The organism is Rhodohalobacter sulfatireducens (assembly GCF_022012475.1).
GTDB classification, from domain to species: Bacteria; Bacteroidota; Rhodothermia; order Balneolales; family Balneolaceae; genus Rhodohalobacter; species Rhodohalobacter sulfatireducens.
On the sequence record NZ_JAKLWS010000014.1, the window covers coordinates 57,672 to 102,872 of the forward strand.

Here is a 45,201-nt window from a genome sequence, read left to right on the forward strand (position 1 = left end):
CCGTGGATTAATCCTGTCCAATCCACCAGAGCGATCCGGAACACCATCAATTACGATCAATGGCCGATTATCATTCAATGTACTTTCACCGCGGATACGAATTAATGCACCGTCATCTCCCGGCAAACCACTTTGGTTAACGGTCACAATTCCCGGCAGCTGACCTGTTAATGAGTTCGCCATGTTTGTAACCGGAATTTGCTGAATTCTTTCACCTGAAACCGAACTTACGGAACCCGAAAGAGTTTCTCGTGATTGAGTTCCATATCCAACCACGACAATATCTTCTGCCTGGTAAATGTCCATTTCAAGTTCAATATCAATTGTTGTACGTCCATTAATTGGAACTGTCTGACTCTGATATCCTACGTATGAAAATATTAGAGTATCACTTAGTGATGAAACTGCAATCTCATAGGTTCCTTCAATAGATGAAGCAACGCCACGGTCAGTATTAGGAACCGTAATGTTTACACCCGGCAAAGTTTCACCCGTCATCGCATCCCTAACGGTACCTGTGATTGTTTCTTGTAGTGATTGTATCGCTGATTCAGATTGGAACTCAACCTTTCCTTCTGTACCATCGTAAACAGTTGCAAGTGTACTGTTGTCCTGAGCCTGCAGATCTACTGATGCAGCAAGCTGGAATAGCAATAGTATCACGATGAGTCGTATCATTGTCGCCATTCGCTCCATGTTTTCCTTTTTTTTGTTGTTATTGTTTTTGGTAGATGTTGTGGTTCGGTTCACAAGGCCTTCATACAAATTTATTTAATCAATTATGCATGCATTGTAGTTTTATATACTCCAAATGCTCATTTAATTCAGTAGACGGTACACATTACACAACAAGCGGAAAAATCCAATACAAACTTTTAAAAAATTTAAAATCCAAATCCCATTTCTTCTTCATTCAGGCAAATAAATGAACAAATTTTAACAACCTGATATTATCCACCTATGATCTTCAGCGAGTACTTTTCCCACTAATGCCATGATATTTTTACAGAAAAAATATTTTACCAATTGTCCACGTACAAAATTTAGTTGACTTACGCACTTTTTATGAATGGAAAATGCGAATATGCAAAAGCGCTTTCATAAAAAAATAAATTCCTAGGAACTTTCAAATAAAATTTCCAAACTTTTTGAAAAAGGTATCTTTATTAAACCTTTTATTTATCCGCACAAATTTATTTTATCCAATTATTGAGCATTTATTCAGAATAAAAAAATTTGTTTATCGCAAGATATTGAACGATTAGCCATCAATAATGCATCTTTGAAGCGATAAATGCTGAAAAAATACCCTAAGTCTAAAAGTTGCGGATATATTATTTAGAGTATCTGAAATTCTCTCTCCAGCAGAAAACCAAAATCATGATCGCTGGCCCTTGATCTATCATTGATGTAAAACAATTCTGCTAACGGCCTGAAATCCTTTAATACGCTTGGTTTTACATGGTAAAAGGTCAGGGCTGGAACTCTATGACAGCTTCCACAATATATTGTTGATAATTGTTTCCCCTCTAGAATATGGGAATAATTGATTGACTGGCCTTTGCCATTACCTGTTTTTTTATTTAATTGGAAAAAGATTATAAGTACTAGCAGAATGCCTGTAAGACCGAACAATACTTTTTTTTAAAGCACTCATACTGATGAATTATTATCCTATAGATAGATGAGTTCTAGCATAAGGATATGCAATTTTCTATTATGTATTTTTTTCTAATCAATTCATAACATGCACGCCAAGAAGTTCCTATCAAAACGGTTTTCTCTGCCTTTAACCACTTTAATCATCATTTTAGGATGTGTACTGTGTTTGATAATTCTCCAGATTTCTGGAGCTTATCAAATATCTTTCCTTCAAAAATTATTTTCTTCAGGGCCAACATTTCAATTGGCAGATGTATCCAGTCAAGCCGGTATCAACTCGTATTCCAGACCTCCGATCAATCAAGCCAACACCAGTTACCTGGAAGTAATGGAGGGGGGTGTAGCTGTTGGTGATATTGACAGTGATGGCTGGGAAGATTTTTTCCTGCCAAATTTAGGTTTATCAGACTCCTCATCTGCCGTACGAACTTTATCATCTGCACTTTTTAGAAATCTTGGAAACGGTAAATTTGAAGATATTACTGTAAAAAGTGGTCTTGACGATATTCCCGGGTACCCGGTAGGTGCACTTTTTTTTGATTACAATAACGATGGACACCAGGATCTATATGTATCTGCTTATGGTGGAGGGCAACTTTTCAGAAATGATAGCGGTTCATTTACAAATGTAACAGAATTTGCCGGGCTCAGCCTTCAGGGATATTGTGGCGAATTAGACTGCTTTACTGCTGCAGCTTCCACTGCTGATTATGACCGCGACGGACATCTTGATCTCTTGGTTGTGAATAACGTAAACTGGAATATTGATGATCCCAGATATTATGGACAGGGAACACTGATCCCTATACATTATTCCGGCCAGCCAACTATACTATTTCGAAATAATGGAGATGGTACATTTTCAAATGTTTCGGAACAGAGTAGTGTAACGAACCAAGATCAACAGGGGCACCGGGAAGATGGAAAAGGACTTTCCGCCGTATGGTCGGACTTAAATAATGATGGTTGGCCTGATATATATATTGCGAATGATATGACTCCCAACAGGTTGTACATCAATAAAAAGGATGGGACATTTTCTGAGATTGGAATCGCCGCACATGTAAATGAATCAAAAAGCAGCATGGGAGTAGATGATGGAGACTTCAATCATAATGGAAACTACGATCTGCTAACAACAAATTTAATTGGACAGATGACCAGCCTTTTTCAAAATTATGGGAATCTCCGTTTCGATTATGTTACATACCATACCGGTATAATGCCCTCTGAACGGGTATCAGGATGGGGAATTGTTTTTGTGGACTTGAATTTGGATGGACTCCAGGATATTGCCATGGGTAGCGGGGCGCTTTGGGATCCCGAGGATGAACTCGAAAATAAAAACCTCATATTTTTAAACAGTATGAATAATGGTTTTAAGAATGTCACAGACGATGTTATTAATTTTTCTAATTCTGCACTAACCCGCGGGTTGGCTGTTATTGATTTTGACCGTTCCGGAACTCCGGATCTTATCTATTCAAATATTGACGGGACACCTTCACAACTCATACAAAATCTCTCATCCGGACATAACTGGCTTCGGGTTGATTTGGAAGGTGTTCAATCCAACCGGGATGCGATTGGAACTAAAGTCATTCTAAACAGGAAAGATGGTTTTCAGCAAATTCAAACTGTGAAAGCAGGAAATTCTTATACAAGTACGAGTAGTAAATCTCTTTTTTTGGGGTTAAAAAACTCGGAAGTAGAAAATATGATTATCCAGTGGCCATCAGAACTAACTGACACTTTAACTAATATCGAGAGTAACACGATTCTTCTAATAAAAGAGAATGAAGGAATCGTTCAACAAGATGCAGGTTAAAATAGCTGCTACCAATATTTTTAAGAATTGAAAAAGTTCTTGCAAGTGACAGAAAAATCCGTTTATTAAAACAGATGTCTACTAATTTAAACGGGAGGAAAATATGAAAGTAATCGATTTGCTCAATAAGAAGGGAAATGAGATATACTCTATTGGTTCAGATGATACAGTTTACGATGCCATCAAAAAAATGTCGGAGCTTGGCATTGGTGTACTTTTAGTGATTGATGATGAAAAACTAAACGGAATAATTTCTGAACGAGATTACAGGGATAAAGTGATATTGAAAGGCCGTCATTCTAAAAATACACCTGTAAAAGATATCATGACCTCCAGCGTGTTCTGTGTAAACTCCAACGATGATGTGAAATTATGCATGAAACTGATGACCGAACATAAAATTCGTCATCTGCCGGTTTTAGATGACAATGAGTTGAGCGGAATTATCTCAATTGGTGATGTTGTAAAATCGGTAATCGATCAGCAAAAGGTAGAGATCAATTCACTCCGCAATTATATTGCAGGCGGCAGTTACCCGGGATGAATAACTTTGTAAATCGGCTCGTCGAGCCGATAAATAACCTATCTAGATCACATAAATGGCATCAACGACCCCGCTTGTGCCCTTTTTCAATCGGCCAGGAGTAAGAAACCTGTCAGAGTCCTATGGATCTTGATTGAATTACAAATGTTTAAGTAGCATATAAACGACAAAGAGAATCCCGGCAGAATTTTGATTCTTTCAAACTCCGCCTGGTTCTTTATATACTTTTTTTAATCCACGGCTCAGCGAGCCGTGCTACATTCAAATTATTGCTGGCGCAAGCGTTCCGCTTGTACCCTTTCGACTCTGCCAGGTTCTTTATCTACTTTTAAAAATAACGGCTCAGACCCAAAGGGAGGCCTTTGGCCCGAGCCGTGCTGCGTTTAAATCGGTAAGTTATCGTGCTTTTTCTTCGGAATGGTATCAACCTTATTTTGGCAAACTTCAAAAGCCTTAATCAGTTTTTCTCTTGTTTCCGAGGGTAAAATCACATCGTCAATAAATCCGCGAGCGGCGGCCCTATATGGATGTGCAAACTCTTCGTTGTATTCATCCTCCAGTTCCTTTTGCTTCTCCTCGGGATTATCTGCATTTGAAATTTCTTTCCTGAATATGATTTCAACGGCACCTTTTGTACCCATTACAGCAATTTCTGAAGTTGGCCACGCAACGTTATAATCTGCACGGATATGTTTGGAGTTCATTACATCGTATGCTCCTCCATATGCCTTCCGTGTAATAACGGTCATTTTAGGTACAGTAGCCTCACAAAATGCATAGAGAAGTTTTGCACCATGTTTGATAATGCCACCCCATTCCTGGTCTGTACCCGGCAAGAAGCCCGGAACATCCTCAAAAACAACCAATGGAATATTGAATGCATCACAGAAACGAACAAAACGGGCACCTTTCAAAGATGCATCGATATCGAGTACTCCGGCCAGTGATAAAGGTTGATTTGCAACAATACCTACTGTACGTCCATCAAGCCTGGCAAAGCCAACTACAAGATTATCCGCGTAATTTTCATGGATCTCATAAAACGAGCCTTTGTCCATTACCCCTTCAATTGCATCCTTAATATCGTATGGCTTATTGGGGTTCAATGGAACCAATTCATCCAGGTTTGCTGCTTTTTTTGAATCCGGTTCAACCGAATTTTGCTCAGGTACTTTTTCCTCACAATTTTGAGGTATATAGGTCATCATCTGGCGAATTTGTCGCAGGCACTCGGCGTCATTTTCGGTAGTGACATGAGCTACACCCGATTTCGTACCGTGCGCACTTGCACCGCCTAAATCTTCAGACGTTACCTCTTCGTGCGTCACTGTTTTTACCACGTTGGGACCCGTTACAAACATGTAACTTGTGTTTTTCACCATAAATACAAAATCAGTCAGTGCCGGGCTGTACACAGCTCCTCCTGCACAGGGACCCATTACAGCTGATATTTGCGGCACAACACCGGATGCCATTGAATTTCTCCAGAACACCTCTGCATATCCACCAAGAGAGCTTACACCTTCCTGGATTCTCGCTCCTCCCGAGTCGTTCAACCCGATGATAGGAACCCCGTTTTTCATGGCAAGATCCATAATCTTGCAAATTTTCTCAGCATGTGTTTCTGAGAGGGATCCACCGAATACTGTAAAATCCTGACTAAATATATAGACAGGCCGCCCTTCAATTTTTGCAAAACCGGTTACAACACCATCTCCCAGTACCTGTTGTCCGTCCAGGCCAAATGCCTGGCTTCTGTGAGTGACAAAGGCATCTATCTCTTCGAAACTGCCTTTATCCACGAGAATATCAATCCGTTCCCTGGCCGTAAGTTTCCCCTTTTTATGTTGTTTTTCGATTCGGACTTTACCACCGCCCTTTTTCGCTTCCTCTCTTAGTTTTTGTAGTCGCTCTACTTTTCCGTTTGTTGCCATTTTTTATTCTCTGTTTTTTTGTTATGAATTATTTTCTAAGAAAAAACTGTGCAATCGATCTGTGAAATCAACTGCTGCTTCATCATATACATCTATATTATTTCTTGAAAAAACTTCTTTTTCCAGGTACATGGACGCCGATTTCCAATTGTCGTAATCCATAATATCCAATAATGCCTGCTCGTATGCCATCTCTGACCCTTTAAAAATTTCGTCCACAAACCGATCTTTCTCATCATCAAGCCAACCTGAAATATTCTCAATTTTTTCATCAGGATCTTGCTGCTCAGCTGTTAAATCATAAATCGGTTCTTCGATATATCCTTCATCTTCCTCCTCTGCAAAATCATCTCCAAAATCCTGTTCAAACTCACCATCGGGCTCCTTCTCAGATTCATCTTCATACTCGTAACCGGAATCGGTTTCAAGATCATCTCTCTCCAAAAAGGACCGCCACATTGGCTGATCCTTCTCGTCTTCATCAGTAAGCTCCTCTGCGGAATCCGTTTCAAAGGATTCTACTTCATCCGATTCATTTTTTTCTTTATCCTGAGTTTCAATTTTAAATGATAATTCCTCCTCATTCTCATCATCTTCACTGAATTCTTCGAAATCGTTGAAGGATTTACCTTGTTCCTGAATTTCTGTTAAATCTTCTTTTACAAGGTTCATTTCATCGTAGATAGATGAAGGCTCATCCTTACCCGGGTCGTTTTCCTCTTCTGCAGACTCCGTAAGATCCTTTGGTGAATCTTCAACGTTTTCGTCTAATGTAAATTTACTGAGCAATGTGATTTTTTCAGGATCCTCATCTACGTCATCTTCATCATCTGGTACCGAGATCATCTGTTTATTCTGCGTTTCCTCAAACAGGTCATCTTCCCTGATTTCAGAAAACAGGTCTACAATATTTTCATCCCGATCGGATTTTTCATCTTCACCATCTAAATCTGTCGGGTCATCGGGCTCGTCAAGTTCTTCATCAAATTCTTCTTCGTCAACTACTTCTTCACTCTCCGCCGATTGCATTCGTTCAACCGGCTCCGGTTCAGACTCTTCCAAATCTTCAGAACTTTCAGGCAGGAATTCTTCCTGATCCGGTTCTGAGTTTTCCTCTGTTTCACTCTCATCCGCTGTATTTATTTCTTCTTCGTCGAATGATTCTTCGTTCTCAACCTCCTTTTCTTTCTCTGCTTTCTCTTCACGCTGCACAAAAAGCTCCGGCTGATCCTCATCTTCTATATCCAGTACATCTGCTGAACTCAGAACTTCGATCAATTCCGTGTCATTAAGATTCCCCTCAAGCTGTTCGAATTTTCGGGCGTAACCCGGTTTCTCTTTGTCTTCAAAGAAAATGCGGAATAATTCTGTATCCACAGAAGTTCCTGCCAGGTCAAACACAGGTTTGAGTACCTGCGCCCAATTGAGAGGATGATAATTCTCTACCAAACGCTGATCGACTTTTGTAATTAATTCACGTGCTTGGTCAATACTAATCTCATCTTTCTGTTTTTTTTCCATGTATCTTACGAGTGCCAATCCAAGCTGTTTATTTACCTCGAGCGACTGCACTCGATCTTTAGCCGTTTGATACTCAATAATATCATGGGTTCGAAAAATAATATCGGGCAGAGACTGTCTTGGTCTTAACGCCAGTTCCAGGCACTCTTCGACAGCTTCTTCCAACAAATGAGAAAGTTTAGAAGCCGGAATTCGAAGGTGTTTCATAGATATTTCAACAAAATCCTGCCAGGCTTGCCGGACCTCCTTTTCCAAAGGTTTAACCCACTCCGATTCAGGCATCTGAAGTTCGGAATTGATGGCCGAAAGCACATTTTTTCGAAGTGTTTCTGCAACAATATATGGAATGCCATATGTGAGCAGTTCCTCCGGGGTGAAAAATTGAGCTTGGTCGGGTAATTCCTGGAGGAGTTCTTGAGTTATTTGTTCTGAAATCTGCTCCATAATCTGTTGAAGGATGAGGTTACATGACTAAATCTAAATGATGATATTTATTGTAATTTATCACATTTCCGATATCTTAGAAAATTAGAGCTTCATTTAAAAAATCTTTTCTTTTTGATGCTGCTCAGGCTACCTTTTATTGATGATAAAACTGAAAGCTGACAACCTGGAAAAACGCTTTGGACGGAAAACTGTTTTCACCGACCTATCCTTTGAAACAGGTACACTGGTTCTAGGAATAGCGGGCGCAAACGGTTCCGGCAAGTCCACGTTGTTAAAATGCCTGGCTGCTCTTCTAAAACCTACTTCAGGTTCTGTAAAATGGACTTTAAATGATCATGACATAAAAAGAACGGATTTAAAAAATTACCTGGGCTTCGCTGCTCCATATATTCAACTATATGAGGAGTTAACGGTTCGAGAAAATCTTGAATTTATTCAGAATGTTCGTTCATTAAGTCAACAAAAGCCCTTATCGGATCTGCTTGAACCACTTGGGGCAAAAAAGCTATTGGATAACCATTTTGGTGAGCTTTCAACCGGGCAACAGCAGCGGATAAAATTGGCAGCAGCTATTATACATAACCCGGATATTTTATTATTGGATGAACCCGGATCGAATCTCGACGAAGCGGGAAAAAATATCATCACTTCCCTGGTTGCACAGTTTAAAAATTCAAATCGAATGGTGGTGATTGCTTCAAACCAACAGTATGAACTTGATCATTGCCATGAAATTATAGAACTAAAAAATTAAGTCGGTGGTTTGTTGTCGGTTGTCAATTGTAAATTGTTTCCACAACGCCATGGGCAAAGCGTGACTACAGATAGCGCAAGCGTCCCGCTTATGCTCAATATTAAGGGCACGAGCGAGAACCATCAACAAACCATAAACTACTAACAACTGACAAAATCATGTACACAAAAGAAGACCAACAACTTGCAGAAAAACTACTGGATCACAGCACGGAACTTGAATCGGGGCAAAATATTATGCTACAACTGATTGGGCTGAATGGAATCGGGTTGCTTCGGGCACTCGTTGAACAGGTTCGAAAGAGAGATGCACATCCCTTCATTAAAATTGAAGATCCTGAAATGAACCGGGTATTATTAGAAGAAGGCGATGAAGATTTTTGGGCAAACCAGGCAGAAGTCGATCAACTTCCTCTAATGAAACAAATGGACGCGTTTGTTGGAATTCGTGCGGCAGAAAATATCTACGAGAATTCAGGAGTTCCCAAAGAAGCTAATAATGCTTACTCAAAAGAATTTCTCAATCCTGTTCATTTTAAAGAGAGAGTGGAACACACGAACTGGGTGGTTCTGAGGTACCCCTCCCCCGCATTCGCCATGAATGCAAAAATGCCTACAGAGAAATTCAGAAACTTCTACTACAATGCTTGTATTTTTGATTATGAGAAATTGGAACAAGCCATGAAACCGCTCGAGGATCTGCTCCGAAAAACTGATTTAATTCAGTTAAAGGGAGATGGAACAGATATTCAGTTTTCAGTAAAAGGCCAAAACTGGATCCCCTGTTTTGGCAAGCGAAATATCCCGGATGGCGAACTATTCTCATCCCCCATCATCGATTCTGTAAATGGGCATATCACGTACGCGCCATCTGTTTACCAGGGAAAACCCTTTGAGTATGTAAAGTTGGAAGTTGAAGACGGAATCGTAGTCGATTTTGATTCGTCTAATAACTCTGCGCTCGAAGAAATATTGGATACAGATGAAGGTGCCCGCCGGTTTGGTGAATTCAGTTTTGGGCTAAATCCTGTCATCAAGGAACCCATGTATGATATTTTATTTGATGAAAAAATTTACGGTTCCAATCATCTGACTCTTGGAAAGGATTATGCAATTGCTTCAAACGGAAATTCAAGCAATATACACTGGGATCTTGTATGTATCGGACCGGATGTCTATTGCGACGGGGAGCTGATTCGGAAAGGCCGTGAATTTGTAAAAGATGAGTTGAAAGGCTTGAACCCGGATGCATTTTAAGCATAAATAAGGTTTCTGCTCAGTTGGCTACCTCGACTGGCGCAAACATCCGCTTGTGCCAGTATCATATCTGTCCAAAACATTTATTTTGAAATCAGAAGACGTAGAGTCTGTCTCAGGCTTTTCCCGGTTTGTTCAAGCAGGTGTTGAATTTTGAAAATTACGCCAAATCTGACCACACATTCAAAAAAAAAATGATTCCGTTATGAAGGGGCACAAGCGGACGCTTGCGCCAGTAAATTGATAAGCACGGGCATTAGTAAAGCAACCCCTCAGCTGACACAAGCATCTGCTTGTGCCTGTAAATATTGTAGTATATTCTATATTCTATTCCCTGTTTGATGAATCTGTAAAAATGAGCTTTAACAGACCGAAATGCTGCGATTTCTACAAATTTTACTTCTGGTTTATATTGGGTTTGTGACTACAACGCTGGACTTAATCGCTCAAAATTCGTCCGACTGGCAAACTGATACTACAAAAATTCATACTGAACATATTCAGATTGATTTCAGTACAACCAACATTTTGAAATCAACTGAGAATGCAAAATTGAGTGACGGAGGAATTCAGAAGATTGATCCAGATGCAAGAATAACCTTTGTATCTAAGCAGATTGAAGTTCCGATTAATAATATCTCACCCTTCCTGGCATTGGGCAGCCGGTTCGTATTTTCTCAAGTAACAGATCAACCCGAAAGTTTGCTATTTGAGGTTCGCTATGCATTTCAAAGTGGAGATTGGTCTGAATGGGAATTTGTTGAGAACGATGATCACCTGACAACCAGTCCCGATACATTAATTGGTACTTTGCAATTCCTCCCGAGTGAATCTCAGTTTATTCAATTCCGGATTACATTACCAAAATCTCTAAACGGGCAAACAATTCAACTGAGATCACTGAATCTATCATTCACCAGCCCCGGATCAACTCCTTCCACAATTTTAGAAGAAATCCGGCAGAAATCTGTTAAGGTTCCTGATTCTCGGAAAAGAATTTTTCAAAGTTATCCAATGCCGGAATTTGTAACACGAACCGATTGGGGATCGCCGGATGGCCAGGAACCAAGTGGGCCTGTATCATTAACCAATGTGACACATCAAATTGTACATCACACGGCGGGAACAAATAGTTCTTCAGACTGGCCCGCAGTGGTTCGAAGTACCTGGGAGTATCATGTCAATACGAATGGTTGGAGTGATATTGGTTACAACTGGCTAATTGACCCCAATGGTGTGATTTACCAGGGACGAGGTTGGATAAATGGAAATGATGAAGTATTGGGAGCACATTTTTGCGGTACAAATTCAAATACAATGGGTGTAGCTTTGATGGGCAATTTTGAAGAGGTAAAGCCAACTTTGGATTCTCAAAATTCCCTGATAGAACTACTGGCCTGGAAATCCGATGAGAAAAATATTGATCCAATTGGAAAAGATTTTCATCCTTCAAGTGGTTTTAATTTGTTTACAATCAGCGGTCATCGTGATGGGTGCAGTACGTTGTGCCCTGGAGAAAATTTGTATATGAATCTTCCGCAAATACGAGACGCAGTCCATGAAAAAATTGGGCATGTATTTAACCCTCCTGTTGCGTTCACTGTAAAAAATAATTTCCCCAATCCGTTTTTTGATCAAACAACTTTGACATTCTCTATTCCTGATCCCGGCAATGTTCGTATTACGGTGTGGAATGCCGCCGGAAAATTGGTTGAAGTGCTGACAGATCGATTTTATGAGGCTCAAACCCATACTGAGATGTGGAAAGCTGCCAATTATGCTTCCGGTGTATATTTTGGCAGAGTTGAATATGAAGGACTCGTAATTGTAGAAAAGATGCTCGTCATCCGGTGATATTCATAATGAGTTATTTTGAGCGCAATTCGATTCGATAGAGGGTAGGAATTTGATTTTCGGATAAAATCATCTCTTATTGTAGTAGATCATCATTAAAATCAAGAGTATGATCAATAGAACTGTTATAGGGATGGTACTTTTCCTCTGCTGCGCTCTCGCAACAGCTCAGCAGAGTGGTCAAACTCTGCCGCAATCTGATACTACGCTGGTCAAAGCCCTTCGAGATTCAAGCTTCGAATATTCCTATTCAGATCCTGATCGAGCCATTGAATTTGCCGAAGAGGCTATGGAAATTTCCAGGCAACTTGAATACAAAAAGGGAATTGCAGGTGCACATGGAGATCTTGGATATGCTTATACCGTTAAAGGTCAATTCGAAACTGCACTGGTTCATCTTGATCAAGGAATAGATCTAAGCCGCAGTATTGGTGACAGTCTTGCCTGGGTTACCATGTTGAACGACAAGGGTTCAATCTATAAATCAAAGAGTGAATATGAGCGAGCCCTCGAGTTCTATTTCAGATCGAGAGATTTATGTGAAGAGATGGGATTAGAAAGGGGAATTGCTGTCACACTCACAAATATCGGTCTCTGTTATTTTGAGCTAAACGAGCACGAACAAGCACTCGAGTTTTATCAACAAGCTCTTGAGATCAATGAGACTTTAGATAATAACGCATCACTGGCAATTATCTACAATAACATGGGGCTGTTGCACGGTGATATTGGAAATTTTGAGAAGGCTCATGAATATCACTCAAAAGCCCTGGATATTCGACAGGAACTCGGTTATACACTGGAAATTGCGAACAGTCTTAATAACATCGGGCGCTTGCACATGCAGCAGGAGGAACATGAAATTGCCATTAACTATTTGACTCGTGCACTTGAAATGAATAATGGCAAAGACCAGGATCTTTCATCTATCATACACGAAAATCTTGCGAAACTTTACATTTCAACCGAGCAGTTAAACACGGCTCTTTTTCATGCAGAAGAGACCTTAGCCCTCTCAAAAGAATTTGGCACGAAGTTAGGAGAAAAAATTGGATACGAACTATTGGCTCAGATATATGAAGCACTGGGCGATTACGAAAACGCATATCTCAACCAGCAAAAACTAACGGCCGTTAAAGACAGTATTCTCAATGCAGAGAAAACACAACAGATCAATGAACTTCAGACTAAATATGAAACCGCACAAAAAGAGAAAGAGATTGCGGTACTTGAACAAGAGAAACAGCGTGAAGCAATCCTTCGGAATGTGTTCCTCGCCGGACTCATTCTTGTTGGAATCATTGGAATTCTTGTATACAATCGGCAACGTATAAAGATCAGTAAAAAACGTGTGGAACTTGAAAATACCCGGTTAAAAGAGGAGCAGTTGGAAAACGACCTGGAATTTAAAAATCGGGAGCTCACAAACTACTCACTTCACCTGGTCCAAAAAAATGAAATGATGAAAGAGTTGAAAGAGAGTATTGAACAGATAAAGAAAAACGGTAAAAAAGGTATTAACAAAAAACTACAAAAGCTTGAAAATGCGGTTGACTACAGTCTGAATCTGGACGATGACTGGAAGCAATTTCAACACTATTTTGAAGAGGTTCACTCCGGTTTTTTTGATGCTCTCAAAAGGGAATATCCTGATCTGACTCCTAACGAATTGCGACTTTCGGCACTTGCGAAATTAAACCTTTCAATCAAGGAGACGGCCACCATAATGGGAATTGCACCAAATAGTGTAAAAACGGCCCGCTATCGACTTCGTAAAAAATTGGATATAGAAACGGAAGAGAACCTCACTGAATTTATGATGCAACTTGAAAAGGAGAATGTATAACAGTTCACATCAAAAAAAATCTGTTAAAAAGCCTGTAACAGGCATTATCCTCTTTGTATACCTATTGTTGACCTGCTAATAATTGCCCTTCTCGATTTGAGCAAATAGGTTTTCAGCAATTCAGGAGCAAAACAAGAAAGCTTCTAAAGCCAAAACCCCAAAACAAAAAAACCAAGAGCGGCATGTATAAATTAGAAATTTCTCTTCTTCAGATTATAGTATTTATTGTTATTTCCCCGATTTCACTCATAGCTCAACATAATAATATGTCACTCTCCAGAACTGCCGATAGTGAGCAGCTTCAGTGGCGAAACTGCCCCGAGTTTATGCCGGAGAGTTGTGAAATCGCAGTACTTCAGGGAGATCCTACAAAACCAAATGCTGACGTGTTTTTTAAAATGCAGGGCAATACAAGTGTCCCGAATCATTGGCATCATTCGGCCGAGCGTATGGTCCTGGTATCCGGTGAAATGGAAGTGAATTATAAAGGACAAGAACCGGAAATCCTTCAAACTGGTGCCTATGCCTATGGTCCTCCGGAGAAACCTCACTCCGCATCCTGTCTTTCAGATGAGACCTGCCTGTTATTTATCGCATTCAACAAGCCTGTAGATGCTTTTCTCGCTGAGTAGGTGTGCTTGAGCGAAGTCAGATATCAAAAAAATTAAACCCTTGGAGATTAGATATGGAAACAATTGAAGCATTAACAATCGAAGATAAAATCATCAATTTAGACCGGGAGAAGTTGGATAAACTGGAGAGCCAACTACGTGGAGATCTTATTACTTCCCAAAACGAAATCTATGACGAAGCCCGTTCTGTTTGGAATGGATTGATCGATAAAACACCGGCGATAATTGCCAGATGTATGAACACCGGAGATGTGGTTGATACCCTCAACTTTGCACGAGAAAATAATCTTCTTGTAGCTGTTCGAAGCGGAGGACATAACGTAGCCGGTAACGCAGTCTGTGATGAAGGGATTGTAATCGATCTTTCGGAGATGAAAGGTATACACGTAGATCCTGAGGCCCGAACCGCCCGGGTTCAACCCGGCGCAGACTGGGGAGATGTAGATAAAGAAACCCAACTCCACGGCTTAATTACACCCGGTGGACAAGTTTCAATAACCGGAGTGGCAGGCCTTACTTTAGGAGGGGGTATGGGTTACGTCCGGCGGAAGTGGGGCCTCACTTGCGATAACCTTCTTTCTGCCGAAATTGTTACCGCTGATGGTGAAATTGTTACCGCCAGTGCCAATAAAAATGAAGATCTGTTCTGGGGCATCCGTGGTGGTGGCGGTAATTTTGGTGTTGTCACCTCTTTTGAATTTCAACTCCACGAACTTGGTCCGGAAATCTATGGAGCGCTGACAATCTATCCTTTTGAGGATGCAGTATCCGTGCTTAGAAAATGGAGAGATTTTGCTCTTGATGCCCCAAATGAGGTAACCTGCGATGCTTATATCTGGGGCATGCCACCTCTCCCCGGTGTTCCTGCAGAGATGCATTGGGCACCCGTCGTAATTATTGCAGGAATGTACGCCGGTCCTGTTGAGGAAGGTAAACAACGACTTCAACCGGCATCCGAATTGGGAACTCCCATAGAAGATATGAGTGGACCCCGGCCGTATGTTGAAATGCAAAGCGACCTTGATCCACTTTTCGCTGACGGACAACTCTACTACTGGAAATCGCTCTTTTCTGATAGTATGGGTGATGAACTGATCGACGAAGTTGTTGCACATGCTGCTGACAAGCCCTCAAAACAGTGCCTCTTTGCATTGAGGACATTGGGGGGCGCCATGAGTGAAGTACCCGAGGAAGCCACCGCCTACGGTAATCGTGATGCTATGTTCAACATCAGCATTGACAACACCTGGCAAGACCATAGTAAAACCGATGATATGATTGCCTGGACCCGCAGCGCATGGAGTAATTTACGAGAAAAAACTGATGGAGGAGTTTATGTGAACTTTGCCGGATTCGGTGAAGAGAAAGACACATTGACACAGGCAGTCCACGGTAAAAATTACGAACGGTTACAACAGGTAAAATCGAAATACGATCCCGATAATTTCTTCCAAGTAAACCAAAACATCTTACCATCCCGATAAATTCATTTGAATGAGAATCTAAATCAAGACAATTATGATTTATTCCAAAACTCAATTTTTCAAAACTACAGGATTCTCCGTTATCATAATTCTGATTGCCGGTATGCTCAATATTGGCTGTGAAGATAACAATCCCGCAGAGCCTGAAGAAGACGAACTTGAAGGAGCCGAAGTTGTCATTGAACCTCAAAACGTCTCAATGGAAGTTGATGAAAAAGTAGACTTTTCCGCTTTCGTAGTGTCAGCTTCCGGGGATACAGTAAATGAAGAGTTCAACTTTCAGTGGAATTGGTACTCCAGTAACCCTGAAGTGTTTACCGTACAAAACAATGGAACGGCTACAGGAAAAAGTTCCGGAGAAGCATTTTGCATTGTTGAGGCTTCAACGGGTAACAGCAAAATTGTTGCAAAAATGGTACCCATTGGATTGGACTCAGCCCGTGTATTCCTCTTCTAAAATGCTAACCTATGGTAGATCCAATACTTTATAATCACAAATTGAGATGAATCTTATGAAACGGTTTAGTGCGTTTATCTACGGAATAATCAGTTACTTAATTTTTTTTGGGACCTTCATCTATCTCATTCTTTTTACGGGTGATATGATTGTTCCCAAAACTGTCAACTCCGGCCTTGAAAATCACTGGGGTGAAGCACTTATGATCAATCTTGGACTGATTATTCTTTTTGGATTGCAACACACCGTTATGGCTCGAAAATCTTTCAAGAACCGATGGACGAATGTTGTAGCCAAACCAATTGAACGAAGCACGTACGTGCTGTTCTCCAGCTTCGCCCTTATTCTACTATTATGGTTATGGCAACCCATTACAGGTACGATATGGCAGGTAGAGGCGACCTGGTTGACCGTTATTCTTCAATGGGGATTCTGGCTGGGTTGGCTTGTGCTATTTCTTTCCACCTGGATGATCGATCATTTTAATCTCTTTGGATTGAAACAGGTTTGGAATTATCTCCGCAATAACGAGCAAAATTCGCCTGAGTTCATGGAGCCTGGTTTCTATAAATATGTTCGGCATCCACTTATGCTTGGATTCTTGATTGCATTTTGGTCCACTCCTCATATGACAGTCAGTCACTTTGTACTCTCTGCCGGGATGACTCTTTATATTTTTGTGGGTGTATATTTCGAAGAAAAAGCGATGATACGTCGCTTTGGCGACGATTACCAAAACTACAAAGAGAGAGTTCCAAAATTCATCCCTTTTCTGAAGAGCTAAATAAAATAAGGCATACTTTATGGTTCAAAAGGCGAAAAAATCTGACCCTTGGATATTCCCTCGTTTAAATCCAGTCTTTAAGTAATCCCTGATTTAAACAACTACCATACAAAAATGAAAGTTAACTCTTTTCAAATAGATCACAAGAATCTTCTTCTTTGAATGATCTTACCTAAATAACAAATCGGAGTTTTAATATGGCAGATCCAAAAACGATCAAAAAAGCTTTTGACCGAAACCAAAAAGCACTTGAAAAACGCCCCTCTATCGGTAAAAGAACCGCCTTAACAAAAGTTCGTGTACGAGACGGAACCACCTGCGAAATTACGGCCAGCGGTAAAAAGATGATTTGCGATGTAGGAACGGAAATGGGCGGAAATGACGCCGGTCCCGGTCCGGGAATTTTTGAACGGGGTGCATTAGGAAGTTGCCTGGCAATTGGCTACGCAACCTGGGCTGCATATACGGAAATACCCGTTGATGATATTGAAGTCGAGATCGAATCAGATTATGATGCGAGAGGTCAATTTAACATTGGCGAGGAACCTCCCGGATTCAGTGAAATTCGCTATAAAATCACCATCGAAAGTTCTGCTCCGGCGGATCAAATCAAAGCACTTATTGAAAAGGCGGACTCACATAGCCCGGTTCTGGATGATTTCAGGCGCCCAATACCAATCAAAAGGGAAATCAATATCAAATCAAAAGAGAACACGTCATGAAAGAGAATACTCCTCAACAAAATGTTACCGAACCCGATCCTAAATTTATCGCTCAACAACTGCGTAAGCCTTCCGGGAATTTTGCCTTAAATGTAGGGCAGAAGATGAACCTTGTGAATAAACCCCTTTATGATCTCACTTACGACGTGATCGAATTGGATGAAAATGATCACATTTTGGAAATAGGATTTGGAACCGGAAAGTTTTTTGGTAAGCTCTTCGACCTAAATAGCAAGATAAAAGTACGTGGATTAGACTATTCTGAGAAAATGGTTGAAGCAGCTTCAAAAGCCAATGAAGATCTCATTTCAAATGGTAAACTGGATTTAAAACTGGGGAACAGCAACTCAATTCCATTTGAAGATCAAACTTTCGAAAAAGTATTCTGTAACATGGTAATATATTTTTGGGATGAGCCTGAAGATCATTTAAATGAGATCAGGAGAGTTTTAAAACCCGGAGGCTTGTTTTATTCAGGGCACAGAACACGCGAAAGCATGATGGTTTTTCCTTTTGTTGAGCATGGATTCAATCTCTATTCAATCCAGGAATGGAAAGAAATTTTAAACGAAAACGAATTCACCATTCAACAAATTCACAAAAGATTCGACCCTCAAATAGAAATAGACGACAACAAGCTGCAGCTCGAATCATGCTGTATTCTAGCTGGTAAATAGACCTGAATCTAAATGAAAGGAGTGCGATGGATAACGCAACTCAAATACTCATTATAGGCGGCATGTTTGTTTTAACCTATGGCTTTTTGCTTGGAATTCCGATGGCCAAAGCCCGCGAGAAAGCTTCAAGAGCTCCGCGGTACCTCTTGGCGGCACACCTTGCCTCGCTCATACAGGGTGGTATGCTTTTGGCTTTAACAATCGCCTTTGATTTTTCAACACTTATTTCTTGGGTTGAGACGACTGCAGCCTTACTCTTTGTCGGCGGAGTGATCTTATTTGATCTCGGACTCACTCTCAATTGGCTTCAAAAAATTGAAGACGCTTTCGGAGAGAAATCACTTGGATACAAAATTTCATCTGCCGGAACCCCACTCGTTCTTATCAGTGCAGGAATCATCATGTATGGCGTACTTGCATCAGCATTTATGTAAAGTCAGCTCTATCAACATTAATCAACACTTAAACATAAATTAATTGTTATGAAACCGGATCTGCAACGCCGTGTCCAGCGATATGGATGGGACAATGCTGCTCCCTACTACGACACCGGCTGGCAAAAACAACTTTGGCCCGCCCAGGAACGCCTTCTCTCAAAAATTGAAGTTAAACCAGGCGATCAAGTATTGGATATTTCTTGTGGTAGCGGTCTGGTTACTCTGCCGATAGCCAAATCAATAACTCCGAGAGGAAAAGTTACGGGAGTAGATCTTTCTGAAGGTATGATTGAGGAGGCTCAAACCCGAACAGATGAAACAGACCTCAGCAATGTAACATATCAACAGATGGATGCTGAAAATCTTGAATTCGAAGATAACCGATTCGATGCTGTGGTCTGTTCATTAGGTTTGATGTATTTCCCCTACCCCGAAAAAGCGCTAGAAGAGATGTATCGTGTCGCCAAGCCGGGAGCTGAAATTTCAACCCTTGTTTGGGGGGCTCGAAAAGAGTGCGGATGGGCAAGCATATTTCCTATTGTTGATAAAAGAGTAAAATCTGATGTTTGCCCGCTGTTCTTCCAACTGGGTACAGGCAATGCTTTGAAAAAAACCTTCGAATCTACGGGATTTAAATCCGTCAGTTCAGATCGATTCTCCATATCTCTGAATTTTAAAGATGATGAGCAGGCTTGTATCGCCGCATTTTGGGGTGGAGCCGTGGCGCTTGCCTATCAAAAATTTGATAAGACAACTCGAGCAGAAGCAAATAAAGAATACCTGGACTCCATTCAAAAATTTAAAACGAAAGAGGGATATAGTATCCCTGGAGAATTTGTAATTGCCAAAGGAATAAAATCGTAATAGAGAATTATATAAACTGAATATCATGAAGTCTCAAAAAGCAGAATCCGTTAGAAAAAGGCAGCAACCGCTACAAAATCACTACAAAGAAAAGCCGGGAGATGCAAAAATCACTGATCGGGCAATAACTACTGGTGGTGAACTTGGTGATCCGTGGCACGGGGGCATCAAGCCGGGCAGTGTTGATCACGGTGTGGAATGGAAATTTGGTGTGCATCATGCGGTAGGCGGCTATCATGATGCCCCCAATCCCGGCGATATTTTGTGTGCTGCGCTGGCAACCTGCCTGGAATCTACGATCCGATTGATAGCAGATCGTAGGGGTATTATTCTGGAAAAACTGGAAGTGGAAGCAACCGGAAATGTTGATGTTCGGGGTACACTGGTAGTTGATCGTGATGTACCCGTTGGATTTCAAAATATGCAGTGTAAAGTAGATATTCAGGCATCAGATGAAACAGATAAAAAAGAATTGCAAAAACTACTGGCTTATGCCGAATATAGTTGTGTCAATTTACAAACGCTCACAAAAGGTGTAGATATAGAAACGACCATTAATCTCTAAATAAAACTGAAAAACATACTTCATGACCCTTTTTGCTTTGATATGTTAAGCATCATTTATTACCTGGTTTCCTATGGAAGAGAAGCTGCCAAGAAATCCACCGTTCGGAGAAAGCATAGATTATTTCAAGTATATTTTACATACCCCACAAATCACAGCTAATACGGAAGAGCTGCCGGAGGGAACAAAAGAATGGGCGATTTTGACTGGTCTCGTATGACAGTATCTAAAGACCTGCCGGTAGTGACCTGATTAGCGTTTACACGATGAAAACCAGTAACTGGCTTTGCTACAAGAAAATGGAAAACCCCAGGCCTTATAACTCTGACTGATTCTATTGAAACGATTATGGGAAGTGCAGAAGATCTATTAGATCTGCTCGAATCTCGGTATGAATGTTAGAAGATTTAAAAAAATTTATCAGCGCAACTCCCTTCATATCAACTTCTTACACCATAATTGTTGCTTTTTCAAATATTCTTAACTACATAGGTAGTAGTAACCTTCACTCAATATACTACGCCCATGTCTGATCTACTCTTTTCTCTGAATTGGTTTTCAATAATTGTTGCAACCCTGGTTTATTTTATTTTAGGTGCCCTTTGGTACAGCCCGGTTCTATTCGGGAATACCTGGATGAAGCTCCGTAACTTAGACCCTGAAACAATGGAGCAGCCCAACCCGATTATTTATTTCTACTCTTTTATCCTGCAATTTATCGGTGTTGCCTCCCTTGCTATGTTCATCACAGCTCTTGGAGTTGATGGCGCCGGAAATGGTGCATTAATCGGATTTGGAGCCGGTGCCGGATTTGTATTCTCACTCGCCGGAGCAACCGGAATTTTTACTGACATCCCCATGAAGCTCCACTTTTTGGACAATGGCTATCACGTGGTTGGGTTGGTACTCGCAGGAATCATTTTGGGGTTGTGGTAATTGTGGCAAGGCAAAAAGCAAAAGTGAAAAGTTTCCTGCTCATTATTCTTTTCGCCTGCCGGATTGAAGATTTAGAGACCTAAGCTGGCACAAGCGGGACGCTTGCGCCAGCTTGGGGATCGAATCGTTTGTATTCACCGGATGAGTGTTCTCTTTCAAACAATTTGGAATTGCTGAATGACTCATCTGTTGATTTTCTTTGCCTTTTCACGATTCACTTTTCACTCCTTTCTAATCCGCCCACGCTTCGGCATCACTGTACACTTCAACGAATTCAAGTCGATTGCCATCCTTGTTGACAGTCGCTTCGAAATCAATCTGTTCGTTGTCGTCTTCCCGTTTAATCAACTGTTTAGCGAGTTGGTTTACGATCTCGGTTTGAATCAATCGTTTAAGCGGCCGTGCACCGTAAACCGGATCGTATCCGCGGGTTGCAAGCCAGTCTTTGGCTTTATCTGAGATTGAGAGTGATACCTTATTTCGTCCCAGCATTTTCTCAACCCTTCTCAACTGGATATCTACAATTTGACGAATATGGCTTTGATCCAACGGATGGAATACAACCACATCATCAATCCGGTTCAGAAATTCAGGACGGATTGTTTTTCTAAGCTGCTCAAGCAATTTAGCCTGTAGATCTCTGTATGTATCCTCATCCATCTCTCCACCACTCTTTTCAATCTCTTCGGAGATCAGGTGAGAACCGATATTACTGGTCATGATAATGATGGTATTTGTAAAGTCGACTGTTACGCCTTTGTTGTCCGTGAGCCGGCCGTCATCAAGCACCTGCAACAGGATGTTGAACGCATCCGGGTGTGCTTTCTCGATCTCATCCAACAGAACTACAGAATATGGCTTCCGTCGCACGGCTTCGGTCAACTGCCCGCCTTCATCATATCCAACATAGCCGGGAGGTGCACCGATTAAACGGCTCACACTGTGTTTCTCCATATACTCACTCATGTCGATTCGGATCATCGCATCCTCGTCATTAAAAAGGAAATCCGCCAATGATCGGGCCAACTCGGTTTTACCCACACCCGTTGATCCAAGGAACATGAATGACCCAATCGGGCGATCTTCATCCTGCAAACCCGCCCTGGATCGTCTTACGGCATCAGATACAGCTTCAATCGCCTGATCCTGTCCGATTACACGCTTGTGAAGTTCTTCCTCAAGCATCAGAAGTTTTTGCCGTTCGCTGGAAAGCATCTTTGTGACCGGTATTCCTGTCCAGCGTGAGACAATATCTGCTATCTCTTCAGCCTCCACTTGCTCTTTCAAGAGGGATCGATTTTCCTGGACGTCATCCAATTCGGCTTTTGTAGTCTCAAGGTCCTTTTCGAGCTGAGCAATTGTACCATATCGCAATTCAGCCACTTTTTCATAGTGGCCTTCCCGTTCGGCTTTATCAGCTTCCATTCTTGCTGTTTCAATAGCTTGCTTCAGTTCACGGGTTTTTTGGATGAGGTTTTTCTCAAGATCCCACTGTGCTCTCATCGAGCTTCGTTTCTCCTCAAGGTCCGCCAACTCTTTTTCGTTTGATTTAAGTTTAGCTTCATCCTTCTCTCGTTTGAGTGCTTCTCGTTCAATTTCAAGCTGACGAATCTGTCGTTCAATGCTATCTAACTCTTCAGGCATGGAATCGATTTGCAATCGCAATCTCGAAGCGGCCTCGTCAATCAGGTCAATCGCTTTATCAGGTAAAAACCGGTCGGAGATATATCTGTGTGATAGCTCTGCAGCCGCAACAATTGCCGCGTCTGTTATTCGAACACCATGATGGACTTCATAACGCTCCTGCAGTCCTCTCAAAATAGAGACCGTGTCCTCTACGGACGGCTCACCGACATATACGGTTTGAAGCCGCCGTTCAAGGGCTTTGTCCTTTTCAATGTATTTCCTGTATTCGGTAAGTGTGGTTGCACCAATGGCGTGCAGTTCACCCCTGGCCAGTGATGGCTTCAAGATATTGGCAGCATCCATTGAGCCCTCTGTTGCTCCGGCTCCTACAAGAGTGTGGATCTCATCAATGAAGAGAATCAGTTCACCGTCGGAGTCGATGACTTCCCGAACCACGGCTTTCAGTCGCTCCTCAAATTCACCCCTGAATTTGGTGCCTGCAACCAATGCGCCCATATCGAGTGCAACAATCTGTTTGGTTTTCAACCCCTCAGGAACATCGCCACGAACAATTCTCAGAGCCAACCCTTCGGCGATTGCTGTTTTACCTACACCCGGCTCACCAATTAAAACGGGGTTGTTCTTTGTTCGGCGGGAAAGAATCTGCATGATCCGCCGAATTTCCTGGTCACGACCGATTACGGGATCGAGCTTATTCTTCTCAGCCAGTTCATTCAAATTCCGGGCGTATTTTTCAAGAGCCTGGTACCGGCTTTCAGCGTTTGGATCATCCACTTTTTGAGATCCCCGGATATCTTTCAAAACCTTTAAAATTTGCTTTTTCTGAACACCCATCTCCTTCAATATCGATCCTGTCTCGGATGCTATCTGTAAAATTCCAAGCAAGATGTGTTCAGAACTGATATACTCATCACCCAAATCATCGGCTTCATTTTGGGCCTTATCGAATACCTCTTTGGTTTTATTTGATAGATACTGACCGGAAACAGACGCACCCTTAACAACCGGGAATTTCTTGATAATCCGGTCAAGCCTGTCATGCAAACCAGGAATATTGACACCAATTTTCTTGAGAATGTTAATTGTTACATTCTCAGAATCGGTAGTTAAAGCGCGCAAAACGTGTGCTGGTTCAACCGCCTGGTGATTTTCATTTTGAGCAAGCTCAATACTGGCCTGAACAGCCTCCTGAGCTTTAATGGTAAATTTGTTGAAGTTCATAACTCACCTGTTTTTGTGTCTTTTTTTATATAAGGCTGTTGCTAAAACCGTACCTCCCGACAAAGACCTGTCGGATTTGCAGTTCACTCGCTCAAAACCTCTTAAAACTCTTCAAATCACACAAAGGCTGACAGAATACTGCCACTTTGATGAGTCTTTGGCTTACTACTGGCAGTGATTACCTAATTGAAAATGTTTTTACTCTCTTCTAAGAAGGTTCAGATTCTTCATTTGGAACCCGGCATTAATCACCGATTTCAGGCACTCAGAGAAAGAGTCCCGGCTCATAGAGAACATCTCAATTGCCTCCGATACGATCTCTCGATTTTCGAACCGGATTTGTGAATTGGACTCAAGTGCCCGAAGTACTTTTATAAAATCGGACTTATCGAACTTTACATTCTCCTCAATAGAAGTCGCTAGTTCATTTAAAACGATGTTATTCAAAAAATAAGTTTCCGATATATGGTCTGTGTTAAAAAACTGATCGGCATTTCCACTTTTTTCGTGGCCTTCTACCAAGTATTCAAATAATACTTTTGTATTCAATGCTTTCATAATTCCTCCCTCCCATTTAATGATGTCTCAAACTGATACTTCGCGTCAGCATGTAGATTGGGAGTTTTGCCTTTTTTAATAATTCCTCTCAAATTGGCGATGGTCTCTTTCTTTTGGATAGTTACAGACCCGTCTTCATTGGCCTCCAGCCGTACGGTCTCTCCATCCTTCAAATTTAGATACGATAAAATTTCTTTGGGTAAATTTAAGCTTGCATTCGAAACATTCTTCTCTTTCGCTCTCATGAAAACCCTCCTTTCTTTAATATGAAAAAAATAAAATCCGGTCGATTCACATTCTCAAAAGAAGGAATCAACCGGATTGGTGTATGGTGGTTTACAGTTTTAAATAAAACTGCTCCATTGATTTGCTAAAGTAGCACCTGGTTCTACAATCTGAGCCAGGTTACTTCTTAAAAGGATTAATCGATTTTAGATGTGAGTTGATCAGCCCGAACTATTTCCTGCAAATAGAAAAAGATTCCACTCTCATATTTATAATCTAATAAAGACAAGAGGGCTTTGGGAGAACCAAAGCGATCTGGATTTTTATAATACGCCAGCGTTAAATATGCCTTATATCTAAGTGAATGGGTTTCTCCCTCTTTTGCAATTCTGGCAACAATCTGATTTACTCTTTCGGAATTGAATTCCGGATATGCAATTTTAAAATTAACTGCATTGTAAAGAGATGATTCTACAACTCCTTTAACATCTGAATTCAGGTTATGTATCAAACCCATTTCCAGTTTTTTAAAGAGTGCATTATCATTTTCAACTTTTGTAATTGCTTTGGATTCTTCTGCCGTTGAATTGTTAAAAGGCAAGTCATTGGCAACAGCAATGCTGGCAATGAAAAAGAAACTAACTGCGATTACAATTTTTAGAGCTTTCATTTGTATAAATGTTAATTGCGATTTAATTGATTTGATGTATTATCAATTCGATTAAAAGGTAGGGGGCTAAAAGCTCTTAATTCAAGAGTTTGGCTACGATTTTTTCCATTCTATTTTCTATGATAATGTCATTATTGCATCTTTTATGATTGGAAGCCCTTTCTATTATTTTGTCTTAATATTGCCTTAACGTACTTCTTTTTGGATTAAAATCAGATCCTCAATAGCGTTCGAAAAAAGCCCTTACAATGTCTATTTTTACAAAAAGCGCTTTCGGTTTTTACAACAATATCTCTGACAAAAAAACATATACATTTTGGTGTTTTGAGACATGAAAAGCGCTTCGAATATGGCCTTTTTGTTACTCTGACATACTTGGCAGACATTCTTTGTGCGAGTTTTGAGAGTAGTGGGTCCAAAATAAGGATGAATTGAGAGTGAACTTCATAATCTTCAGTTACTATTGCCATGATCAAAAATAAATTCAACGATACAACCTTAGAAATAGAACAGGGAAATATTGTCGATCAGCCCGACTGCGATGCCATCGTTAATGCTGCAAATGCACAATTACGAACCGGGGGCGGAGTGGCCGGGGCAATCCACAGAATCGGCGATCCTAAGCTAACCCGGGAAACTCGCGATCTTGCCCCCATATCTCCCGGTGAAGCAGTTATCTCTTCCGCTCCAAACTTTCCTAACAAATACATTATACACTGTTTGGGACCGGTGTACGGAAGAGACAAACCCTCAGATAAACTTCTGAGAAACTGTTATGCCAATGCACTTACTATTGCTGAAGATAACGGAATAACCTCTATCGCATTCCCCGCAATATCAACCGGTGCTTTCGGGTATCCAAAAAGAGAAGCTGCAACTATTGCAATAACGGCAGTTAAAGAAGCAACACATAATCTGAAAAGCGTAAAGCTTGTTCGTTTTGTTCTTTTTGGAGAGGAGGATTATGAACTTCATAAAGAGATACTGGATGAATTTACAGACTGAAATAATCAACTTATCATAGTCTTGCAATTGCAAAATTTACCAGTAGCAGATTTGATTAAAACCACAAAGTCACAGTGTTTTTTCACAAAGAGCACAACGCTGAGACTCTTCCCTTGTGAATCTTATATTCAATTGTGGCCATTAAATCACGTTCATCCACCGAAAAAGACAATAGAAGATAGTTTGTATTCAGCTGGTGCCTGCCCCTTTGGGGATTGTTTCTTTCACCTGCCGAATGAAACGTTTTGCAGCTTCAAAATTCGCCAGACGAAAGAATCAATCGTCAGGTGAAGTTAAAAAATGGGTGGTGTTTACAAACCAATAGCAATTGAACACCCCTCCCGACTAAAGTCGGACTCCCCTCAAGGGGAGACTTCTCCATAAATCTCATTCAAGACACCGGCCATACGGATGCCAGCCTGGAGCAATCTCTTGTAAATAATCTCTTTATTGTAATACCTGTATTCATAACTGAGTCGCATATCATCGGGCAAATCATATACTTCATCCCGATATTCCATCGACTCATAGGCCCAGTCTCGTACGGAATCATCCTGCCAGTCCTCAATCTGATCGTGAGTAGCAGTATCCAGCTCTTTCGCCAATTCGGTATAACTAAGTTGAAACGATTCAATCATTCCGCTGTCCCACACGCGGTGTATATTGGAATCATCACCAAACCACTGTAGACGTACATCATTCCCGCCACGGTCTTCGCCATTCCCCACGTGTAGCGGTTGGTGGATGTCACCGATCATATGTATCACCAGTTTCAATTTTTCACTCTCCTCTTCTTTGGTAAGATTCCCGGTTTTTAACTCCTCAATTAATGTCTCCAGTGCCCAAATGATATCGCCGCTTTCTTCCTGTATATCGGGGTCATACTCCTCCCCGTCCGGGATGGTAACATAGTGCCAGGTATCAAAATCGTAGCTGTCATCGGATCGAATATCGTCCATCCAAACCGTTGAGACGGCAATCGACCGATCACCCAAAATATTGTTTACTCTTGCTTTTGCAAGATCATTCAGGTGTTTTTCGGCAATTTCACCGGATACGTAATGCCCGATCTGCCCCCATCTTTCGGTTTGATCTGAATCAATAAAAAGGCCTGTAAGTAATAAAAATGAAATCAAAAAATGCATAGCTGTCTGTTTTTCTTTATAAGATAAGAGCTTTATTGTTAGCAGAAAGTAAAAATGTTTGATGGGTTTAGAAACCACTTCCATGCAAAAGACCTGTCAGGTATTGATTGTTCATTTGAAGGATTAAGCTCAATTAGAAACGAAACCTGACAGGTCTCCGGCAAGAGCCTAAAATGGGCATCACATGATCATGTCAATGGCAAAAGCTCACTGATTTCGTATTTTTGTAGGAGTTATTGCTAACTAAATACTGTCCATCATGAGAAAATTGCTGTTTGGCGTCATTGTCTGCCTGTGCCTTCCAGTTCAAACTTTCGCCCAGGAATCCGTTGGGTTTTCTGAGCCTGATAATATTCAACCGCTGTTAGATTACCGCTTACCTGAGTGGGGCTATACGAATTTTTACCTGGATTTTTCTACGGATGGTTCATTCACAAATCGTGAATCTGATGCCCCAAATGATGATGTACTCATATCTCTCAGCCCCCAATATCTCAGATATAAAGAATCTGAATCAAGGATCTCAAATGCATCTGCAGGTTTACTCTTAAATTACGATTCATTCGAAACAAATGAGAGTGAAATTACAGAGGAGCATCAACGCGGAATTGATATTAGGTTGCCATTCAACCTCAGTGAAAAGCTATATAAAGATAATTCAGATATCTTCTTTACCGGCTCATTATTTGGGATTTTAGATTTTGAAAGAGATTATGAACGATTCATTGAGGATGGAATATGGAAACGTGAAAATATTCACAGAGACAGAGGTTTTCTAGGATTTTTATCTATTGGCCTGGGTTATGGTCGTCTCAGAAATGTTAATCCATTGATCAGGTCTCTTCGCTTGAGTGAACGATATCAAACTTTGCAAACTTCACAGCAATTTAATAATGGCGATATAGTAAATGCGTCTGAGTTGTTTACCCAACAATATAGATATAGTCAAGCTTATGATCGACCCATGAAATATTTCTGGCAAGATATGAACAACGTTATATCTCCGGATTTGAATCAACTCAATCCTTATGACCTCTTTTACCTCACGGATGTGGCTTCTGAAAATATTGGACAAAGACTTGAGGGATGGGAAATTGGAGTAGAACTTGATCTAAGATATAATGTTAGTCACCACTATAGAAGAAATAAATTACTTAGTACTGAGGAAAGTAATATTAGCAGTAGTGAACTTGAGCTACAACCCAATATGTATATAAGATGGTATAAAAATTTCACTCTAAGACATCAATTAGGGTTCGAATCTGCATATAGATATTACTATGATCTGAAAAATTCTGATTTTAACGAACATAGCCTAACATCAGAATTGAGTTGGTTATATACAATTACAGATCGTTTTATCACCAATACAATTTTCCTATACAGGTACAATAAGAATGACTATGTACCTTCAAGCTATTATCATCTTGGAAGATTAGGAGTGAATCTAAATTACTTTATTGAAAACAAGCTATCGTTTTTTGTAAATGCGAGATACTCTACTCAAAAGATTGTAGAAACAAATGAAAGTTTACTTTCTCGAAATTTTAATTTCTCAGCCGGCCTTCGCTATTACTTCAAACGAGAACTCTTCTAAAAACTAATGCCACGAAGACTGAGAGAAATAAAAACAATTCCTTTTCTCCGTGCTTCCGTGCCAACACTATCAATCCCGTCGCTCTTCAGCCAGTTTTTTGAACAGTTCTTTCTCTTTTTGGGTGAGATTTTCCGGAATGGTGATATCTGTTTTCAGGTAGTAATCTCCCTTCTTGCCGGTTTTTTTGAAGTTTGGCAGTCCACGTCCGGCAAGCCGGAAGGTTCTGCCGTTTTGAGTTTCAGGTGGTATATTCAGCTTAATCTTCCCATTCAGTGTCTGAGCCGTCAATTCTCCACCTAAAACAGCTGTGTAGAGATCCAATGGTACTTTTTGATAAATATCATTGCCCCTTCGTTTAAACCCTTCAGGGTCCCTTACATTCACTTTCAGGTAAAGATCTCCCTTCGGGCCTCCTACTTGGGAGGCTTGCCCTTTTCCTTTCAATTTCAGGCGTTTCCCGTCTTCTATACCGGCGGGAATTTTAAGTTTAACTCTCTCTCCGTTTATTCGAAATTGCTTCTCAGTACCGGTAAGTACATCTTTTAGATCTACATTCACTTCGGCCCTTGTGTCTTGTCCTTTTTGGCGAATATTTTGGCGTGTTCTGCTTTGATATTGCCGGGCTTGAGACTGACGACCTCCAAACGGATCGCCCCCACCACCAAAAATGGTTTCAAAGAAACTGGAGAACGGGCTGCCACTTCCACCGTGGCCTCCTCCTCCAAATATATCTTCCATGTTGATTCTCTGGCCACCGCCACGATTGGCGTATTGTTGCCAGTTAAAATCATCGGCACTGGCACCGGCCTGCTGATATTTCTTCCAGTCAGATCCTACCTGATCATACAACTTTCGCTTTTCGGGGTCTTTTAATACCTCGTAAGCTTCGCCGATCTCCTTAAATTTATCTTCGGCACTCTTATCATCCGGGTTTTTGTCTGGATGATATTTCGCCGCCAGTTTCCGATACTTTTTCTTTATTTCATCCTGGGATGCATCCCGGGAAACACCTAAAATGTTGTAATAATCTTTATACTCCATAATATTACCTCACTATTATATGTAGCAAAAGATATGCCACCACTGATACTATTGCGATTTTGACATAGATAGCACAATATTTTTGCCAAAATTCAGGTTTCCGACCCCTCGTCCCATAAAAAAAGCCCCTGCCAACAAAGACAGGGGCTCGCAACCTTAACCATAACCACATGGTTTACATCAATTCGATAGCAATGAAAACATTTCTACCTTGTCTGTTTACACGCAGCAGAACTGCTTCGGTTTCATCATCTATATAACTTTGAATGGCTGAATAAAATTCATTGGGATTGTTAACTTCATTCTCGCCAACGCGCGTAATCACATCACCGCGTCGTAATCCCTGCCGGTATGATTGACTGCCCTGGGAAATATTAGTTACAACAACGCCTTGCACGTTTTCACTCAAGTCAAGTTGATTACGGATGTTGTCATTTAACCCATCCACAGAGAAACCGAGAGTTTCGCGGAGATCGTTTCTCTGTTCATCATTCATATCATTGGTGCTTGCAAGCTGATCAGGACGCTCTGTCAGTTCTACTTCAAACTCCATCTCTTCTCCATCGCGAATAATTTCAAGCGCAATCTCATCGCCGGGTTTTTTGCTGCCTATAGCAACCTGGAAATCTCTATAGGCACTGACCTGTTCGCCATCAAGACTTACAATTACATCTCCTTCCCGGAGTCCTGCGTTTGCAGCCGGTGTATCTGGCAGAACTTCACCAATAATTACACCTCTTGCACTTTCGAGGCCAAGAGCGCTTGCCATGGTTCTGTCTACGGTACTACCACCAATTCCGAGATAACCTCTTGCTACTCGTCCCTCGGTGATCAATGACTCCATCACATCGCGGGCCATATTGACCGGTATTGCGAAACCTACTCCCTGGTTTCCGCCACTTCGGCTGGCAATTGCTGTATTAATTCCGACCAGTTCACCATCAAGGTTGATAAGTGCACCCCCCGAATTACCGGGATTAATAGCCGCATCGGTCTGGATATAATTTTCATACACATTCAGTCCAACTGATGACCGTCCGCTTGCACTTACAATTCCCATTGAAACTGAATGGGCAAGGTTCGGATTCAACGGGCTTCCAATTGCCAAGACCATCTCCCCAACGCGGATACTTTCACTATCTCCCATCGCGATGGCAGACAGATCTTCTTCAGATTCAACCTTTAAAACGGCAATATCACTGGCAGGATCGGTTCCTACAATTTCTGCATCCACTTCATCACCGTCAAAAAACCGGACGTTGATCTCATCGGCATTTTCAATCACGTGATTGTTTGTGATGATATATCCATCGTCAGAAACAATCACGCCTGAACCCAATCCCTGGCGCTGATATTCACGTTCCTGGTCAAATCGCGGATCATCAAAGAAGAATGAAAAAGGCGATTGTTGTCGCCTTGTAATGGTTTGAGTCGTCGTAATTGTAACAACTGTTTTATTGGTTCTATCCGCAATATTTACAATTGCATCATTAAAATCCTTCAGAGTAGTGATTGGCGTCTGATCCGCGGTTGTCTCTGTCTGATTAAACGTTGGTAAATTAAAAACGGATGCGCTATTGGAGCCGTTATCCGTGGCGTAGTGTACGCCAATAAAAAGAGACACTACCGCAAACATAGCGGCTATACTAATTTTTAATCGGTCCATCTGAGAAAAATATTTGATTAGATTTTTTAATGTAGTCTAACGTAATAATTCTGTCTTATTGCATAAAATTTTGGCTATCAAAAAGATGCCGGAGGCGCATGTTCAATGCGGCTCCGGCGCTAACTAACCTGCTCTCTTTAGGGGACTAAGTAGAACAGCTCTTTAATTATTTAATTTTAATTTGTTTCTTCATCTGCTTCTCACTCTTATCAACGGTTATATTTAGTATTCCATTGTTGTAAGTAGCAGAAACACTGTCAACTTTTACATTTTCCGGCAGTGTAAAAGATCGACTGAAACTACCATAATGAGATTCTACTCTGTGATAGTGTTTATTGTCGTCTTTCTTCTCAAATTTACGTTCACCGGAAATCGTTAACGTATTATTTTCGATGTTGAGGTCGATATCTTCTTTGTTGATACCCGGGACTTCTACATCAATTAAATATTGTTCATCTGTTTCGGAAATATCGATACTTGGAGCGTATGTGCTCTGTCTTGTCGCTACTGCATCATTAAAAAACTCATCCATGATGTCTGAAAATCGTTTTCCGAATACGTCTGTGTTTGGCTGATTATATTTTATAAGTGTCATAATTGATCTCCATTTAGTTTCTAATTAACATCAATTTCACTTATAAACGTTGCAATCACAGTGCCAAACTGTTTTATATCTGAAACAACTGACAACCTTGAAATATTGTTCTGCAGTTATTTCACTCTTATAACGTTTACAGACCGTTTGACATTATACAATAGACAAGCTGTCTTTTAAAGACTGTAAACTTGGCGGAGAGATGCTTAAACCGTGATATTAGCTCTTCTCTTTCTTTTTTCTTTCTAAAATGGGTAAAGTACTACTCAATATTTGAGAGTACATTTACCCATAATAAAAAAAGGGAGATTCAACATCTCCCTTTTTTACTTCCTTTGTAATTTCAATCTATCGGTAACTCTGATTCCACTCTTTGGCTATGAGAAATGCCATTTCAAGGCTTTGCTCGTAATTCAATCTTGGATCACAGTAGGTTTCGTAGTTATGGCTGAGCCCGTCCTCTTGCAGTCCGTTGGCACCACCTACACATTCGGTTACATTATCTCCGGTAAGTTCTAAGTGTACACCTCCGAGGTAACTTGCTTCTGCGCGGTGGACATCAAATGTGAGATCAATCTCTTTCATGATATCATTAAAATTACGGGTCTTCACATTGTTATCCGTGGCATAGGTATTTCCATGCATGGGGTCGCAGCTCCAAACAACCGGATGGCCATTTTGTTTAACCGCACGTATGAACGAGGGTAGATTTTTCTCAACATTTTCTTGCCCCATTCGGGTTATGAGAACAATCTTACCTGCCTCGTGTGATGGATTGATCTTATCCAGGAGGTTCAACAAATTATCAATATCAAAAGGAGGACCCACTTTAATCCCTACCGGGTTTTGAATTCCGGTCAAATACTCAACATGAGCACCATCTAACTGCTGGGTTCTGTTACCTAACCATACAAGGTGAGAACTGAGGTTGAACCATCCCTGCTTTCGTGGAACTCTTCTTGTTTGAGCGGAATCATAAAACAGGTTCAGTGCCTCATGAGATGTATAGAGGTCTACTTTGTGAGCTGTATTAAACCTATTATTTGGAGTGATCGTCTCCATAAACTTAATAGAATTGTTTATGGAACCAACCATCTGTTCGTACTCTTTGTAAAACTCGTTGTTGTGCATAAAATCGAGTTCCCACTGCTCGGGATGCTGAAGATCTGCAAATCCTTCATCAGCTAATGCCCTTAGAAAATTCAGTGACAGCGCCGACTTTTGATAAGCTTCAATCAAACGCTGTGGGTCTGGTTCTCTAGCCTCTTTATTCGGTTTATAACTATTGATCAGGTCGCCCCGGTAATTGAGCATCTTCTCGCCATCCACAATTTCAAAATCTTTTGAACGCGGTTTCGCATACTGACCTGCAATCCGTCCCACACGAACAACTTCTGTTCCCATCTCGTGGATCATGATAAAACTCATCTGGAGCATCACCTTCAAGAGGTTAACCAGTTTGGTAGATCGGCAGCCATCGAATGTTTCTGCACAATCTCCACCTTGTAACAAAAATGCTTTTCCGTCTGAAACCTTGGCAAGTTTTTCCTTCAGTGCTTCAATTTCCCATGACGTGATCAGAGGAGGCAGGGCTTTTAATTCTTCAAAAGAAGCTTGCAATTCCTCGGTATTGGGGTATTCTGGGAGTTGCGTAATCTCTTTATCGTTCCAGGAAAGTGGGTGCCATCCCCGGCCTTCCATAAGATCAGGGACTTCAATTTTATTTGCTCGTTTGGCGATTGTACTCATTGTTTCAATTACATGGGGTTAAAAAGACACTAAATATAAGCATCATTTATCGAATTGATAAAGTTTAAATATGTTCATTCATATATAACGTTAAATGAATGCGTTTCTTTTTTTCCTTGTTGAGATGGATGTTGTTCTTACAAACTCTTTGTATCTTTAAAGTTTTAATCTCAATCCACTCCAATTGCAAGAAAACATTGTTATTCGCGGAGCACGCGAGCACAATCTCAAAAATATAGATATAAACATTCCCAGGGAGAAGTTCGTGGTTCTAACCGGAATTTCCGGATCTGGAAAATCATCCCTTGCATTTGATACTATATATGCGGAAGGTCAGCGCCGATTCCTGGAATCTCTTTCTGCATATGCCCGGCAATTTCTGGGTATGATGGAGCGCCCCGATATCGATTTTATTGACGGCCTCTCCCCCGTAATCTCCATAGATCAAAAAACCACGAATCGAAATCCCCGTTCCACTGTTGGAACAATTACAGAAATTTATGACTTCCTGAGACTTCTGTATGCACGAATCGGTGTTCCGTACTCCTATCAATCCGGCAATAAAATGGAGAAACAAACTTCCGACCAGATCGTCTCCTCTATTATGGAGCTGGAAGAAGGTACCAAAGCTTACTGCCTGGCCCCGGTTGTTCGTGGAAGAAAAGGTCATTACCGTGAGCTGTTTGAACAGATGAAAAAACAGGGATATATAACGGCACGTGTAGATGGCGAATTAATTGATCTTGAAGGCGAAATTAAACTCGATCGGTACAAAACTCACAATATCGAGATTGTAGTTGATCGATTTGTGATTTCTGATAAGAGCGAAAAACGGATTTCCGAAAGTGTACACCTTGCCCTGGAGATGGCTGACGGCAACCTGATTCTCGGCATCCAGAAGGATGGTGAAATCAACGATAAAGTGTACAGCAAAAACCTGTATGATCCCGAGAGCGGACTCTCCTATGAAGACCCCGCACCCAACCTCTTTTCATTTAATTCTCCGTACGGTGCATGTAAAGCATGTAACGGCCTGGGATACCGCTATGATGTAAGCCGGGATCTTGTAATTCAAAATCCTGAAAAAACCATCAACGAAGGTGCCATTCGGTTTTTAGGTGAGCCGAGGGATATTTTTGTTTTCAAACAATTAAAAGCCGTTTTAGGTACCGTTGATCTTGATTTTGACACGCCTATTGAAGATTTCTCAGAAGAAGCTCTGGACCTTCTCTTTGAAGGTGGCGGTGATCAGAAGTTTAACGTCAGCTATGATTTCAAGAAAAATAATGTCACCTATAAGCATAAGTTTTCAGGACTTCGATCCATCATTCGTGAACAGTACGAAGAGAGTAAATCCAACAAACAGCGTGACAAGGCAAAAGCTTATCTTTCCAAAATAAATTGCCCCGATTGCGGAGGCGGCCGGCTCAACCCGGAAGCTCTGTCTTATAAAATAGATGGATTGAACATCCATGATCTCGTGGAGCAGGATATCGCGAGCCTTCGAAAAACAATTGGAAATCTAAAACTGAATGAGCGCCAGAGAAAGATTGGTCAGCAAGTACTGAAAGAGGTAATCGACCGAATTGACTTTTTACTGAATGTAGGGCTCAACTATCTAACTCTTGACCGCGAAGCACAAACATTAAGTGGCGGCGAGGCTCAGAGAATTCGTCTCGCAACGCAGATCGGAACTCAACTTGTAGGTGTGCTTTACATCCTGGATGAGCCGAGTATCGGTCTTCATCAGAAAGACAATATCAAACTGATCAACTCACTTGAAACGCTTAGAGATCTTGGGAACTCAGTCATTGTTGTTGAGCACGATCGAGAAACCATTGAGCATGCCGACTATGTGGTTGACCTTGGTCCGGGTGCCGGAACAGAGGGCGGGTATATCGTGACCGAAGGAAAACCGGAAGAACTCGATCCCGATTCAATGACCACTAAATTTCTTCGGGATGAAGAGGTGATTCCCTACCCCGATGAAAGAAGAAAAGGGTCCGGAGAAAGCCTGAAAGTAAAGACAGCAACCGGACATAATCTAAAGGAAGTTGATCTTGAGATCCCTCTTGGAAAATTTATTTGTGTAACCGGAGTCAGTGGCAGTGGTAAAAGTTCGCTCATTAATCAAACACTCACTCCGATTTTATCGAACGAGTTTTATAACTCTAAAGATGTACCACTACCCTATCAAGAGATAGAGGGAATTGAGAATGTAGATAAGGTGATCTCTATTGATCAGAGCCCGATTGGCCGCACTCCCCGGTCGAATCCCGGCACCTACACAAAAGTGTTTGATCACATTCGATCTCTTTTTGCAGAACTTCCCGAATCAAAAATCAGGGGATATGATCAGGGTCGATTCTCTTTTAACGTAAAAGGAGGACGTTGTGAAGCATGCAAAGGCGACGGCGTTAGAAAAATTGAAATGAATTTCCTGCCCGATGTATATGTGGATTGCGAAGAGTGCAACGGCCAGCGCTATAACCGGGAAACCCTCGAAATCCATTATAAGGGTAAAAATATCTCGGATGTATTGCAGATGCCGATCAGCGAAGCAGAGAAGTTTTTTGATTCCATTCCAGCGATCAAGCGGAAGCTGAAAACTCTAAATTCTGTAGGTTTGGGATATTTAACACTTGGGCAGTCCAGCACAACATTAAGCGGTGGCGAGGCTCAGAGAATTAAACTCTCGCGGGAGCTTTCAAAAATCGGTACCGGCGATACGGTTTATATTATGGATGAACCAACCACCGGCCTCCACTTCCAGGATGTTCGAATGCTGGTAAATGTAATTCAAAAACTTGTGAACAAGGGTAATACAGTTATTGTCATTGAGCACAATTTAGACCTTATCAAGGCCGCTGATTGGATTATTGACCTCGGTCCTGAAGGCGGCCATGCCGGGGGTGAAATCATCGCTACAGGAACACCTGAAGATCTGGCCAAAAAAGAAGAAAGCTATACGGGGCGCTATCTGAAACAAGAGTTTGTGAGAGAACAAAAGCGGGCAAAAACTACTGCCTGATATAATCAGTTTTCCTTTCAAAACAAAAATGCTTTCCTTGCAGGGCATTGGTAGAAAACCAAAATACGAATGTCGGACAGGCATTCAGAAATGCCCCATGAATGTAACTTTATATGAAAAATCCACTTCGGAAATTCATTCCTAAGCAAGAAGTTATTCCATCAACCAAGGGGGGGTTAGGGACATTTGGCGGAGTATTTACTCCATCTATTTTAACCATCCTCGGGGTTATTATGTACCTCCGTTTTGGTTGGGTTGTAGGAAATGTTGGTTTAATTGGCACGTTGATCATTGTCACTCTTTCGACGTTTATTACGTTTCTTACTGCACTCTCAATTTCTGCAATTGCCACCGACCAAAGAGTGCGCATTGGCGGTGCCTATTATATGATTAGCCGGTCGCTTGGTATTGAATCCGGTGGTGCTATTGGTATTCCGCTTTACATAGCACAAGCATTATCGGTAGCACTTTACACTGTTGGTTTTGCAGAAAGTGTGGTTGGTGTCTTTCCTGAGTTAAATTTCAAAGTTGTTGGGCTTGTCACTACGCTTGCCGTTGCCATTCTTGCTATTATTTCGGCAAAAGCTGCAATTCGGGCTCAATATTTTATAATGTTTGGGATTGCACTTTCGCTGCTTTCGCTGATTTTTGGGAGCCCTATTGAACAATCGAGTATTGAAATGTGGGGTGCTGCCGATCGTCATTCTGAAGGATTCTGGACTGTCTTCGCCGTTTTCTTCCCGGCCGTTACGGGAATTATGGCTGGTGTAAATATGTCTGGCGACCTCGAAGATCCATCCAGGTCTATTCCGCGAGGAACGTTTGCAGCGATTGGTGTTGGTTATTTGATCTACATGATTTTACCCATCATTTTGGCAACTCGCGCTGATGCCCTCACCCTCATTGAAGACCCTCTAATCATGAGAAAAATGTCATACTGGGGGGATGCCATTCTCATTGGTGTTTGGGGTGCTACATTATCAAGTGCGGTAGGTAGTATATTAGGAGCTCCTCGTGTATTACAGGCTTTAGCTCGTGATGGTGTTCTGCCAAAATGGCTCCGTTGGCTTGGGCGTGGTGATGGTGATGACGATTCACCACGGGTCGGCACCGTTCTTACTCTCGGAGTTGCTCTTACTGCCGTGTATTTTGGAAATCTCAATATCATTGCTCCAATACTAACAATGTTTTTCCTCACGACTTATGGTGTACTAAACATCACAGCCGGGATTGAACAACTACTGCAGAGCCCATCATTCAGACCCAAATTTAAAGTTCACTGGAGCCTTTCTTTGTTAGGAGCTTTGGGTTGTATCAGTGTTATGTTTTTGATTAACGCTGTTGCAACAGGCATTGCGTTTTTGTTTGTGATTATCATATTCATCTGGCTGCAACGCAGGGAGTTAGAATCGGCCTGGGGGGATGTTCGGCGAGGTATTTGGATGGCACTCACGCGTGCAGGTTTGATGCGGATGAGTGTAGAAACAGAAGCAAAAACATGGCGTCCGCATCCACTTGTTCTTTCCGGTGCTCCAACGAAACGTTTTCATTTGATTGAACTTGCTTCGTCCCTTACTCATAACAGAGGTATCCTCACCATCTCTACAGTTCTAACCAGCCAAAACATTAGTCATGTTCGACAGACTAAGATGGAGCAAAAAATCCGGGATTTTCTCTCCAAAAGGAGTATCCAAGGCCTTGTACGCGTTACGACTGCAAAAAGCCCGTTTGATGGTGGAAAAAAACTCGTTGATTCCTATGGTTTAGGAGCCCTTGTACCCAATACAGTTATCCTCGGAGACAGTGAAAACACCAACTCTATAAATGAATATTGCGATATGATTGCCCACTTCAATCAATTGCAGCGAAATGTCGTAATTGTACACGACAATAAAGAAAAAGGGTTTGGCAATAAAAAAATTATCGATATTTGGTGGGGTGGCCTGCAAGGCAACGGCGGATTGATGATACTCCTGGCCTATCTCCTACAAAGCAGCCGGACATGGTGGGATGCAAAAGTACGTGTAAAAATGGTGGTTGGTGACGAAAATGCAGCTAAAAATGCGCAAAGTAATTTAAACGATGTCATCAAAAAAGTCCGTATTGATGCCAAAGCAGAAGTGCTTGTTTATGGAGATAAAACATTCAACGAGATTTTGCATGAATCTTCTGGGGACGCCGATCTTGTATTTATGGGAATGGCCGAACCAGACGAAGATTTTACCTCTTACTATAGTCATCTTCAAAAACGGTTGAAGGGTTTACCAACCACAATTATGGTTCTTGCTGCTGAAGAGATTTCCTTCGGATCTGTGCTCATGCAGGAAGACACCTTTTATGAAGAATAGTCTGGTTTCAATCAGGTTGTTAGCATTATCTTTTTCTAAGAAAAAATGTTTGTCAACTGATTGGTTTCTGTCTATTTTTACAGGTCTGATGAAAAACAGAATAGATCATATCATTCGGTCGGTTACAATCACATGCTTAATGGCAGGACTTCTTGCTCATTTGGTTGTGCCGTTTTCAAGCCAAGCCCAAAAAACGGCCTTTACCCGTTGGTTGAATCACAATGTGGTTGCCTCAGGAAATGAGAGTGAGATTAAACTCAGAAACACCATCAACGAGTTACCTGAACAAACCGGGGATTTCCTTGGATTGGTTCAGGAAGCTTCTGAGTTGGTTGCAAATCACAAAGATCATTTTAAAATCTTTGATAATGATACCGATGCAACCGATAATCCACCCGAATCGAACTGGTTAATTGATCAATGGAATAATTTCCAAAATCAAAAATCCGGATTTAATTCTGTTCTGATTGAATCTGTAAAAATTTTGTCGAAATGGATTCCGAATAGTCCGGGATTCTCATCCTTCAAGGGTGATTTTGAGAAGCATCAGACAAAAATTCTCCCAGAACTTTTTTTCTACTCTTTCCGAGCATCTACAGATCTCATACAACCTTTGAGTAGTGGTATCAGCATAAATGCTCCTTAGTTACCCTCATCCAAGTCATTATTTACAAAAATGAACTACAAAACTGTGGTTCATTATGATATCATCACCTCAACGATTTAACTCTATTTAAAAGATTATTTAAACGATTATGAATTCACAGAATAACGGATTTAAAATTGGTAGCATCGTCGTGTTTCTTGGATTGACGATCTACTACCTGTTCCCCACTATCCAGTGGCAGCTGGAACAGAGACATATGGAAAGTATGGTGCCGTCGGAGCGTGTTCAGTACCAGGAAGAGAATGCAGCTAAATTGCAAAATCTTCGAGAAGAGTCACTTTCACTTGGCCTTGACCTCCAGGGCGGTATGTATGTAACTCTTGAGGTAGGAACCCCTCAGTTACTCTTAGAACTTGCCGGCGAATATGCAGATGAAGAACTTGAAGAAATTATTCAAGTAGCAAGAGACCGATCTTTCGAACAGCGTACAGATTTTATTGATGAATTTGTAACTGAGTTTGAAACACGGAATCCCGATGGTTTGTTGAGCAGGTACTACCGTTCAGATGCGGATAATATAAATCGCAGGTCTTCGAATGAAGAAATTACAACTTACCTAAGACTGCAAAGAGATGAGGCTGTTGACCGGGCGATGGAAATTATTCGTTCTCGGGTTGACAGATATGGTGTAACCGAACCCTCCATCCTTCAGCAGGGGAACAACCGAATTGTTGTTGAGCTGCCCGGTGTGGATGATGAGGAACGTGTACGGGAGCTATTGCGCGGAACTGCACGACTTGAATTCAGACTGTTGCCAGAACCGGAAGAAATCAACGCTGTAAAACAACAACTTGCCGACTATTTCGGTAATCAAGCTCAAAATCAACAATCTGACTCACTTTCATCAGACACGTTGGGACAAGCTGACGATGAGGTAACAAACTTGCTTGAAGTTTTTGATCTTAGAGGAACGAATCAATATTCATTTGGATATACTGCGGGTCGTGATACTTCTACCGTGAACCGGCTCCTCGAACAAGAAGAAGTCCAGAGTTTCATCCCAAGAAATATGGAGCTCATGTGGGGAGCCACACCGTTTGCCGAAGATAATGGAACTGAACTTTATGAAATGATACCGGTTCGAAACCAGGTAGAGCTGACAGGTGACGTAATTTCTGAAGCTCGGGTCGCTTTTGAACCTACAACGAATGCCGCTGAAGTTTCCATGAGTATGAACGCAGAAGGTGCTCGTAGATGGTCAAGAATTACGGGAGCCAATATCGGTCGGCCGGTTGCTATTGTTTTGGACGGATATATCTATTCTTATCCAACGGTTCAGAACAAAATCAACAACGGGCAATCTTCGATTTCCGGTCTCGGCGGAGTTGAAGAAGCGGAAGACCTTGTAAACATTCTTTTGTCAGGTGCCTTACCTGCTCCGCTTGATATTATTGAAGAGCGAACAGTTGGTGCATCCCTCGGTGAAGATTCGATCCAGGCCGGCCTCTACTCTACATTGTTTGGATTAGTTGTCGTGGCAATATTCATGATTATCTATTACCGTGTCGGTGGAGGAATTGCCGATCTGGCACTTATATTGAACATCATATTTATTCTAGGAATCCTTGCCGCATTCAACGCTACTTTAACCCTACCGGGAATTGCCGGTATTGTATTGACGATCGGTATGGCGGTGGATGCCAACGTGCTAATATTTGACAGGATTCGCGAAGAGATGAGAGGCGGTAAAACACTTCGCGCCGCAATTGATAATGGTTACTCCAATGCTATGAGCGCCATTGTAGATGCCAACGTAACCACCTTTTTCGTGGCCATTATCCTTTACAGTTTTGGAGTCGGCCCCATCAAAGGTTTTGCGGTCACACTGATGGCTGGTATTGTAGCCTCATTATTTAGTGCAATTGTGATTACTCGCGTGGTCATTGATTACCTCACCCGCGACAAAACCGCTGAAGTTAACTTCGGATAATCAATTTTTTAAAGAATTTAAAATAAACAGGTACACATTATGAGATGGTTTGAAACACCAAGTTTTGATTTTATAAAAGCCACTAAAGTGGCGTATTTCCTGTCGGGTTCACTAATTATCATTTCGATTGTAGCCATTTTTACGATGGGTCTAACATATGGGATTGATTTCCGGGGTGGACAGGAATTCGTATTCGATTTTGATAACCCGGTAGACGTTGTTGAAGTTCGGAGTGAATTGACTGAACCGCTCGGCAGTACACCCGAAGTAAAGCTTTTCGGTTCTGAAAGTGAAATTCTTGTTCGGGTTGATACGGAAGAAGATATCAACCAGACAAGAGAAACAATTATTTCCAACTTCAATGAGCTCTATCCCGATAACCCGGTTTCAGTTGAGAAAACTGATCTTGTAGGTCCCCGGTTTGCTGAAGATTTACGTATTGGTGCTCTCTACTCCATAATATTTGCACTTGCTGTGGTCTTCATCTATATCTTTATCCGGTTTAAGGGATGGTACTTCTCAGCCGGGGCGATTGCAGCTCTTGCTCATGACGTTCTCATTGTATTGGGTGTCTTTACTCTAATGGCGCAGTTTGCACCGTTTGACGTAAGTATAGACCAAACTATTATTGCTGCATTCCTGACCATTGTAGGGTACTCTCTGAACGATACCGTGGTAGTTTTTGACCGAATCCGTGAAAATTCATTGGTTTACAAAACAATGAATTTCCAGGATATGATTAATAAAAGCCTCAATGATACTTTAAGCCGAACCGTTATCACTTCATTAACAACCTTGTTTGTGGTAACTGTGCTGTTTATCTTTGGAGGAGAGGTGCTGAAAGGCTTTGCGTTTGCACTCGTAATTGGAGTAATATTAGGGACTTACAGCTCCCTATTCGTTGCAAGTGCGCTCGTTGTAGAACTTCAGAAACGGGCCATGCAGGCCAAATCATAACAATGTTTAATCTGAAATAGCTGATCTATGAGTTTTAATGTTTCTGAAAAATACAACTGTGTAATTATCGAATTTAAAGGTAATGTGATGGGCGGACCCGATGCCGTCAGTTTGAATGAAGAACTTCATGAATTGATTGAAAAAGATAAAACCAATGTTGTGGTTGATCTTGGTAAAGTGAAGTTTATGAATTCTTCCGGCTTAGGTATGTTGATTGGTGCGCTTACAACCATGAAAAAAGCCGGTGGTGATTTACGAATAGCAAATCCTACCGACAAAATTGAAAGCTTGCTCATTATTACAAAACTCATTACCGTATTCAAACACTACAAAACTCTGGATGAGGCAATTGCTTCGTACCAGGAAAACTAAGTAGCTGTTAAACCTTTTAATTTTAAATATGGAGGTGTTAACGCACCTCCTTTTTTTTGGATTTTATGCCTGTACGAATTGTTATTGGAGCCCAGTGGGGAGATGAAGGAAAAGGGAAAGTAGTAGATCTTTTAAGTTCGGACGCCAAGTATGTTGTCCGCTACCAGGGAGGAGCCAACGCTGGCCACACCCTTAAGTTTGAAGATACAACCATTGTCCTTCACCTTATTCCATCCGGCCTGTTCAACGGAAACTCAAAATGTATAATTGGCAACGGTGTGGTGATCGACCCGATTGCTCTCGTTGAGGAACTCGAAGAAGTTCAATCCCACAATATTGAGTTGGAGGGCAGGCTATTTATAAGTAGCTCCGCCCACCTGATACTTCCCTATCACAAAGTATTAGACCAGGTAAAAGAGAAGAGCCGGGGAAGTGACGCCATTGGAACAACAGGACGCGGTATAGGGCCTGCATATGTCAGTAAAGTTTCCAGAATTGGCATTCGCATGGATGATCTTTTGGATGAAAATTCTTTGAATGAAAAAATCCGAAAAAATCTCAAAGATATTAACAGGGCACTTGAGAATGTATATCATGAAGACCCCCTGGATGCCAATGAGATGATTGAAGAACTGAAACCTGCCATTGATAAAGTAAAACCATTCATCTGTAACACTTCCCAAATTCTTCACGAGGCATTAGAAAACAATGAATCTGTTCTGCTTGAAGGGGCACAGGGAAGCCTCCTGGATGTAGATCACGGCACCTATCCATTTGTTACATCATCCTCTCCTACGGCAGGTGGAGCTTGTACCGGCAGCGGAATTCCCCCTCTCGCTATCTCACATGCAATGGGAATTACAAAAGCATATGTTACCCGTGTAGGAAATGGCCCCTTCCCTACCGAATTAAACGACGAACACGGTAAAACTCTCCGAAAAAACGGGCAGGAGTTTGGAGCTACAACGGGACGCCCCCGGCGATGTGGCTGGCTCGATTTAGTTGCACTGAAATACGCCGTTCAACTTAACGGAATGAATGAACTGGCACTTACCAAACTCGATGTATTAGATGATTTTAAAGAGATCAAAGTCTGTACCGAATACAAATTAGATCACGGGACAACGAAAACTTTTCCCCTTGATACTGAGAACGTAGAAAAAGCAAAACCGGTCTATAAATCTTTCGAAGGTTGGAAAACCTCAACGAGAGAGATCTCAACTTTTGAGAATCTACCGGAAAAAGCCAAAGAGTATATCGCTTTCATTGAAGATTATGTAGGAGTATCATTTAATGTGATCTCAACAGGGCCGAAGCGATCTGAAACAATTGTTCGTTCGTAGGTCCAACAAAGAAATTTCAAAAAAGTGTTGAAAAGGAATACCGAAAGGTTTTATATTTGAAGTCTTGCTGATGTAGGATTTACACAGTTTTAGATTCTTGAACAGTTGAGACGCAGTACCTATTTATTGATATTCGCGGGAATAGCTCAGTGGTAGAGTCCCGAGGCGTCGGGACCAACGAGAAGGTCACGCACCAAAAAAAATTATTGATTTATGCGGGAATAGCTCAG

At 41.4% G+C, this 45,201-nt stretch carries 37 protein-coding genes (1 of these 37 cut by a window edge); 25 read left to right on the forward strand and 12 right to left on the reverse strand.

Annotated features, from left to right (window positions below):
- Positions 1 to 687, reverse strand: partial view of a SusC/RagA family TonB-linked outer membrane protein gene (locus L6773_RS11950; RefSeq protein WP_237854655.1) — the start only. It extends 2,505 nt beyond the left edge of the window; 687 of the gene's 3,192 nt are visible here — the first part of the coding sequence; its start codon is at positions 685 to 687; its stop codon lies off the left edge, out of view.
- 1,219 nt (positions 688 to 1,906) lie between these two features.
- Between L6773_RS11950 and L6773_RS11955 the strand changes: the two genes are divergently transcribed.
- Positions 1,907 to 3,490, forward strand: a complete 1,584-nt coding sequence (locus L6773_RS11955) for an FG-GAP repeat domain-containing protein (RefSeq protein ID WP_237854656.1) — start codon at positions 1,907 to 1,909, stop codon at positions 3,488 to 3,490.
- Between the two features lie 103 nt (positions 3,491 to 3,593).
- The gene (locus tag L6773_RS11960) at positions 3,594 to 4,034 is read left to right on the forward strand and encodes a CBS domain-containing protein (protein WP_237854657.1); all 441 of its coding nucleotides are present in this window, start codon (positions 3,594 to 3,596) and stop codon (positions 4,032 to 4,034) included.
- Between the two features lie 383 nt (positions 4,035 to 4,417).
- Here the strand turns inward: L6773_RS11960 and L6773_RS11965 are convergent, their stop codons facing one another.
- The gene (locus L6773_RS11965; RefSeq protein WP_237854658.1) at positions 4,418 to 5,968 is read right to left on the reverse strand and encodes an acyl-CoA carboxylase subunit beta; all 1,551 of its coding nucleotides are present in this window, start codon (positions 5,966 to 5,968) and stop codon (positions 4,418 to 4,420) included.
- Between the two features lie 21 nt (positions 5,969 to 5,989).
- The gene (locus tag L6773_RS11970; RefSeq protein ID WP_237854659.1) at positions 5,990 to 7,933 is read right to left on the reverse strand and encodes a DUF8457 domain-containing protein; all 1,944 of its coding nucleotides are present in this window, start codon (positions 7,931 to 7,933) and stop codon (positions 5,990 to 5,992) included.
- 142 nt (positions 7,934 to 8,075) lie between these two features.
- Here L6773_RS11970 and L6773_RS11975 point away from each other — a divergent pair, with 142 nt between their 5' ends.
- The 14 genes from L6773_RS11975 to L6773_RS12040 all read left to right on the forward strand — a co-directional run bounded on the left by L6773_RS11975 (position 8,076) and on the right by L6773_RS12040 (position 21,204).
- Positions 8,076 to 8,690: an ABC transporter ATP-binding protein gene (locus tag L6773_RS11975; RefSeq protein ID WP_237854660.1), complete on the forward strand. Its 615-nt coding sequence runs from the start codon at positions 8,076 to 8,078 to the stop codon at positions 8,688 to 8,690.
- Between the two features lie 158 nt (positions 8,691 to 8,848).
- The gene (locus tag L6773_RS11980; RefSeq protein WP_237854661.1) at positions 8,849 to 9,946 is read left to right on the forward strand and encodes an aminopeptidase; all 1,098 of its coding nucleotides are present in this window, start codon (positions 8,849 to 8,851) and stop codon (positions 9,944 to 9,946) included.
- 375 nt (positions 9,947 to 10,321) lie between these two features.
- Entirely contained in the window at positions 10,322 to 11,800 is a 1,479-nt protein-coding gene (locus L6773_RS11985) for an N-acetylmuramoyl-L-alanine amidase (protein WP_237854662.1), read from the forward strand.
- Positions 11,801 to 11,909: 109 nt separating this feature from the next.
- A complete protein-coding gene (locus L6773_RS11990) occupies positions 11,910 to 13,646 on the forward strand; it encodes a tetratricopeptide repeat protein (protein WP_237854663.1) in 1,737 nt (578 codons plus the stop codon).
- Between the two features lie 266 nt (positions 13,647 to 13,912).
- Positions 13,913 to 14,278: a cupin domain-containing protein gene (locus tag L6773_RS11995; RefSeq protein ID WP_369431570.1), complete on the forward strand. Its 366-nt coding sequence runs from the start codon at positions 13,913 to 13,915 to the stop codon at positions 14,276 to 14,278.
- Positions 14,279 to 14,331: 53 nt separating this feature from the next.
- Entirely contained in the window at positions 14,332 to 15,762 is a 1,431-nt protein-coding gene (locus L6773_RS12000; RefSeq protein WP_237854665.1) for an FAD-binding oxidoreductase, read from the forward strand.
- Between the two features lie 34 nt (positions 15,763 to 15,796).
- Positions 15,797 to 16,219, forward strand: a complete 423-nt coding sequence (locus L6773_RS12005) for an Ig-like domain-containing protein (protein WP_237854666.1) — start codon at positions 15,797 to 15,799, stop codon at positions 16,217 to 16,219.
- 55 nt (positions 16,220 to 16,274) lie between these two features.
- The gene (gene mddA / locus L6773_RS12010) at positions 16,275 to 17,003 is read left to right on the forward strand and encodes a methanethiol S-methyltransferase (RefSeq protein WP_237854667.1); all 729 of its coding nucleotides are present in this window, start codon (positions 16,275 to 16,277) and stop codon (positions 17,001 to 17,003) included.
- Positions 17,004 to 17,200: 197 nt separating this feature from the next.
- Positions 17,201 to 17,725 carry an OsmC family protein gene (locus tag L6773_RS12015; protein WP_237854668.1) on the forward strand — a complete coding sequence of 175 codons (525 nt, stop codon included), beginning with the start codon at positions 17,201 to 17,203 and terminating at the stop codon, positions 17,723 to 17,725.
- On the forward strand, positions 17,722 to 18,402 hold the full coding sequence (locus L6773_RS12020) for a class I SAM-dependent methyltransferase (RefSeq protein ID WP_237854669.1): 681 nt from the start codon (positions 17,722 to 17,724) through the stop codon (positions 18,400 to 18,402). Before L6773_RS12015 ends, L6773_RS12020 begins: the two co-directional genes overlap by 4 nt.
- Positions 18,403 to 18,428: 26 nt before the next feature.
- Positions 18,429 to 18,836 (forward strand): hypothetical protein, encoded by a 408-nt coding sequence (locus tag L6773_RS12025; protein WP_237854670.1) that lies wholly within the window; start codon positions 18,429 to 18,431, stop codon positions 18,834 to 18,836.
- 48 nt (positions 18,837 to 18,884) lie between these two features.
- Entirely contained in the window at positions 18,885 to 19,703 is an 819-nt protein-coding gene (locus L6773_RS12030) for a class I SAM-dependent methyltransferase (RefSeq protein WP_237854671.1), read from the forward strand.
- A 25-nt stretch (positions 19,704 to 19,728) separates the two neighbouring features.
- Entirely contained in the window at positions 19,729 to 20,268 is a 540-nt protein-coding gene (locus L6773_RS12035; protein ID WP_237854672.1) for an OsmC family protein, read from the forward strand.
- A gap of 525 nt (positions 20,269 to 20,793) precedes the next feature.
- Positions 20,794 to 21,204, forward strand: a complete 411-nt coding sequence (locus L6773_RS12040; protein WP_237854673.1) for a DUF1761 domain-containing protein — start codon at positions 20,794 to 20,796, stop codon at positions 21,202 to 21,204.
- Positions 21,205 to 21,435: 231 nt separating this feature from the next.
- Here L6773_RS12040 and clpB read toward each other — a convergent pair whose 3' ends face one another.
- The 4 genes from clpB to L6773_RS12060 form a co-directional block, all read right to left on the reverse strand.
- Complete coding sequence (gene clpB / locus L6773_RS12045; protein WP_237854674.1) at positions 21,436 to 24,072, reverse strand: ATP-dependent chaperone ClpB; 2,637 nt, start codon at positions 24,070 to 24,072, stop codon at positions 21,436 to 21,438.
- Between the two features lie 198 nt (positions 24,073 to 24,270).
- Positions 24,271 to 24,630 carry a PIN domain-containing protein gene (locus L6773_RS12050; protein ID WP_237854675.1) on the reverse strand — a complete coding sequence of 120 codons (360 nt, stop codon included), beginning with the start codon at positions 24,628 to 24,630 and terminating at the stop codon, positions 24,271 to 24,273.
- Positions 24,627 to 24,875, reverse strand: coding sequence for an AbrB/MazE/SpoVT family DNA-binding domain-containing protein (locus tag L6773_RS12055; RefSeq protein ID WP_237854676.1), 249 nt, complete (start codon positions 24,873 to 24,875; stop codon positions 24,627 to 24,629). The genes L6773_RS12050 and L6773_RS12055 overlap by 4 nt, the downstream gene beginning before the upstream one ends.
- 176 nt (positions 24,876 to 25,051) lie before the next feature.
- The gene (locus L6773_RS12060) at positions 25,052 to 25,525 is read right to left on the reverse strand and encodes a hypothetical protein (RefSeq protein ID WP_237854677.1); all 474 of its coding nucleotides are present in this window, start codon (positions 25,523 to 25,525) and stop codon (positions 25,052 to 25,054) included.
- Positions 25,526 to 25,993: 468 nt separating this feature from the next.
- On the opposite strand from L6773_RS12060, the gene L6773_RS12065 reads away from it, so the two are divergent.
- Positions 25,994 to 26,530: a macro domain-containing protein gene (locus L6773_RS12065; RefSeq protein ID WP_237854678.1), complete on the forward strand. Its 537-nt coding sequence runs from the start codon at positions 25,994 to 25,996 to the stop codon at positions 26,528 to 26,530.
- A gap of 362 nt (positions 26,531 to 26,892) precedes the next feature.
- Here the strand turns inward: L6773_RS12065 and L6773_RS12070 are convergent, their stop codons facing one another.
- Positions 26,893 to 27,675: a S1/P1 nuclease gene (locus L6773_RS12070; protein ID WP_237854679.1), complete on the reverse strand. Its 783-nt coding sequence runs from the start codon at positions 27,673 to 27,675 to the stop codon at positions 26,893 to 26,895.
- A gap of 259 nt (positions 27,676 to 27,934) precedes the next feature.
- Here L6773_RS12070 and L6773_RS12075 point away from each other — a divergent pair, with 259 nt between their 5' ends.
- Positions 27,935 to 29,272, forward strand: coding sequence for a hypothetical protein (locus tag L6773_RS12075; RefSeq protein WP_237854680.1), 1,338 nt, complete (start codon positions 27,935 to 27,937; stop codon positions 29,270 to 29,272).
- A gap of 69 nt (positions 29,273 to 29,341) precedes the next feature.
- Here the strand turns inward: L6773_RS12075 and L6773_RS12080 are convergent, their stop codons facing one another.
- From L6773_RS12080 to L6773_RS12095, 4 genes are all read right to left on the reverse strand, one after another.
- Positions 29,342 to 30,313 (reverse strand): DnaJ C-terminal domain-containing protein, encoded by a 972-nt coding sequence (locus L6773_RS12080; protein WP_237854681.1) that lies wholly within the window; start codon positions 30,311 to 30,313, stop codon positions 29,342 to 29,344.
- 175 nt (positions 30,314 to 30,488) lie between these two features.
- Positions 30,489 to 31,979, reverse strand: coding sequence for a Do family serine endopeptidase (locus tag L6773_RS12085; protein ID WP_237854682.1), 1,491 nt, complete (start codon positions 31,977 to 31,979; stop codon positions 30,489 to 30,491).
- Positions 31,980 to 32,145: 166 nt separating this feature from the next.
- The gene (locus tag L6773_RS12090; protein ID WP_237854683.1) at positions 32,146 to 32,574 is read right to left on the reverse strand and encodes an Hsp20/alpha crystallin family protein; all 429 of its coding nucleotides are present in this window, start codon (positions 32,572 to 32,574) and stop codon (positions 32,146 to 32,148) included.
- Positions 32,575 to 32,922: 348 nt separating this feature from the next.
- The gene (locus L6773_RS12095) at positions 32,923 to 34,323 is read right to left on the reverse strand and encodes a 3-deoxy-7-phosphoheptulonate synthase class II (protein ID WP_237854684.1); all 1,401 of its coding nucleotides are present in this window, start codon (positions 34,321 to 34,323) and stop codon (positions 32,923 to 32,925) included.
- 184 nt (positions 34,324 to 34,507) lie between these two features.
- On the opposite strand from L6773_RS12095, the gene uvrA reads away from it, so the two are divergent.
- The 7 genes from uvrA (at position 34,508) to L6773_RS12130 (ending at position 44,971) form a co-directional block, all read left to right on the forward strand.
- Entirely contained in the window at positions 34,508 to 37,354 is a 2,847-nt protein-coding gene (gene uvrA, locus L6773_RS12100; protein ID WP_237854685.1) for an excinuclease ABC subunit UvrA, read from the forward strand.
- 113 nt (positions 37,355 to 37,467) lie between these two features.
- Positions 37,468 to 39,702 (forward strand): APC family permease, encoded by a 2,235-nt coding sequence (locus L6773_RS12105; protein WP_237854686.1) that lies wholly within the window; start codon positions 37,468 to 37,470, stop codon positions 39,700 to 39,702.
- Between the two features lie 88 nt (positions 39,703 to 39,790).
- A complete protein-coding gene (locus L6773_RS12110) occupies positions 39,791 to 40,348 on the forward strand; it encodes a hypothetical protein (protein ID WP_237854687.1) in 558 nt (185 codons plus the stop codon).
- A gap of 109 nt (positions 40,349 to 40,457) precedes the next feature.
- Positions 40,458 to 42,299, forward strand: coding sequence for a protein translocase subunit SecD (secD, locus tag L6773_RS12115; RefSeq protein WP_237854688.1), 1,842 nt, complete (start codon positions 40,458 to 40,460; stop codon positions 42,297 to 42,299).
- A 39-nt stretch (positions 42,300 to 42,338) separates the two neighbouring features.
- Positions 42,339 to 43,256: a protein translocase subunit SecF gene (secF, locus tag L6773_RS12120; protein ID WP_237854689.1), complete on the forward strand. Its 918-nt coding sequence runs from the start codon at positions 42,339 to 42,341 to the stop codon at positions 43,254 to 43,256.
- Positions 43,257 to 43,283: 27 nt separating this feature from the next.
- Positions 43,284 to 43,628: an STAS domain-containing protein gene (locus L6773_RS12125; protein ID WP_237854690.1), complete on the forward strand. Its 345-nt coding sequence runs from the start codon at positions 43,284 to 43,286 to the stop codon at positions 43,626 to 43,628.
- Positions 43,629 to 43,693: 65 nt separating this feature from the next.
- Positions 43,694 to 44,971 (forward strand): adenylosuccinate synthase, encoded by a 1,278-nt coding sequence (locus tag L6773_RS12130; RefSeq protein ID WP_237854691.1) that lies wholly within the window; start codon positions 43,694 to 43,696, stop codon positions 44,969 to 44,971.
- The last annotated feature ends 230 nt before the right edge of the window (positions 44,972 to 45,201 follow it).

What these genes read in the sequence shown, in the direction of transcription:
- L6773_RS11995 (WP_369431570.1), top strand. Translation starts at nt 13,913, where the DNA reads ATGTCACTCTCCAGAACTGCCGATAGTGAGCAGCTTCAGTGGCGAAAC.
- L6773_RS12015 (WP_237854668.1), top strand. Translation starts at nt 17,201, where the DNA reads ATGGCAGATCCAAAAACGATCAAAAAAGCTTTTGACCGAAACCAAAAA.
- L6773_RS12110 (WP_237854687.1), top strand. Translation starts at nt 39,791, where the DNA reads ATGAAAAACAGAATAGATCATATCATTCGGTCGGTTACAATCACATGC.
- mddA (WP_237854667.1), top strand. Translation starts at nt 16,275, where the DNA reads ATGAAACGGTTTAGTGCGTTTATCTACGGAATAATCAGTTACTTAATT.
- L6773_RS12060 (WP_237854677.1), bottom strand. Translation starts at nt 25,525, where the DNA reads ATGAAAGCTCTAAAAATTGTAATCGCAGTTAGTTTCTTTTTCATTGCC.
- L6773_RS12125 (WP_237854690.1), top strand. Translation starts at nt 43,284, where the DNA reads ATGAGTTTTAATGTTTCTGAAAAATACAACTGTGTAATTATCGAATTT.
- L6773_RS12030 (WP_237854671.1), top strand. Translation starts at nt 18,885, where the DNA reads ATGAAACCGGATCTGCAACGCCGTGTCCAGCGATATGGATGGGACAAT.
- L6773_RS12020 (WP_237854669.1), top strand. Translation starts at nt 17,722, where the DNA reads ATGAAAGAGAATACTCCTCAACAAAATGTTACCGAACCCGATCCTAAA.
- L6773_RS11980 (WP_237854661.1), top strand. Translation starts at nt 8,849, where the DNA reads ATGTACACAAAAGAAGACCAACAACTTGCAGAAAAACTACTGGATCAC.
- L6773_RS12005 (WP_237854666.1), top strand. Translation starts at nt 15,797, where the DNA reads ATGATTTATTCCAAAACTCAATTTTTCAAAACTACAGGATTCTCCGTT.
- L6773_RS12050 (WP_237854675.1), bottom strand. Translation starts at nt 24,630, where the DNA reads ATGAAAGCATTGAATACAAAAGTATTATTTGAATACTTGGTAGAAGGC.
- L6773_RS11965 (WP_237854658.1), bottom strand. Translation starts at nt 5,968, where the DNA reads ATGGCAACAAACGGAAAAGTAGAGCGACTACAAAAACTAAGAGAGGAA.
- L6773_RS12065 (WP_237854678.1), top strand. Translation starts at nt 25,994, where the DNA reads ATGATCAAAAATAAATTCAACGATACAACCTTAGAAATAGAACAGGGA.
- secD (WP_237854688.1), top strand. Translation starts at nt 40,458, where the DNA reads ATGAATTCACAGAATAACGGATTTAAAATTGGTAGCATCGTCGTGTTT.
- L6773_RS12035 (WP_237854672.1), top strand. Translation starts at nt 19,729, where the DNA reads ATGAAGTCTCAAAAAGCAGAATCCGTTAGAAAAAGGCAGCAACCGCTA.
- L6773_RS12105 (WP_237854686.1), top strand. Translation starts at nt 37,468, where the DNA reads ATGAAAAATCCACTTCGGAAATTCATTCCTAAGCAAGAAGTTATTCCA.
- L6773_RS12130 (WP_237854691.1), top strand. Translation starts at nt 43,694, where the DNA reads ATGCCTGTACGAATTGTTATTGGAGCCCAGTGGGGAGATGAAGGAAAA.
- L6773_RS12070 (WP_237854679.1), bottom strand. Translation starts at nt 27,675, where the DNA reads ATGCATTTTTTGATTTCATTTTTATTACTTACAGGCCTTTTTATTGAT.
- L6773_RS12095 (WP_237854684.1), bottom strand. Translation starts at nt 34,323, where the DNA reads ATGAGTACAATCGCCAAACGAGCAAATAAAATTGAAGTCCCTGATCTT.
- L6773_RS12090 (WP_237854683.1), bottom strand. Translation starts at nt 32,574, where the DNA reads ATGACACTTATAAAATATAATCAGCCAAACACAGACGTATTCGGAAAA.
- L6773_RS11970 (WP_237854659.1), bottom strand. Translation starts at nt 7,933, where the DNA reads ATGGAGCAGATTTCAGAACAAATAACTCAAGAACTCCTCCAGGAATTA.
- L6773_RS11990 (WP_237854663.1), top strand. Translation starts at nt 11,910, where the DNA reads ATGATCAATAGAACTGTTATAGGGATGGTACTTTTCCTCTGCTGCGCT.
- L6773_RS11985 (WP_237854662.1), top strand. Translation starts at nt 10,322, where the DNA reads ATGCTGCGATTTCTACAAATTTTACTTCTGGTTTATATTGGGTTTGTG.
- L6773_RS12055 (WP_237854676.1), bottom strand. Translation starts at nt 24,875, where the DNA reads ATGAGAGCGAAAGAGAAGAATGTTTCGAATGCAAGCTTAAATTTACCC.
- L6773_RS11975 (WP_237854660.1), top strand. Translation starts at nt 8,076, where the DNA reads ATGATAAAACTGAAAGCTGACAACCTGGAAAAACGCTTTGGACGGAAA.
- L6773_RS12080 (WP_237854681.1), bottom strand. Translation starts at nt 30,313, where the DNA reads ATGGAGTATAAAGATTATTACAACATTTTAGGTGTTTCCCGGGATGCA.
- L6773_RS11960 (WP_237854657.1), top strand. Translation starts at nt 3,594, where the DNA reads ATGAAAGTAATCGATTTGCTCAATAAGAAGGGAAATGAGATATACTCT.
- secF (WP_237854689.1), top strand. Translation starts at nt 42,339, where the DNA reads ATGAGATGGTTTGAAACACCAAGTTTTGATTTTATAAAAGCCACTAAA.
- L6773_RS12075 (WP_237854680.1), top strand. Translation starts at nt 27,935, where the DNA reads ATGAGAAAATTGCTGTTTGGCGTCATTGTCTGCCTGTGCCTTCCAGTT.
- L6773_RS12040 (WP_237854673.1), top strand. Translation starts at nt 20,794, where the DNA reads ATGTCTGATCTACTCTTTTCTCTGAATTGGTTTTCAATAATTGTTGCA.
- clpB (WP_237854674.1), bottom strand. Translation starts at nt 24,072, where the DNA reads ATGAACTTCAACAAATTTACCATTAAAGCTCAGGAGGCTGTTCAGGCC.
- L6773_RS12025 (WP_237854670.1), top strand. Translation starts at nt 18,429, where the DNA reads ATGGATAACGCAACTCAAATACTCATTATAGGCGGCATGTTTGTTTTA.
- L6773_RS12000 (WP_237854665.1), top strand. Translation starts at nt 14,332, where the DNA reads ATGGAAACAATTGAAGCATTAACAATCGAAGATAAAATCATCAATTTA.
- L6773_RS12085 (WP_237854682.1), bottom strand. Translation starts at nt 31,979, where the DNA reads ATGGACCGATTAAAAATTAGTATAGCCGCTATGTTTGCGGTAGTGTCT.